56 protein-coding genes and 4 tRNA genes (2 of these 60 running past the window's edge) are annotated in these 56,160 nt (G+C 74.2%); 45 read left to right on the top strand and 15 right to left on the bottom strand.

The window, feature by feature from the left end; genetic code table 11:
• The 4 genes from ACI795_RS07895 to ACI795_RS07880 form a co-directional block, all read right to left on the bottom strand.
• A protein-coding gene (locus ACI795_RS07895) for an ABC transporter ATP-binding protein (RefSeq protein WP_457074920.1) crosses the window boundary here: on the bottom strand, positions 1 to 999 show its 5' portion. 27 nt of this gene lie to the left of the window's left edge; the window shows 999 of its 1,026 coding nt (coding positions 1–999); it begins with the start codon at positions 997 to 999; its stop codon lies off the left edge, out of view.
• Positions 989 to 1,987, bottom strand: coding sequence for a branched-chain amino acid ABC transporter permease (locus tag ACI795_RS07890; protein ID WP_457074919.1), 999 nt, complete (start codon positions 1,985 to 1,987; stop codon positions 989 to 991). Before ACI795_RS07890 ends, ACI795_RS07895 begins: the two co-directional genes overlap by 11 nt.
• 4 nt (positions 1,988 to 1,991) lie before the next feature.
• The gene (locus tag ACI795_RS07885) at positions 1,992 to 3,227 is read right to left on the bottom strand and encodes an ABC transporter permease subunit (protein ID WP_457074918.1); all 1,236 of its coding nucleotides are present in this window, start codon (positions 3,225 to 3,227) and stop codon (positions 1,992 to 1,994) included.
• A gap of 273 nt (positions 3,228 to 3,500) precedes the next feature.
• Positions 3,501 to 3,923 carry a PaaI family thioesterase gene (locus tag ACI795_RS07880; RefSeq protein ID WP_457074917.1) on the bottom strand — a complete coding sequence of 141 codons (423 nt, stop codon included), beginning with the start codon at positions 3,921 to 3,923 and terminating at the stop codon, positions 3,501 to 3,503.
• Positions 3,924 to 4,013: 90 nt separating this feature from the next.
• Between ACI795_RS07880 and polA the strand changes: the two genes are divergently transcribed.
• Positions 4,014 to 6,755 (top strand): DNA polymerase I, encoded by a 2,742-nt coding sequence (gene polA / locus ACI795_RS07875; RefSeq protein ID WP_457074916.1) that lies wholly within the window; start codon positions 4,014 to 4,016, stop codon positions 6,753 to 6,755.
• A gap of 4 nt (positions 6,756 to 6,759) precedes the next feature.
• Here the strand turns inward: polA and ACI795_RS07870 are convergent, their stop codons facing one another.
• A complete protein-coding gene (locus ACI795_RS07870) occupies positions 6,760 to 7,383 on the bottom strand; it encodes a 2'-5' RNA ligase family protein (protein ID WP_457074915.1) in 624 nt (207 codons plus the stop codon).
• Positions 7,371 to 8,255, bottom strand: coding sequence for a class I SAM-dependent methyltransferase (locus tag ACI795_RS07865; protein ID WP_457074913.1), 885 nt, complete (start codon positions 8,253 to 8,255; stop codon positions 7,371 to 7,373). Before ACI795_RS07865 ends, ACI795_RS07870 begins: the two co-directional genes overlap by 13 nt.
• A gap of 223 nt (positions 8,256 to 8,478) precedes the next feature.
• Between ACI795_RS07865 and rpsA the strand changes: the two genes are divergently transcribed.
• Positions 8,479 to 9,963 (top strand): 30S ribosomal protein S1, encoded by a 1,485-nt coding sequence (gene rpsA, locus ACI795_RS07860; RefSeq protein WP_457074911.1) that lies wholly within the window; start codon positions 8,479 to 8,481, stop codon positions 9,961 to 9,963.
• A 356-nt stretch (positions 9,964 to 10,319) separates the two neighbouring features.
• On the opposite strand, the gene ACI795_RS07855 is transcribed toward rpsA, so the two are convergent.
• The gene (locus tag ACI795_RS07855) at positions 10,320 to 10,574 is read right to left on the bottom strand and encodes a hypothetical protein (RefSeq protein WP_457074909.1); all 255 of its coding nucleotides are present in this window, start codon (positions 10,572 to 10,574) and stop codon (positions 10,320 to 10,322) included.
• 146 nt (positions 10,575 to 10,720) lie between these two features.
• Between ACI795_RS07855 and coaE the strand changes: the two genes are divergently transcribed.
• Together coaE and ACI795_RS07845 are read left to right on the top strand one after the other, a co-directional pair.
• A complete protein-coding gene (gene coaE / locus ACI795_RS07850; protein WP_457074908.1) occupies positions 10,721 to 11,317 on the top strand; it encodes a dephospho-CoA kinase in 597 nt (198 codons plus the stop codon).
• A 90-nt stretch (positions 11,318 to 11,407) separates the two neighbouring features.
• On the top strand, positions 11,408 to 11,896 hold the full coding sequence (locus tag ACI795_RS07845; protein ID WP_457074907.1) for a VOC family protein: 489 nt from the start codon (positions 11,408 to 11,410) through the stop codon (positions 11,894 to 11,896).
• Positions 11,897 to 11,970: 74 nt separating this feature from the next.
• On the opposite strand, the gene ACI795_RS07840 is transcribed toward ACI795_RS07845, so the two are convergent.
• The 4 genes from ACI795_RS07840 to ACI795_RS07825 form a co-directional block, all read right to left on the bottom strand.
• A tRNA-Val gene (locus tag ACI795_RS07840) sits at positions 11,971 to 12,045 on the bottom strand.
• Positions 12,046 to 12,103: 58 nt separating this feature from the next.
• Positions 12,104 to 12,174: transfer RNA gene (locus ACI795_RS07835), tRNA-Cys, on the bottom strand.
• A gap of 42 nt (positions 12,175 to 12,216) precedes the next feature.
• A tRNA-Gly gene (locus tag ACI795_RS07830) sits at positions 12,217 to 12,288 on the bottom strand.
• Between the two features lie 135 nt (positions 12,289 to 12,423).
• A complete protein-coding gene (locus tag ACI795_RS07825; protein WP_457074906.1) occupies positions 12,424 to 12,954 on the bottom strand; it encodes an SsgA family sporulation/cell division regulator in 531 nt (176 codons plus the stop codon).
• 163 nt (positions 12,955 to 13,117) lie between these two features.
• Between ACI795_RS07825 and ACI795_RS07820 the strand changes: the two genes are divergently transcribed.
• From ACI795_RS07820 to ACI795_RS07690, 27 genes are all read left to right on the top strand, one after another.
• A complete protein-coding gene (locus tag ACI795_RS07820; protein WP_457074905.1) occupies positions 13,118 to 13,744 on the top strand; it encodes a sigma-70 family RNA polymerase sigma factor in 627 nt (208 codons plus the stop codon).
• Complete coding sequence (locus ACI795_RS07815; RefSeq protein WP_457074903.1) at positions 13,741 to 14,640, top strand: anti-sigma factor domain-containing protein; 900 nt, start codon at positions 13,741 to 13,743, stop codon at positions 14,638 to 14,640. Before ACI795_RS07820 ends, ACI795_RS07815 begins: the two co-directional genes overlap by 4 nt.
• 14 nt (positions 14,641 to 14,654) lie before the next feature.
• Complete coding sequence (locus tag ACI795_RS07810) at positions 14,655 to 15,131, top strand: TIGR02611 family protein (protein ID WP_457074901.1); 477 nt, start codon at positions 14,655 to 14,657, stop codon at positions 15,129 to 15,131.
• 25 nt (positions 15,132 to 15,156) lie between these two features.
• A tRNA-Val gene (locus ACI795_RS07805) sits at positions 15,157 to 15,228 on the top strand.
• A gap of 80 nt (positions 15,229 to 15,308) precedes the next feature.
• Entirely contained in the window at positions 15,309 to 15,728 is a 420-nt protein-coding gene (locus tag ACI795_RS07800) for a hypothetical protein (protein ID WP_457074900.1), read from the top strand.
• A gap of 27 nt (positions 15,729 to 15,755) precedes the next feature.
• Entirely contained in the window at positions 15,756 to 16,142 is a 387-nt protein-coding gene (locus ACI795_RS07795; RefSeq protein ID WP_457074899.1) for an HNH endonuclease, read from the top strand.
• Between the two features lie 10 nt (positions 16,143 to 16,152).
• Positions 16,153 to 16,722 (top strand): MOSC N-terminal beta barrel domain-containing protein, encoded by a 570-nt coding sequence (locus ACI795_RS07790; protein ID WP_457074898.1) that lies wholly within the window; start codon positions 16,153 to 16,155, stop codon positions 16,720 to 16,722.
• Between the two features lie 50 nt (positions 16,723 to 16,772).
• On the top strand, positions 16,773 to 17,918 hold the full coding sequence (locus tag ACI795_RS07785) for a CapA family protein (protein ID WP_457074897.1): 1,146 nt from the start codon (positions 16,773 to 16,775) through the stop codon (positions 17,916 to 17,918).
• Positions 17,919 to 17,995: 77 nt separating this feature from the next.
• Positions 17,996 to 20,041 carry a threonine--tRNA ligase gene (gene thrS / locus ACI795_RS07780; RefSeq protein ID WP_457074896.1) on the top strand — a complete coding sequence of 682 codons (2,046 nt, stop codon included), beginning with the start codon at positions 17,996 to 17,998 and terminating at the stop codon, positions 20,039 to 20,041.
• Positions 20,038 to 20,622, top strand: coding sequence for an HIT family protein (locus tag ACI795_RS07775; RefSeq protein WP_457074895.1), 585 nt, complete (start codon positions 20,038 to 20,040; stop codon positions 20,620 to 20,622). The genes thrS and ACI795_RS07775 overlap by 4 nt, the downstream gene beginning before the upstream one ends.
• On the top strand, positions 20,623 to 21,288 hold the full coding sequence (gene pgsA, locus ACI795_RS07770; protein ID WP_457074894.1) for a phosphatidylinositol phosphate synthase: 666 nt from the start codon (positions 20,623 to 20,625) through the stop codon (positions 21,286 to 21,288). It begins immediately after the preceding gene.
• Positions 21,285 to 22,217: a phosphatidylinositol mannoside acyltransferase gene (locus tag ACI795_RS07765; protein ID WP_457074893.1), complete on the top strand. Its 933-nt coding sequence runs from the start codon at positions 21,285 to 21,287 to the stop codon at positions 22,215 to 22,217. The genes pgsA and ACI795_RS07765 overlap by 4 nt, the downstream gene beginning before the upstream one ends.
• Positions 22,217 to 23,446: a glycosyltransferase family 4 protein gene (locus tag ACI795_RS07760; RefSeq protein ID WP_457074891.1), complete on the top strand. Its 1,230-nt coding sequence runs from the start codon at positions 22,217 to 22,219 to the stop codon at positions 23,444 to 23,446. The genes ACI795_RS07765 and ACI795_RS07760 overlap by 1 nt, the downstream gene beginning before the upstream one ends.
• Positions 23,447 to 23,457: 11 nt before the next feature.
• Positions 23,458 to 24,003 (top strand): hypothetical protein, encoded by a 546-nt coding sequence (locus ACI795_RS07755; protein ID WP_457074890.1) that lies wholly within the window; start codon positions 23,458 to 23,460, stop codon positions 24,001 to 24,003.
• A 50-nt stretch (positions 24,004 to 24,053) separates the two neighbouring features.
• On the top strand, positions 24,054 to 24,962 hold the full coding sequence (gene pdxS, locus ACI795_RS07750) for a pyridoxal 5'-phosphate synthase lyase subunit PdxS (RefSeq protein ID WP_457074889.1): 909 nt from the start codon (positions 24,054 to 24,056) through the stop codon (positions 24,960 to 24,962).
• Positions 24,959 to 25,639: a pyridoxal 5'-phosphate synthase glutaminase subunit PdxT gene (gene pdxT / locus ACI795_RS07745; protein ID WP_457074888.1), complete on the top strand. Its 681-nt coding sequence runs from the start codon at positions 24,959 to 24,961 to the stop codon at positions 25,637 to 25,639. Before pdxS ends, pdxT begins: the two co-directional genes overlap by 4 nt.
• Entirely contained in the window at positions 25,636 to 26,394 is a 759-nt protein-coding gene (locus tag ACI795_RS07740) for a YebC/PmpR family DNA-binding transcriptional regulator (protein WP_457074887.1), read from the top strand. Before pdxT ends, ACI795_RS07740 begins: the two co-directional genes overlap by 4 nt.
• Positions 26,395 to 26,543: 149 nt before the next feature.
• Positions 26,544 to 27,116 (top strand): crossover junction endodeoxyribonuclease RuvC, encoded by a 573-nt coding sequence (ruvC, locus tag ACI795_RS07735; protein WP_457074886.1) that lies wholly within the window; start codon positions 26,544 to 26,546, stop codon positions 27,114 to 27,116.
• Positions 27,113 to 27,751, top strand: coding sequence for a Holliday junction branch migration protein RuvA (gene ruvA, locus ACI795_RS07730; RefSeq protein WP_457074885.1), 639 nt, complete (start codon positions 27,113 to 27,115; stop codon positions 27,749 to 27,751). Before ruvC ends, ruvA begins: the two co-directional genes overlap by 4 nt.
• A gap of 1 nt (position 27,752) precedes the next feature.
• The gene (gene ruvB, locus ACI795_RS07725; protein WP_457074884.1) at positions 27,753 to 28,904 is read left to right on the top strand and encodes a Holliday junction branch migration DNA helicase RuvB; all 1,152 of its coding nucleotides are present in this window, start codon (positions 27,753 to 27,755) and stop codon (positions 28,902 to 28,904) included.
• 160 nt (positions 28,905 to 29,064) lie between these two features.
• Positions 29,065 to 29,403 carry a preprotein translocase subunit YajC gene (yajC, locus tag ACI795_RS07720; RefSeq protein WP_457074883.1) on the top strand — a complete coding sequence of 113 codons (339 nt, stop codon included), beginning with the start codon at positions 29,065 to 29,067 and terminating at the stop codon, positions 29,401 to 29,403.
• 12 nt (positions 29,404 to 29,415) lie between these two features.
• Entirely contained in the window at positions 29,416 to 30,951 is a 1,536-nt protein-coding gene (gene secD / locus ACI795_RS07715) for a protein translocase subunit SecD (RefSeq protein ID WP_457074882.1), read from the top strand.
• Positions 30,948 to 32,366 (top strand): protein translocase subunit SecF, encoded by a 1,419-nt coding sequence (gene secF, locus ACI795_RS07710; RefSeq protein ID WP_457074880.1) that lies wholly within the window; start codon positions 30,948 to 30,950, stop codon positions 32,364 to 32,366. Before secD ends, secF begins: the two co-directional genes overlap by 4 nt.
• On the top strand, positions 32,363 to 32,989 hold the full coding sequence (locus ACI795_RS07705; RefSeq protein ID WP_457074879.1) for an adenine phosphoribosyltransferase: 627 nt from the start codon (positions 32,363 to 32,365) through the stop codon (positions 32,987 to 32,989). The genes secF and ACI795_RS07705 overlap by 4 nt, the downstream gene beginning before the upstream one ends.
• 30 nt (positions 32,990 to 33,019) lie before the next feature.
• Entirely contained in the window at positions 33,020 to 35,089 is a 2,070-nt protein-coding gene (locus tag ACI795_RS07700; RefSeq protein WP_457074877.1) for an NAD(+) synthase, read from the top strand.
• A 137-nt stretch (positions 35,090 to 35,226) separates the two neighbouring features.
• Positions 35,227 to 37,626: a RelA/SpoT family protein gene (locus ACI795_RS07695; protein ID WP_457074875.1), complete on the top strand. Its 2,400-nt coding sequence runs from the start codon at positions 35,227 to 35,229 to the stop codon at positions 37,624 to 37,626.
• Positions 37,627 to 37,768: 142 nt separating this feature from the next.
• Complete coding sequence (locus tag ACI795_RS07690) at positions 37,769 to 38,038, top strand: hypothetical protein (RefSeq protein ID WP_457074873.1); 270 nt, start codon at positions 37,769 to 37,771, stop codon at positions 38,036 to 38,038.
• Positions 38,039 to 38,057: 19 nt separating this feature from the next.
• Here ACI795_RS07690 and ACI795_RS07685 read toward each other — a convergent pair whose 3' ends face one another.
• Both ACI795_RS07685 and ACI795_RS07680 read right to left on the bottom strand, forming a co-directional pair.
• Complete coding sequence (locus ACI795_RS07685; RefSeq protein WP_457074871.1) at positions 38,058 to 38,228, bottom strand: hypothetical protein; 171 nt, start codon at positions 38,226 to 38,228, stop codon at positions 38,058 to 38,060.
• A gap of 90 nt (positions 38,229 to 38,318) precedes the next feature.
• Entirely contained in the window at positions 38,319 to 39,125 is an 807-nt protein-coding gene (locus tag ACI795_RS07680) for a peptidylprolyl isomerase (RefSeq protein ID WP_457074869.1), read from the bottom strand.
• Between the two features lie 146 nt (positions 39,126 to 39,271).
• Between ACI795_RS07680 and ACI795_RS07675 the strand changes: the two genes are divergently transcribed.
• From ACI795_RS07675 to aspS, 4 genes are read left to right on the top strand one after another with little or no spacing between them, the layout of a single operon-like run.
• Entirely contained in the window at positions 39,272 to 39,955 is a 684-nt protein-coding gene (locus tag ACI795_RS07675) for an MBL fold metallo-hydrolase (RefSeq protein ID WP_457074868.1), read from the top strand.
• Positions 39,955 to 41,220 carry a histidine--tRNA ligase gene (gene hisS / locus ACI795_RS07670; protein ID WP_457074866.1) on the top strand — a complete coding sequence of 422 codons (1,266 nt, stop codon included), beginning with the start codon at positions 39,955 to 39,957 and terminating at the stop codon, positions 41,218 to 41,220. Before ACI795_RS07675 ends, hisS begins: the two co-directional genes overlap by 1 nt.
• The gene (locus tag ACI795_RS07665) at positions 41,217 to 42,224 is read left to right on the top strand and encodes an aldo/keto reductase (protein WP_457074864.1); all 1,008 of its coding nucleotides are present in this window, start codon (positions 41,217 to 41,219) and stop codon (positions 42,222 to 42,224) included. Before hisS ends, ACI795_RS07665 begins: the two co-directional genes overlap by 4 nt.
• A 39-nt stretch (positions 42,225 to 42,263) precedes the next feature.
• The gene (gene aspS / locus ACI795_RS07660) at positions 42,264 to 44,045 is read left to right on the top strand and encodes an aspartate--tRNA ligase (RefSeq protein WP_457074862.1); all 1,782 of its coding nucleotides are present in this window, start codon (positions 42,264 to 42,266) and stop codon (positions 44,043 to 44,045) included.
• Between the two features lie 99 nt (positions 44,046 to 44,144).
• Here the strand turns inward: aspS and ACI795_RS07655 are convergent, their stop codons facing one another.
• Complete coding sequence (locus ACI795_RS07655; protein ID WP_457074860.1) at positions 44,145 to 45,014, bottom strand: hypothetical protein; 870 nt, start codon at positions 45,012 to 45,014, stop codon at positions 44,145 to 44,147.
• 232 nt (positions 45,015 to 45,246) lie between these two features.
• Entirely contained in the window at positions 45,247 to 46,110 is an 864-nt protein-coding gene (locus ACI795_RS07650; RefSeq protein WP_457074857.1) for an aldo/keto reductase, read from the bottom strand.
• A gap of 34 nt (positions 46,111 to 46,144) precedes the next feature.
• Here ACI795_RS07650 and ACI795_RS07645 point away from each other — a divergent pair, with 34 nt between their 5' ends.
• From ACI795_RS07645 to aroC, 10 genes are all read left to right on the top strand, one after another.
• Positions 46,145 to 47,482: a replication-associated recombination protein A gene (locus tag ACI795_RS07645; RefSeq protein ID WP_457074855.1), complete on the top strand. Its 1,338-nt coding sequence runs from the start codon at positions 46,145 to 46,147 to the stop codon at positions 47,480 to 47,482.
• Positions 47,483 to 47,563: 81 nt separating this feature from the next.
• On the top strand, positions 47,564 to 47,989 hold the full coding sequence (locus ACI795_RS07640) for a DUF948 domain-containing protein (protein ID WP_457074854.1): 426 nt from the start codon (positions 47,564 to 47,566) through the stop codon (positions 47,987 to 47,989).
• Positions 47,989 to 48,276: a hypothetical protein gene (locus ACI795_RS07635; RefSeq protein WP_457074852.1), complete on the top strand. Its 288-nt coding sequence runs from the start codon at positions 47,989 to 47,991 to the stop codon at positions 48,274 to 48,276. Before ACI795_RS07640 ends, ACI795_RS07635 begins: the two co-directional genes overlap by 1 nt.
• A 63-nt stretch (positions 48,277 to 48,339) precedes the next feature.
• The gene (gene alaS, locus ACI795_RS07630; protein WP_457074850.1) at positions 48,340 to 51,027 is read left to right on the top strand and encodes an alanine--tRNA ligase; all 2,688 of its coding nucleotides are present in this window, start codon (positions 48,340 to 48,342) and stop codon (positions 51,025 to 51,027) included.
• Positions 51,024 to 51,434: a hypothetical protein gene (locus ACI795_RS07625; RefSeq protein ID WP_457074849.1), complete on the top strand. Its 411-nt coding sequence runs from the start codon at positions 51,024 to 51,026 to the stop codon at positions 51,432 to 51,434. The genes alaS and ACI795_RS07625 overlap by 4 nt, the downstream gene beginning before the upstream one ends.
• Positions 51,431 to 51,916, top strand: coding sequence for a Holliday junction resolvase RuvX (gene ruvX / locus ACI795_RS07620; RefSeq protein ID WP_457074848.1), 486 nt, complete (start codon positions 51,431 to 51,433; stop codon positions 51,914 to 51,916). Before ACI795_RS07625 ends, ruvX begins: the two co-directional genes overlap by 4 nt.
• Entirely contained in the window at positions 51,913 to 53,961 is a 2,049-nt protein-coding gene (gene mltG, locus ACI795_RS07615) for an endolytic transglycosylase MltG (RefSeq protein ID WP_457074847.1), read from the top strand. Before ruvX ends, mltG begins: the two co-directional genes overlap by 4 nt.
• Positions 53,934 to 54,773 (top strand): shikimate dehydrogenase, encoded by an 840-nt coding sequence (locus tag ACI795_RS07610; protein WP_457074846.1) that lies wholly within the window; start codon positions 53,934 to 53,936, stop codon positions 54,771 to 54,773. Before mltG ends, ACI795_RS07610 begins: the two co-directional genes overlap by 28 nt.
• A 10-nt stretch (positions 54,774 to 54,783) precedes the next feature.
• On the top strand, positions 54,784 to 55,440 hold the full coding sequence (locus ACI795_RS07605; RefSeq protein WP_457074845.1) for a prepilin peptidase: 657 nt from the start codon (positions 54,784 to 54,786) through the stop codon (positions 55,438 to 55,440).
• Positions 55,441 to 55,476: 36 nt separating this feature from the next.
• A protein-coding gene (gene aroC, locus ACI795_RS07600) for a chorismate synthase (RefSeq protein ID WP_457074844.1) crosses the window boundary here: on the top strand, positions 55,477 to 56,160 show its 5' portion. Its footprint extends 495 nt past the window's final position; the window shows 684 of its 1,179 coding nt (coding positions 1–684); the start codon lies at positions 55,477 to 55,479; its stop codon lies beyond the right edge, outside the window.

Genomic DNA, 56,160 nt, shown 5'->3' with positions numbered 1-56,160 from the left:
CCGGCCCTCTTCGCGGGCGATGATCTCCTCGTCCTCGGCGAGGATCCGGTCCTCCTCCTCGATCGTCAGCGGGGCGTCGTGGTGGGCGCCGAGGTAGGCGTCGACCACGGCCCGGTTCTGCGAGATCGACTCCGGGGGCCCCTCGGCGATCACCTTGCCCGCGGCCATCACCACGACCCAGTCGCTGATGTCCCGGACGACGTCCATGTCGTGCTCGACGAAGATCACCGTCATGCCCTCCTCGCGGAGGTCCTTGACGTGGCCGAGCAGGCTCTGGGTGAGCGCGGGGTTCACCCCGGCCATCGGCTCGTCGAGCATGACGACCTTCGGGTCGCTCATCAGCGCCCGCGCCATCTCCAGCAGCTTCCGCTGGCCGCCGGAGAGGCTGCCGGCGAAGTCGTCCTTCTTGGCGTCGAGCTTGAACCGCCGCAGCAGCTCCATGGCCCGCTCGGTGTTCGCCGTCTCCTGCTTGCGCCAGGTGACCGGGAGCAGCGCCTTGAGGAAGCTCTCGCCGCTCTGCCCCTGGGCGCCGAGCAGCATGTTCTGCAGCACGGTCAGCCGGGACAGCGCCTTGGTGAGCTGGAAGGTGCGCACCACGCCCAGCCGGGCGACCTGGTGCGGCGACAGCTTGCCCAGGTCGCGCCCGTCGAAGGACCAGCTGCCGGTGTTCGGCTGGTCGAACCCGGTGAGCAGGTTGAACAGCGTCGTCTTGCCGGCACCGTTGGGTCCGATCAGGCCGGTGATGCCGCCCCGCTGGACCTCCAGGTGGTCCACCGAGACCGCGGTCAGGCCACCGAACGTGCGGGTGACCCCGTCGACGACGATCGCCGGGTCGGGCTTGGCGACGCCGACCTCCCAGGGGAGGTCCCGCAGCGCGGCCTGGGCCAGTCGCTGGGGTGCTGCCCGGTGCTGGCCGCTGCCGGCCCGGGCGAGCTCCTCGGGCTGGGCAGCGTGGGCGCCGTGCGGCTGCGCCCCGGGGGACAGGGGGTCAGCGGGCATCGAGCATCACCTCTCGTCGGTCACCGAAGATGCCCTGCGGCCGGAACACCAGCAACAGCATCAGGCCGAGCCCGACCAGCACGAACCGGATCTGGGCGACGTCGGTGGACGTCAGCAGCTCGTCGGGGATCAGGCCGTTGGAGATCAGCGAGCGGAGGCCGGTGTCGGCGAACTGCAGGATGAACAGCAGCAGCATCGACCCGATGACCGGGCCCAGCACGCGCGCCGCGCCGCCGAGGATGAGGGCGGCGTAGGCGAGGAAGGTGTTGGCGTTCTGGTACTGGTCGGGGATCGCCGAGCCGGTGCCGACGGCGTAGACCATGCCGCCGAACGACCCGATCACCCCGCCGAGCACCAGGGCCTGCATCTTGTAGGCGTAGACGTTCTTGCCCAGCGACCGGACGGCGTCCTCGTCCTCGCGGATCGCCTTGAGCACCCGGCCCCAGGGGCTGCGCACCAGCTGCCAGACCAGCAGGGTGCACAGCGCCACGACGATCCAGCCGACCAGGGCGATCCAGAGCTCACCGCCGCTCCAGCGGGTGCCGAGGATCGAGTACCGGGCGGAGGTGTCCCACGGGGCCAGGTCGTAGAAGGACCCGTTGAACGCCGAGAGCCCGCGGGTGCCGCCGGTCACCTCGGTCGCCGACACCGAGCGGAACAGCAGCCGGAGCCCCTCGGCGGTGGCGATGGTGACGATCGCCAGGTAGTCGGCGCGCAGCCGCAGCGTGGGCAGGCCCAGCAGCAGGGCCAGGACGACGGCGGCGACGACGCCGACCAGCACGCCGACCCAGAAGGGCAGCCCCCACTGGCTGACCGAGATGGCGATGCCGAAGCCACCGAGCATGGCGAAGGCGATCTGCCCGAAGTTGAGCAGGCCGGTGTAGCCGAAGTGGACGTTGATGCCGATGGCGAGCAGGGCGAAGAAGATCGCCTGGAACCCGACGGCGGACTTGAGCGCGACCGCCAGGGCGTCGATGAGGTCGGCCATGCGCTCAGCCGATCCGGGCGCGGCTGCCCAGGATGCCCTGGGGCCGGATCACGAGGATGACGATCAAGAGCAGCAGGCCTCCGACGTACTTGACGTCACTCGGGATGACGAGGGTGGACATCTGCACGAACACGCCGACCACGACGCTGCCGACCAGGGCGCCGTAGGCGGTCCCCAGGCCACCGAGGGTGACGCCGGCGAACATCAGCAGCAGCAGCCGGAAGCCCATGTCCCACTGCACCTGGTCGGACAGGCCGAGGAGGACGCCGCCGAGGGCGGCCAGCGCGCCACCGAGCATCCACACGAAGAGGATCACCCGGTTGACGTCGATCCCCGACGAGGCGGCGAGGTCGCGGTTGTCCGAGACGGCGCGCATCGCCTTGCCGATCTTGGTGCGCTGGAGCATCACGGCCACCAGCAGGAGCACGACCAGGGAGATGATGATCGAGGCCAGTGCCCGGTTGGTCATCGTGAACAGGCCGTAGTCCTCGGCGCGCTGGCTCTGGTACTGGGCGAAGGAGTTGCTCCGGCCGCCGTAGATGACCTGGTACAGGTAGCGCAGCAGCAGCGACAGCCCGATCGACACGACCAGCGCCGCCACCAGGCCGGTGCCGCGGCGGCGCAGCGGACGCCAGACCACGAACTCGTTGAGCGCGCCGACGATCGCGCCGCCGACCATCGCCAGCAGCGCCGCCGGGATCAGCGGGACCCCGCCCTGGACGTTGATGAACCAGGCGATGATCGCGCCGGCGGTCACCAGCTCGCCGTGTGCGAAGTTGGTCAGCCCGGTGGTGCCGAAGATCAGCGACAGCCCGACGGCCGAGATGGCGATGACCAGGCCGAACCGGAGCCCGTCGACGAACAGCTGCACCGCCTGGACGTTGCCGCCCCCGGCGCCGCGGCTGCCGTCGACCAGGCCGAAGTTGACCGGCTGGGAGCGGCCGGTGTCGACCGTGATGTCCCGGCTGGCGCCCTGCTCGCTGAGGGTGACGCCGTCGGGGAGGGCGTCCTCGTCGAGGCTGATCGTGTACGCCCCGGCACCGGGCAGGTCGATGGCGAACCGGCCGTCCTCGTCGGTCTCGACGGCATCGACCTCCTCGCCGTCGGCGGTCTCGACCGTGACCTCGACGCCCTCGATCGGGCCGCTGCGGCTGGTCTGCAGGGTGCCGACCAGCCGCTCGCCCTCGGCGGAGGCGATCCCGGGGACGAGGGTCGCCAGGGCCATGGCGACGGCGGCCACCAGCAGGGCGAGGGCCAGAGGTCGTCGGCCGGTGCGCCACCGCCGGGACCTGGGTCCCCGTGCCGGTGGTGCACCTGATCCGTACCGGGCGCTGCTGCGTTCCCCGTGCCCTTCAGCACGGTGGGGCGCGTGCGTCACTCGACCTCCCAGCCGTTGGTTGAGCGCGGACAGTAGCCCACCCCTGTTACGGGGATCGACCTGCTGGGACGCTTCGTGACCCATCTGCGACACGCCGGTGTGCTAACGATCGGTCGCGCGCCACCGGCCGGGGACTCAGCGCGGCGGGGCCGTGCGCGCCGCCCGGATCATGCAGGTCAGCCGGGCGCTGGCCGTCGGCCGGCCGGCGTCGTCGGAGACCGAGATGAGGAAGGTGGCCAGGGTTCGCCCGCGCCGCACCGGCGTGCACACCGCGGTGACGAGGCCGGAACGCGCGCCGCTGAGGTAGCTGGCGTTGAGCTCGATGCCGACCACGGACCCGCCGGGGCCGGCGTGCAGCACCGCCGCCCAGGACCCGATGCTCTCGGCCAGCGCGCAGGTCGCCCCGCCGTGCAGCAGGCCGAAGGGCTGCTCGTTGCCGGCCACCGGCATGGTCGCGACCAGGCGGTCGGGGTCCCACTCGGTGATCCGGATGCCCAGCTTGTCGTCGAGGGGCCCCTGCGTGTCGGCCGGCAGCCAGTCAGGTCGTGGGGTGGTCATCTGCGGACGGTAACCGGCGGCCCCGGTGCAGGGGCCCGCCGCGAGCTCGCGAGCGGTGGGGTGCACCGGGGTCCTTCTAGGATCGCGGCGATGTCCGCTCCGGTCTCCGCCCCCGCGTCCGCCACCCCCTCGACCACCGAGGGCACTCGCCCGCGGCTGCTCCTCCTCGACGGCCACTCGCTGGCCTACCGGGCCTTCTTCGCCCTCCCGGTGGAGAACTTCTCCACCACCACCGGGCAGCCGACCAACGCGGTCTACGGCTTCACGTCGATGCTGATCAACGTGCTGCGCGACGAGCAGCCCTCGCACCTGGCGGTCGCCTTCGACGTCAGCCGGAAGACCTTCCGCAGCGAGATCTACGCCGACTACAAGGCCAACCGGGCCGAGAGCCCCACCGACTTCCGCGGCCAGGTCAGCCTGGTGCAGGAGGTCCTGGGGGCGCTGCACGTCCCGGTGATCACCGCCGAGGGGTACGAGGCAGACGACGTCATCGCCACGCTCGCAGTCCAGGCGGTCGAGCAGGGCATGGACGTGCTGATCTGCACCGGTGACCGCGACGCGCTGCAGCTGGTCAACGAGCACGTGACGGTGCTCTACCCCCGCAAGGGCGTCTCCGACCTGACCCGGTTCACCCCGGAGGAGGTCGAGGCCAAGTACGGCCTGAGCCCGGTCCAGTACCCGGACTTCGCCGCGCTGCGCGGCGACCCGAGCGACAACCTGCCCAGCATCCCGAGCGTGGGGGAGAAGACCGCGGCCAAGTGGGTGCGCGAGTACGGGTCGCTGGACGCCCTGGTCGACCAGGTCGACACCGTCAAGGGCAAGGTGGGGGAGAAGCTGCGCGACCACCTCTCCCAGGTGCTGCAGAACCGGCGGCTCACCGAGCTCGACCGGCAGGTGCCGCTGGAGGTGGGCCCGGCCGACCTCGCCGTCCAGCCCTGGGACCGCAACGAGGTGCACACCCTCTTCGACAACCTGCAGTTCCGGGTGCTGCGCGACCGGCTGTTCGCCACCCTCTCCAGCGCCGAGCCGGAGGTGGACGGCGGCTTCGAGGTCACCGCCGACGAGGTGCCGGCCGGCGGGCTCGGCGACTGGCTGGCCGCGCACGCCCGCACCGGGCACACCGGCATCGTCTTCCGGGGCACGTGGGGCCGGGGCACCGGGGAGCTCGCCGGCCTGGCACTGGCCGCGGCCGACGACCACGCCACCTTCGTCGACGTCGGCCCGGACCTGGACGCCGCCGACGAGCAGGCGCTGGCCGACTGGCTCGCCGACCCGGCCGCGCCCAAGGTCGTGCACGAGGTCAAGGGGCCGCTGCTGGCCGTCTGGGCGCGCGGGTGGGAGCTGCGCGGCCTGGTCAGCGACACCGCGCTCGCCGCCTACCTGGCCAACCCCGGTCAGCGCTCGTTCGACCTCGGTGACCTGGCGGTCCGCTACCTGCGCCGCGAGCTCAAGGACGCCGCCGCCCCCGAGGGCCAGCTGACCCTCGACGGGCTCGGCCCCACCGAGGCCGACGTCGCCGCGGAGGCGGCGCACGCCGACGTGCTCAAGGCGGTCGCGGTCAACGACCTCTCCGACGCGCTGGAGCAGGTCCTCGGCCAGCGCGGTGGGGACCAGCTGCTCGGTGACATCGAGCTGCCGCTGACCCGGGTGCTGGCCGCCATGGAGCGCCGCGGCATCGCCGCGGACCTGGACTTCCTGCACGAGCTGCAGAAGGAGTTCGCCGCCGAGGTCACCGAGGCCGCCCAGGAGGCGTACGCGGTCATCGGCAAGGAGATCAACCTCGGCTCGCCCAAGCAGCTGCAGGCGGTGCTGTTCGACGAGCTGGGCCTGCCGAAGACCAAGAAGAACAAGACCGGGTACACCACCGACGCCGAGGCGCTCACCTCGCTGCTGGCCTCCACCGGTCACCCGTTCCTCGAGCACCTGCTCCGGCACCGGGACGTCACCCGGCTGCGCACCGTCATCGACGGGCTGATCCCGATGGTCGACGACGCCGGGCGGATCCACACCACCTACCAGCAGACGATCGCGGCCACCGGCCGGCTCAGCTCCACCGACCCCAACCTGCAGAACATCCCGATCCGCAGCGCCGAGGGTCGGCGGATCCGGCAGGCGTTCGTGGTCGGCCCGGGCTACGAGTCGCTGATGACCGCCGACTACAGCCAGATCGAGATGCGGATCATGGCCCACCTCTCCGAGGACGCGGGCCTGATCGAGGCGTTCACCTCGGGGGAGGACCTGCACTCCTTCGTCGCCTCCCGGGCGTTCGGCATCCCGATCGAGCAGGTCGACCCGGAGATGCGCCGCCGGATCAAGGCGATGAGCTACGGCCTGGCCTACGGCCTGTCCGCCTACGGGCTGGCCCAGCAGCTGCGGATCACCCCGGAGGAGGCGCGCGCGCAGATGCACGCCTACTTCGAGCGGTTCGGCGGCATCCGCGACTACCTGGACGGCGTGGTGGACGACGCCCGGCAGACCGGCTACACCGAGACCACGCTGGGCCGGCGCCGGTACCTGCCCGACCTGACCAGCGACAACCGGCAGCGCCGGGAGATGGCCGAGCGGATGGCGCTCAACGCCCCGATCCAGGGCTCGGCCGCCGACGTCATCAAGGTCGCCATGCTCGGCGTGGAGCGGGCGATCGAGGCCGAGGGGCTGAGTTCGCGGATGCTGCTGCAGGTCCACGACGAGCTCGTGCTCGAGGTGGCCCCAGGGGAGCGGGAGCAGCTGGAGGCCCTGGTGCGCCGGGAGATGGCCGGCGCGGCGCAGCTCTCGGTGGCGCTGGAGGTCTCGGTGGGGGTCGGCGCCAGCTGGGACGCCGCCGCCCACTGACGCATCAGGCCGGGGCGGCGGCCAGCGGGAACTCGGCGACGGGGTGCCAGGAGCCGGGTTCCCGCGAGCCGGCAAACAGGCTCACCGTGGCGACCCGCGACCGGATCGGCAGGTGCTCCCGGACCGCCTCCTCGACGGTGCGCAGACCGGCCTCGTCACCCAGACGCCGTTCGGCGACCGACAGGTGCGGGCTGGGGTCGGTGCCGTGCGCCCCGAGGTAGGGCGGGTGGTCGGGGAAGGCGTCGACGACGGCGGCGGTGAGCCGGCGGAACGGCTCCTCGTCGGCCGGGGCCAGCCACAGCACCTCCTCGCCGAACCAGGCGGTGCGGTCGAGTTCGCAGTCGAAGGCCGGCTGCCCGGCGACCGCGCGGGCCAGTCCGGCGAGCACGCCGTCGTCCACCTGGTTGGGCGGCACGAACGGGTAGACGACGGTGACGTGCGCCGGCACCCCCCAGGACGCCGACACGTCGAACTGGCGCCGGTGGTCACCGACCACCGGCTCGGCCTCGGGCAGCAGCACCAGGACGGCGGTCTCCGTGGCGCCCTCCAGTGCCCGGCAGGCGGCGTCGTCCACGGTCGGGTGGGGGGTGTCGTCCAGGGTGGGCGCCTGGTCGGTCAGCTCGTCCATGCGGTCTCCTCCGGTCGATCGGGCAGCTCGCAGACCAGCACGAGCGTGCCCGGGACGAGCGCTCCCCGCTCGGGGGACCACTGCCCCCAGGTCTGACTGCGCCCCGGGGTCCACTCTGGCTCCACCAGGTCACGCAGCACCAGGCCCGCGCCGACGACCGCGCGCACCCAGTCGCCGACCGTGCGGTGGTGCTCGACGTAGACCGTCCGCCCGGCGCCGTCGGTCTCCACGTAGGGAGTGCGGTCGAAGTAGGAGGAGACGACCCGCAGGTCCTCCGGGTCGGGGGAGTCCGGCATCGGCCAGCGCATCGGGTGGTTCACCGAGGCGACGAAGCGCCCGCCCGGCCGGAGCACCCGGGCGACCTCGGTGAGCACCGCCTGCGCGTCGGCGACGAACGGCAGTCCGCCGAAGGCCGAGCACGCCAGGTCGACGCTGTCGGTGGCCAGCGGCAGGGCACCGGCGTCGGCCTGCAGCAGCGGCACCGCCAGGCCGGTGGCCCGGTTCAGCTCCGCGGCCCGGGCGAGCATCCCGCCGGAGACGTCCAGTGCGACCGGGTCGGCGCCGGCCCCGCGCAGCCACCGGGAGCAGGGCGCCGAACCGCACCCGATCTCCAGCACCCGCCGGCCGGTGACGTCACCGAGCAGGTGCGCGTCGGCCTCGCGGAGCCCCTCGGGGCACCACAGGAAGTCGGCGTCGCCCAGGTCGGTGCCGTGCTCGGCGAGGTAGGCCGGCGCGGCCGCGTCCCACCAGCCCCGGTTGGCCCGGGCGGACTCGGCCTGGCCGACCGGGCGGCGGGTGACGTCGCCGGCCGCCGGGTAGCCGTCGGCGGCCAGGGGGAGGGGAGCGGAGCGGGGCTCCGGGGCGGGGTCCATGGCGCGCCGATCGTGACACGCCGGAGCGCGGCACACCGCCCGGACCCGTGGTGGACCTGCCCAGTCGCCGTCCGTACCATGGGGAATTGCGCCAGAGGTCTGTGGTGTTGTCCTCCTCACCAGGAGGGCGCGCACACCGTCGCCCCCTGTTCGTACCGCCCGCGGCCGCCTGGTCACGGGTTCCCCTGTCCCTTCGCACCCCCCGTCCGGAGCACTCGACCACATGACCTCCACCCAGGTCCGTCCCGACAGCACCCCGCAGATCGCGGTCAACGACATCGGCACCGCCGAGGACTTCCTCGCCGCGATCGACCAGACCATCAAGTACTTCAACGACGGCGACATCGTCGAAGGCGTGATCGTCAAGGTCGACCGGGACGAGGTGCTGCTGGACATCGGCTACAAGACCGAGGGCGTCATCCCCTCGCGCGAGCTGTCCATCAAGCACGACGTCGACCCGACCGAGGTCGTCAACGTCGGCGACGAGGTGGAAGCCCTCGTCCTCCAGAAGGAGGACAAGGAAGGCCGTCTCATCCTGTCCAAGAAGCGCGCGCAGTACGAGCGCGCCTGGGGCACGATCGAGGCGAAGAAGGAAGCCGACGAGGTCGTCACCGGCACCGTCATCGAGGTCGTCAAGGGCGGCCTGATCCTCGACATCGGCCTGCGCGGGTTCCTCCCCGCCTCGCTGGTCGAGATGCGTCGCGTCCGCGACCTGCAGCCCTACGTGGGCCGCGAGCTCGAGGCGAAGATCATCGAGCTGGACAAGAACCGCAACAACGTGGTCCTGTCCCGCCGTCAGTGGCTGGAGCAGACCCAGTCCGAGGTGCGCAGCGAGTTCCTCAACAAGCTCGCCAAGGGCCAGGTCCGCACCGGCGTCGTCTCCTCGATCGTCAACTTCGGCGCGTTCGTCGACCTGGGTGGCGTGGACGGCCTGGTGCACGTCTCCGAGCTGTCCTGGAAGCACATCGACCACCCGTCCGAGGTCGTCGAGGTCGGCCAGGAGGTCACCGTCGAGGTCCTCGACGTCGACCTGGACCGTGAGCGGGTCTCGCTGTCGCTGAAGGCGACGCAGGAGGACCCGTGGCGTCAGTTCGCCCGGACCCACCAGATCGGCCAGGTCGTGCCCGGCAAGGTCACCAAGCTGGTGCCCTTCGGTGCGTTCGTCCGGGTCGACGAGGGCATCGAGGGCCTGGTCCACATCTCCGAGCTGGCCGAGCGCCACGTGGAGATCCCGGAGCAGGTCGTGCAGGTCGGCGACGAGATCCTGGTCAAGGTCATCGACATCGACCTGGACCGCCGCCGGATCTCGCTGTCCCTCAAGCAGGCCAACGAGGGCGTCGTCGGCGACGACGACCAGTTCGACCCGGCCGCCTACGGCATGGCCGCGTCCTACGATGAGCAGGGCAACTACATCTACCCCGAGGGCTTCGACGCCGAGACCGGCGAGTGGCTCGAGGGCTACGACGAGGCCCGCGAGACGTGGGAGAAGCAGTACGCCGAGGCCCAGGCCCGCTTCGAGGCGCACCGCAAGCAGATCGCCGCGGCGAAGGAGGCCGACGCCGAGGCCGCTGCCGGCGGCAGCTACTCCAGCGCCGCCGAGCCGGAGGGCGACACCGCCTCCACCGTCGGTGGCGGCGGTGGCGGGGGCACCCTCGCCTCCGACGAGGCGCTGGCCGCGCTGCGGGCGAAGCTCGCCGGCGGGGAGTGACCTCCCGGTTCTGCTGAGCAGCACCTGAACAGTGCGCCGTCCACCCTCCGGGGTGGGCGGCGCACTGTCGTTCCCGGCCCCGATCCCCGCCCCGCCCGCCTTGGATCAGCTCAGCTGATCGTGCGTGCTCCTGGCTCGGGGGAGGGGCCGCAGTACGGGACGGCGGGCGCGGCTCGGTCCGGACATGACGACGGCCCCGCCGACCGGATGATGGTCGACGGGGCCGTCGTCGGTGAGCGTGCGGGCCGGTGTCCGGTCGTCCCTGACCGGATCAGCGCGAGGTCTGCCGTGACCTGGCTGCCGTGGGTCGCACGCCGAGCGGGCGGGGCGCCGCTCCGAGGTGCAGAGGCTGGGGCTCAGAGGCTGAGGATGATCGCGAACGCGGTGCGGGGGCGGCCGCCGGCGTTGGCCAGGAAGTCCCAGGTGTGACGGCCGGAGGCGACGGTGGGCAGCAGGGCCCGGAGGAAGGACGAGGTCCGACGCTGCGGCAGCCGCTCGCGGACGCCCGGCAGCTCGGAGCAACGGACACCGCCGGGGACGTCGATGCGGTGACGGCCACGGCGGGAGGTGCCGTGGGCCGACTGCTGGCCGTCGAGCGTGCTGCGGGACATGGTCACTGCCTCTCTCCTGTGGCGGGGGAAGTCCACCGGGACGAAAGGTAGGTCCTGTGACTGCTGTGACTGGTGAGGCACGCCGGGCGGCGCTCCGCGTTACCTCTCTGTGACCAACGGGCGCCCGGGTCACTAGGGTCGCCGGTGTGCTGAGGATCGGGCTGACCGGTGGCATCGGATCGGGCAAGAGCACGGTGGCCTCGCTGCTGGCCGAGCGCGGTGCGCTCGTGATCGACGCCGACCGGCTGGCCCGGGAGGTGGTCGCGCCGGGCACGCCGGGACTGGCCGAGGTCGTTGCTGCCTTCGGTGAGGGCGTGCTGGCCGCCGACGGCTCGCTCGACCGGCCGGCGCTGGCGTCGATCGTGTTCAGCGACCCCGCGGCGCGGGCCCGGCTGGACGGGATCGTCCACCCCCGGGTGCGTGCCCGCGCCGCTGAGCTGGTCGCTGCGGCGCCGGAGGACGCCGTCGTGGTCCAGGACGTCCCCCTGCTGGTCGAGACCGGTCAGGCCGGCTCCCACGACCTCGTCCTGGTCGTCGAGGCGCCGGTGGACACCCGGGTGTCCCGGCTGGTCGAGCGCGGGCTCACCGAGGACGACGCCCGGGCGCGGATCGCCAGCCAGGCCACCGACGAGCAGCGGCGCGCGGTCGCCGACGTCGTGCTGTCCAACGACGGCGACCCGGCGGCGCTGGCCGGCCAGGTGGAGCGCTTCTGGGCCGAGCGCGTGGCGTCGCCGGCGGGCTGAGCCCGGGACCGATGAGTCCGCGCGACCGGGAGGGTCTGTGCTGCGTTCCCCCGTGCGGGCAGCCGGCCCGCCGATCCGAGAGGACGCGCCATGACCCAGAAGATCGTCCCCAGCCTCTGGTTCGACACCCAGGCAGAGGAGGCGGCGAACTACTACATCGACGTGTTCGGGGACGGGCGCATCGTGTCCACCGCCCGGTACCCCGAGGGCGCGCCCGGCCCGGCCGGCGCGGTGATGAGCGTGGAGTTCGAGGTGGCCGGCATCCGGCTGGACGGGATCAACGGCGGGCCGCAGTTCCCGTTCACCGAGGCGGTGTCCCTGCAGGTGAACTGCGCCGACCAGGCCGAGGTCGACCGGCTGTGGGACCGGTTCGTCGGCGACGGGGGCACGGAGAGCCAGTGCGGCTGGCTGAAGGACCGCTACGGGCTCAGCTGGCAGATCATCCCGGCGGGCACGGCCGAGGTGTTCGCCGACCCCGATCCGGCGCGGGCCCAGCGGGCCGTGCAGGCGATGCTGGGCATGACCAAGCTGGACGTCGCGGCGCTGCGCGCCGCGGCTGACGGGGTGCCGGTCGGCTGATCGGGCCGCGATGCGGATCCCGCGGCTGAACGCGGAGAGGCCCCCAGGTCAGCTGACCTGGGGGCCTCTCCGGCTGGTGGGCGATACTGGGATCGAACCAGTGACCTCTTCCGTGTCAGGGAAGCGCTCTACCGCTGAGCCAATCGCCCGTTCCGGCCCGCTGGCCGGATCCGCCTCCCCCGTCGACTCACCGCAGGGGTGGCGCCGAGGTGGAGACGGGATTTGAACCCGTGTAGACGGCTTTGCAGGCCGTTGCCTCGCCTCTCGGCCACTCCACCGCACGCCGGGCGCCGGTCTACGACCAGCGCCCGGGAGTTCCGAGCGGACGACGGGATTCGAACCCGCGACCCTCACCTTGGCAAGGTGATGCTCTACCACTGAGCCACGTCCGCGTGCTGTTGCGTACTGCGCTGTGCAACGGGAAGAACTCTAACCGATGCCCTCAGGGGGTCCAAACCCGGGGGGTACCCGGGGTGTCGCGCAGGGGTGTCCGCCCAGGTCAGCGGCCTGCGGGACGACCTCGCGGGTCACAGTGCGGTGGGGTTGTCGGTGCCGCCGCGGAGCAGCTCGGACAGCTCCTCGTCGACCGAGGAGGCGTCGCTCTCCGTGCCCGTGGGCACCAGCAGCTCGCTCTCGCGCAGGAAGTCGCCCACGGCGGCGGCCGACAGCTCGAACAGCGCCTCGCCGGAGGGCGCCCGCAGCTGCAGGAAGAGCACGTCGAGCCCGCCGCGGGCCGGCCAGAGCCGGACGTCGCCGTCGCCGACGGGCGCCGTGAGCCCGGCGCGCAGCAACTCCCGGCTGAGCAGCCACTCGACGCCGTCGTCCTCCGCGTCGTCGAGGACCTCGTCGTCGATCAGGTCACCGGCGGGCAGCTCGTCCGCGAGGGCCTCGGCGAGGGCGTCGGCCGGGTCGTCGCCGGCGTCGCCGAACCGGATCCGCACGGCGAAGGGGTCGGCGGAGTCGTAGACCAGCGCCGCCGGAACCGCCGTCCAGGACTGCGGGCCGACCAGGTGGAGGGTCGTTCGAGCCGTGCAGCCGGACCTCGGGAAGCGCGCCATGTCCTTCACAACGACCAACCGTGGGGGAGGTGACGCCCCCCTGCGGCGTGTCGCACCCCATCCGTCCCGCCAGTCACACCCGCCCCATGCGACCACCCGAACGGGTGTCCGGCGCGGACCGGTGAACCGGTGGCGGGGGAGCGGGCGAACCCTCCATGTGACCATGGGCCTCGTGAGCCGACCGCTGCGCCGCCCGGACGACGGTGCGGCCGACCGGCAGCTGCTCCAGCGGATGGTCGCGGGTGACCGGACGGCGGTCGAGGACCTGTTCGAGCGGTTCCGCCGGCCGGCGTTCGCGCTGGCCCGCCGGGTGATCGCCGACGACGTCCTGGCCGAGGACGTGCTGCAGGACGTGTTCCTCACCGTCTGGCGGGACCCGGGCGCCTTCGACGGCAGCCGGGGAACGGTCGCCTCCTGGCTGCTGGCCATGGTCCACCACAAGGCGGTCGACGCCGTGCGCCGCGAGGAGTCGCACCGCCGTCGGCAGGCCCGGGCGGAGGACGAGCTGGCCCTGGCGGCGCCGGTCGCGGTCTCCGACGTCGCCGACGAGGCGGCGGACCGGGTCGCCGCGGCGCGCGTGCGCACCGCGCTGCAGTCGCTGCCGGACTCCCAGCGGGAGGCGCTGACGCTGGCCTACTACGGCGGGTACACCCAGCGGGAGGTCGCTGCGCTCACCGGCGCCCCCCTGGGCACGGTGAAGACGCGCATGCTCGCCGGCATGCGCCGGCTCAAGGACGCGCTGGGCACCGGTGTGCCCGGCGGCACGACCGCAGACGGGACCTCGCGATGACCGACCCCGCAGCCCCGGGCACCGCTCCCGGCGACGACCACCGGGCGTGGGACGAACTCGCCGTCGGCTGGGCCCTGCACGCCCTGGAGCCCGAGGACGAGGACCGGTTCGCCGCCCACCTGCCCAGCTGCGCCCGGTGCGCACGGACCGTCGCCGACACCCAGCAGGTGATGGGGGCGCTGGCCGCCGACCTGCCCGCAGCCGAGCCCTCCGACGGCCTCCGGGACCGGCTCCGGGTCGCGGTCGAGGAGACCGAGCAGGTCCGCCGTCCCGAGCCGCCCCCCGCGCAGCAGCCGGCGGCTCCTGCCGACCGGGCGCTCCCGGCGGCCGCGCGGACCGGCGACCGCCCGGCCGGCGGCGGCCTGGACCTGGTGGCGCCGCGGCGTCGGGGCGAGCCCGACCTCCGGCCGGCCTGGCGCCGGGTGCTCCCCACCGCCCTCGTGGCCGCGGGCGTGGCGGCGGTGCTGGCGCTGGGTGCCTGGAACGTCGTCCTGGCCGGTGACCGGGACGACGCCCGGGCGCTGGCCGCCCAGCGGTCGGAGGTGCTCGAGGAGCTGCTGGTCCCGGGGCGGGCGACCATCGCGCCGCTGACCGAGGAGGACGGCCGGCAGGTCGCCACCGTGGTCGCCCGGGACGGGCAGGTGCAGGTGCTCTCCACCGGCCTGGCACCGAACGACACCGCGGACAGCACCTACGTCGTCTGGGGGGTGTCCGACGGCTCTCCGGTGGCCATCGGGGAGTTCGACGTCGTTTCCCCACGGATGGAGCTGCTTTCCGTAGGCTCTGCGGCGGCCGGGCTGGACGAGTACGGCGCCTACGCCGTCAGCATCGAACCCGGCCGGCAGGCTCCGGCGGAACCCACGGAGATCGTCGCGAAGGGGCAGGTGACGAGCTGAGCGGTCAGGACGCGATGACGGCACCCGGCGAGCACGACGACCGCCACCAGGAGCGCGTCGCCGAGCGGCGGGAGCGGTTCGCCGACGACGGCGTGCACAGCCTGCGCGAGCGGGTCGCGGAGAGCGCCTGGCGGCGGCGCATCGCGGCCCGGCGCACCCTGGACGCCCCCTACCGGGTGGGGGTGGGGATCGTCGGCGGGCTGGTCGTCGCGGTGGGGGTCGTCACCATCCCGCTCCCCGGGCCCGGCTGGCTGACCGTCATCGCCGGGCTGTTCGTGCTCGCCTCGGAGTTCACCTGGGCAGAGCGGCTGCTGCAGTTCACCCGCCATCACGTGGGTCGCTGGACCACCTGGCTGACCCGGCAGCCGATCTGGGTGCGGCTGTCGTTCGCCCTGCTCACCGCCGCGTTCGTCTACGCGGTGCTGTGCGTGACCCTGCACGTGATGGGCGTTCCGGGGTGGGTCCCGGGGTGGGTGCCACTCTGGCGCTGAGCGTCTGGCAGAATCATCGGCGTCCGGGCGATTGGCTCAGTGGTAGAGCGCTTCGTTCACACCGAAGAGGTCACTGGTTCGAACCCAGTATCGCCCACCGGATGCGGCCCCCGACCTGATCAGGTCGGGGGCCGTCGTCGTCCCGGGGCCCGGGACGCTTGGTGGCACGATGCCGACGTGACCCTCCCCGGTGGCCCCGACCTGTTCACCCTGCGCGCGTGGCTGAGCGTGGAGCGGGCGCTGGAGGAGGGGCAGCCGGTCGACGACGCGGTGGCCTTCCTGCAGGACACCGCCGGCGCCGTCTTCGGGCCGGCCGTCGCCGGCCGGGTCTCGGCGTTCCTGGCGGCGCAGCCCGACGGCGGCGACCTGGGCGCGCTCCTGGCCGACGACGACCGCCTCGCCGAGCTGCTGGCGCTGCTGCAGGCGGAGGACGCGGCGGGGGAGGGGCCCCCGCGGGCCGAGGTGGTGTGGTCGGCGAGCTCGCCGCGGCGCACCCGGGAGCAGTTCCGCCGGGCGGGGCAGGTGCAGCGGCGGGCGGTCGGGATGCTGCAGGTGCGGCGGCCGGACGTCGCCGGTGAGCGCAGCCGCCGGCGCTGACGGCGCGGCCCGCCGATCGCGGGGACCATGGGCCGGGTGCAACCCGATCGCGCGGCGCGGCGCGCCGCGGCGCTGGTGCGGGACGGCGCTACCTGCGTCTGGTGCGGGCGGTCCTTCTCCGCCCTGGTGCGCCCCACCACCGAGCACCTGGTGCCCCGGGTCAAGGGCGGCCCGTCGTGGGCGGAGAACGAGGTCGCTGCCTGCGGCCGGTGCAACGGTGCCCGCGGCCACGTCGGGCCGGTCGACTGGCTGGCGGAGTGCCGCCGGCGGGGCTGGGAGCCGGACGAGGAGCGGCTGGTCCGGGTCCTCGGTTCGCTCGCCGAGGCGATCGCCCGGCGGGGCGGGCAGCGCCGGGCGCGGCCCTACCTGGACGCCCAGCTGCGCCGGCTGCGCCGCCAGGGGAGCGCCGCGTAGCGTCCCGGGCATGGGTGACGGGAGCTCGGCGAACGTGGTGGGCAGCGTGGGTCAGGTGTCGGTGTACCCGGTGAAGTCGCTGGCCGGCCGGACGGTCGCCGAGGCGGAGGTCGACGCGGCCGGGCTGCGCGGTGACCGCGCCTGGTCGGTGGTCGACGCGGACACCGGGGAGCGCGTCACGGTGAAGACCACGCCGCAGCTGCGCGAGGTCGTCGCCACCGGGGACGCCGAGGCCGACACGATCACGCTGACCGAGGTGCTGGGCCGGCCGGTGCGGCTGGCGGCCTCGGGGGCCGGCCCGCAGGTCGACGCCGCCGCCGTGCACCTGGTGTCCCGCGAGGCGATCGACCGCGCCGAGGCCGGGGAGGTCCCCGAGGGCTGCTCGGCCGACGACCCGCGGGCCAACCTCCTGCTGCACCTGCCCGCTGCCGACGAGCGGAGCTGGGTCGGCCGGCGGGTGCGGGTCGGCGAGGCCGTGCTGGACGTGGTCCGCACCCCGAAGCACTGCCTGGGCGTGTACGCGGAGGTGGTCACCCCCGGCCGGGTCGCCGCGGGCGACCCGGTCGAGCTGCTGGACTGAGCCCGCGCGCCGGGCCCGGGGACGGGCGCCCGGTCGCTAGGGTGCGCCGCGTGCGCGGTGGACGGGGACTGGTGCTGGCCACGGGCTCGGCCCTGACGCTGCTGGCGCTGACGGCCGGGTGCGGCGCCGGCGAGCCCGGGACGGCGGACGCCACCAACGCCGCGCCGTCGTCGGCGCCGTCCACGGCACCCACCCCGGCGGCCCCCGAGCCGCCGGACTCCTTCACCCTGGTCGCCACCGGGGACGTGCTGGTGCACCAGGGCCGCGCCCTCACCCGCGGCGCCCAGCAGCCGGACGGCTCCTGGGACTTCTCCGCCGTGTTCGCACCGGTCGCCCCGGTGCTGCAGGCCGCGGACCTGGCCATCTGCCACCTGGAGACGCCGGTCGCGCCGGCCGGGGGGCCGTACTCGGGCTACCCGGCCTTCGCCGTGCAGCCCGAGATCGTCGACGCGCTGGCGGGGGCCGGGTACGACCTGTGCTCCACCGCCTCGAACCACTCGCTGGACGCCGGGTTCGCCGGGCTGGTCCGCACCCTGGACACCCTGGACGCCGCGGGGATCGCGCACACCGGCACCCACCGCACGGCGGGGGAGGCCCCGACCGTCGTGGACGTGGGGGGCGTGCGGGTCGGGCACGTGGCGACGACGTTCTCGCTCAACGGGGTGCCGCTGCCGGCCGACGCGCCCTTCGCCGTCGACACCTTCGACGTGCCCGACGTCAGCGGGGTGCTCGCCGACGCCGCCGCCGCCCGGGCGGCGGGCGCGGAGGTGGTGGTGGCCAGCGTGCACTGCTGCGCCGAGTACGACTCCGCGCCGCTCCCGGCCCAGGAGGAGGCGGTGCGCACCCTGCTGGCCTCGCCCGACGTCGACCTGGTGCTCGGCCACCACGCACACGTCGTCCAGCCCTTCGAGCAGATCGACGGTGAATGGGCGGCGTACGGCCTGGGCAACCACCTCGCCGAGCACGCCACCCGCGGCCACGACACCGAGGACTCGGTCATCGCCCGGTTCACCTTCACCCGCGGCGCGGACGGCCGGTTCACCGTGGTCCGGGCCGAGGCGGTGCCGGTGCGGATCCAGCTGGGCGCCGACGCCGTCACCCTGGTGCCGGCCGACCCGGTCAGCACCGCCCGGATCAGCGCGGTGCTCGACGCCCGCGGCGCCGTCGCCGACGGCCTCCGGATCGTCACCGGGTGAACCGGACAGGGCCGGTGGCGCACTAGGCTCAAGGTCCCGGCCGACCGGCCGGACCGCGCCGACCCCCAGGAGCTCGAGTGTCCGCCCCGCCCTCCCCGACCGCCGTCACCCCGATCCGGGTCCCGGCCGGGACGACGGCGCTGCAGGCGCTCAAGGACGCCGGGGTGGCGCTGAAGGGCGCCGACGCCGCCGTCGTCGTCCGGGACGTGGCCACCGGTGACCTCAAGGACCTGGCCTGGACCCCGGAGGTCGACGCCGAGGTCGAGCCGGTGCCGGCCTCCAGCGACGACGGGCGCGCGGTGATCCGGCACTCCACCGCGCACGTGCTCGCCCAGGCGGTGCAGGACCTGTTCCCGGGCACCCGGCTGGGCATCGGCCCGCCGGTGGAGAACGGCTTCTACTACGACTTCGACCCCGAGCGGCCGTTCACCCCGGAGGACCTGCAGGCGCTGGAGAAGCGCATGCAGGCGATCGTCAAGCAGGGCCAGCACTTCCGCCGCCGGGAGATCGGCGACGACGCCGCGCACGCCGAGCTCGCGCACGAGCCGTTCAAGCTGGAGCTGATCGGGCTCAAGGGCGGCGCCGGGGACGACGGCGCGGACGACGGCGCCTCGGTGGAGGTGGGCGGCGCGCAGCTGACCATGTACGACAACCTCGACCCGCGCACCGGCGAGCGGGTGTGGACCGATCTGTGCCGTGGGCCGCACGTGCCGCGCACCAGCAGCATCCCGGCGTTCTCCCTCACCCGCAGCGCCGCCGCCTACTGGCGGGGCAGCGAGAAGAACCCCCAGCTGCAGCGGGTGTACGGCACCGCCTGGGAGAGCAAGGACGCGCACAAGGCGTACCTGGAGCAGCTCGCCGAGGCCGAGCGCCGTGACCACCGCCGGCTCGGCGTCGAGCTGGACCTGTTCAGCTTCCCCGACGAGATCGGCTCCGGCCTGGTGGTCTTCCACCCCAAGGGCGGGGTGGTGAAGCGGGAGATGGAGGACTACGTCCGCCGCCGGCACATCGAGGAGGGGTTCGACTACGTCGGCACCCCGCACATCAGCAAGGGCGGGCTGTTCGAGACCTCGGGTCACCTGCCGTACTACGAGGACACCATGTTCCCGGCCATGGACCTGGAGAACTCGAAGTACTACCTCAAGGCCATGAACTGCCCGATGCACAACCTGATCTTCCGGTCGCGCGGGCGGTCCTACCGGGAGCTCCCGCTGCGGTTCTTCGAGTTCGGCTCGGTGTACCGCTACGAGAAGTCCGGCGTCGTGCACGGCCTGACCCGGGTCCGCGGGCTGACCCAGGACGACTCGCACAGCTACGTCACCCCCGAGCAGGCGCCGGGGGAGATCCGGCACCTGCTGGCGTTCGTGCTGGGGCTGCTGCGCGACTTCGGCCTGGACGACTACTACCTGGAGCTGTCCACCCGCGGGGAGTCGGAGAAGTTCATCGGCTCCGACGAGGAGTGGGCCGTCGCCACCGCGGTGCTGGAGGAGGCGGCGCGGGAGACCGGTCTGGAGCTGGTGCCCGACCCGGGCGGCGCCGCGTTCTACGGCCCGAAGATCTCCGTCCAGGCCCGCGACGCGATCGGCCGCACCTGGCAGATGTCGACCATCCAGTACGACTTCAACCAGCCGGCCCGGTTCGGTCTGGAGTTCAGCGCCGCCGACGGCACCCGGCAGCAGCCGGTGATGATCCACTCGGCGAAGTTCGGCTCGATCGAGCGGTTCTTCGGCGTCCTCACCGAGCACTACGCCGGCGCGTTCCCCGCCTGGCTGGCGCCGGTCCAGGTGGTCGGCATCCCGATCACCGACGAGCAGGTGCCCTACCTGACCGACGTGGCCCGGCAGCTGCGGGACCGGGGCATCCGGGTGGAGATCGACGACTCCGACGACCGGATGCAGAAGAAGATCCGCACCGCCAGCAAGCAGAAGATCCCGTTCGTGCTCCTCGCCGGGGCCACCGATGCCGAGGCGGGAGCGGTCTCGTTCCGCTACCGCGACGGCTCGCAGCGCAACGGGGTCCCGGTCGCCGAGGCCGTGGAGCAGGTCGTGGCCTGGGTCGCCGCCCGCACCAACACCGACCCGACGGCGGCCGAGACTGCCGGCGAGCCCGTGGCTGCCGGATGACCGACGCCCAGGAGGAGCTGCGGATCCCCGTCGTCAACGACGACGGGGGGCCCTCGGCCGGGTTCGAGCACCTGTGGACCCCGTACCGGATGGCCTACATCCGCGGGGAGAACAAGCCGGTCACCAGCACCGCCGAGGACTGCCCGTTCGACCGGATCCCCGGCCTGGGCGACGAGGAGGGCCTCGTCGTCGCCCGCGGGGAGACCGTCTACGCGGTGCTCAACCTCTACCCGTACAACGCCGGGCACCTGATGGTCGTGCCGTACCGGCACGTGCCCGACTACACCGACCTCACCGCCGCGGAGGTCGCCGAGCTGGGCGCGTTCACCCAGACGGCGATGCGGGTGGTGCGGTCGGTGAGCGGCGCCCACGGGTTCAACGTCGGGATGAACCAGGGCGCGATCGCCGGGGCCGGCATCGCCGACCACCTGCACCAGCACGTCGTGCCCCGGTGGGGCGGGGACACCAACTTCATGCCGGTGGTCGGGCTCACCCGGGTGCTGCCGCAGGTGCTCACCGAGACCCGCCGGCTGCTCGCCGACGCCTGGCCGGCGGGCACGCCGGCCGGTACGGGGGCCTGAGTGCTCGGGGTCAACCTGCGCCCGGCCGTCGCCCGCTTCTGGGCGCCGGTGGTGCGCGGTCTCGTACGGGCCGGGGTGACCGCCGACGCGGTCACCGCCACCGGCACGCTCGGCGCCGTCGCCGCGGCGGTCTTCATGATCGGCAACGGGTGGCTGTTCTGGGGTGCGGCCACCGTCACCGTCTTCGTCCTGCTCGACATGCTCGACGGGGCGCTGGCCCGCGCCCGCGGCGGCGGGTCGGTGTTCGGCGCGGTGCTGGACTCCACCGGCGACCGTGCTGCTGACGCGGCGATCTTCGCCGGCCTGGCGTGGTGGTACTCGGGCGCCGGTGACAACCGGCTGCTGGTGCTGCTCGCGCTGATCTGCCTGGTGCTCGGCATCCTCACCTCCTACGTCAAGGCCCGGGCCGAGGGCGTGGGCCTGACCTGTGACGTCGGGATCGTGGAGCGCACCGAGCGGCTGATCCTGGTCCTGGTCGGCACCGGCTTCACCGGCCTGGGCATCCCCTACGCGGTGCACGTCGCGCTCTGGCTGCTGCTGGTCGGCAGCGCGATCACCGTGGCCCAGCGGTTCGCCGAGGTGCACCGCCAGTCCCGCGGCCGGACGCTGCCGGCGGCTCCCCGGCCGGCGCCGGACCCGACCTCGGCCGCCGACCCGGCGCCGTGAGCCCCGGCCGGGTCGACGCACTGCGCGACCGGCTGACCGACAGCGGGTACGCGGCGGGCTGGCGCGCCGTCCGACTGCTGCCCGGGCCGGTGGCCGCCGCGGCGTTCCGGGCCGGTGGGTCCTGGGCCGCGTCCCGCAACGGGCGGGGTGTGCGCCAGCTGCGCGCCAACCTGCGGGTCGTCACCGGCCTCGACGGCCGGGACCTGGACGAGCTCACCCGCCGGGCGATGCGCTCCTACGCGCGCTACTGGCAGGAGGCGTTCCGGCTGCCGGCGATGGGCACCGAGCAGGTGCTCGCCGGGGCCACGATGGACGGGCGAGAGCACCTGGAGCGGGTGGGCGCCGAGGGGCGGGGTGCGGTCATCGCCCTGCCGCACAGCGGCAACTGGGACGTGGCCGGGGTGTGGCTGATCGACTGGCTGGGCGGCCCGTTCGCCACGGTCGCCGAGCGGCTGCGGCCGGAGTCGCTGTACCGGCGCTTCGTCGACTACCGGGAGGGGCTGGGCATGCGGATCCTGCCGCTGACCGGCGGGGAGCGGCCGGCGTCGGCGGTGCTGCGCGAGTGGCTCGCCGGCGGCGGCACCGCCTGCCTGCTGGTCGACCGCGACCTCTCCGGCGACGGCGTGCCGGTCGAGTTCTTCGGCCGGTCCACCACCATGCCCGGCGGCCCCGCGCTGCTCGCGGCGCAGACCGGGGCGGCCCTGCTGCCGGCGGTCTGCCAGTTCGACGGTGCCGGCTGGCGCTTCGTCGTCCACCCCGAGGTCCCGGTCGACGGCCCCGGCCGGCTGCGGAACCGGGTGGGTGCCGCCATGCAGCAGGTGGCCACCGCGTTCGCCGGCACCATCGCGGAGCGGCCCGAGGACTGGCACGTGCTGGGCCGGATCTGGCCCGACGTCGGCCCCGACCCGGTGGACCCGGGGAGCCGCTGATGCGCATCGGCCTGGTGTGCCCCTACTCGTGGGACGTGCCCGGCGGGGTCCAGTACCACGTGCGCGACCTCGCCGAGACGCTGCGCGGGCTGGGGCACCACGTCGAGGTGCTCACCCCCGCCGAGCACGAGGAGAACCTGCCGGCCGAGCACGTGACCTGGGCCGGCCGTGCGGTGCCGGTGCCCTACAACGGCTCGATGGCCAGCGTGTCCTTCGGGCTGGTATCCGCAGCCCGGGCCCGCCGCTGGCTGCGCGAGGGGCGGTTCGACGTCGTGCACGTCCACGAGCCGGCCTCGGTCTCGCTGTCGCTGCTCGTGTGCATCATCGCGCAGGGGCCGATCGTCGCGACGTTCCACGCGGCGACCACGCGCTCCAAGGTGCTCGCGGCGCTCGGGCCCTGGGCCCGGCCCTGGCTGGAGAAGGTGGACGGCCGGATCGCGGTCTCCGACTTCGCCCGCCGCGTCCAGGTCGAGCACCTCGGTGGCGACGCCGTGGTCATCCCCAACGGGGTGCACGTGCCGGCCTTCGCCGAGGGGCCCTCGCTGCCCGGTCACCGGCGCGGTGCGGGCGGCCCCACGATCGGTTTCCTGGGTCGCTACGACGAGCCCCGCAAGGGGCTGCCGGTGCTGCTGGAGGCGATGCGGACCGTGGTGGCCACCCACCCCGGTGCCCAGCTGCTGATCGCCGGCCGCGGCGACCCCGCGGAGCTCACCGAGCTCGTGGGGGAGGAGCTCCGCCCGCACGTCACGCTGCTCGGGGAGGTCGACGAGCCGGGCAAGGCGGCGTTCCTGCGGTCCATCGACGTCTACTGCGCGCCGAACCTGATGGGGGAGTCCTTCGGGGTGATCCTGCTCGAGGCGATGGCCGCCGGCGCGCCGGTCGTCGCCAGCGACCTCGACGCCTTCGCCCGGGTGCTCGGCGACGGCGCCGCCGGGGTGCTGGTCCGCCGCGGCGACGCCGCCGCGCTCGCCGCGGCGCTCACCGGGCTGCTGGCCGACCCGGACCGCCGCAGCGCGCTGCAGGACGCCGGACGCCGGGTCGTCGCCGGCTACGACTGGTCGGTCGTCGCGCGCCGCATCCTCGCGGTCTACGAGACGGTCGCGCCCCCCGGCGGGGCCGGGGTGACCGCCTCCACCGAGGACGACGCCGCCCTGCTCGGGCACGTCGCCGGACCACTCGGTGAACGCGCCACGGCGCCATGGGCCTTCCGCCGCCGGGTCCGCCGCTAGCCTGAGGTCCCATGACCACCGCCTGGCTGCTCCCCACCGCCGCTGTGCTGGCGGTGCTCGCGCTGGGCTGGGCGGCCTGGACGCTGACCCGGTTGCGGCGGCTGGCCGGGCGGGTCCGGCGGGCCCGCGAGGTGCTCGACGCCGCGCTGGTGCGGCGGGCGGAGCTGGCCGCGGCGCTGGCCCGCGAGCGGGCCGACGAGCTCGGACACGACCTGGCCACCGCGCTGGCCGAGGCGGCAGCGGGGGCCCGCGTGCCCACGGCCGGTGACCGCGAGGCGGCGGAGAACCGGCTGGGCGCCCTGCTCCGCCGGGTCCCGCCCGACGTGCGCCCGCCGGAGCTGCAGGACACCGGCGTGCGGGTGGGGCTGGCCCGTCGGTTCTACAACGACGCGGTGCGCGACACGCTCGTCCTGCGCCGCGGCCGGCCGGCCCGGGTGCTGCGGCTGCACCGCGGCCGCCCGTTGCCGCGGTACTTCGACATCGACGACGGCCTCGACGCGGTGCTCACCGGCCCGGGTGCCGGGGCCGCCTCCGGGGTGGGGCGGGCCCGCGGCTGAGCCGCCGTACATTGGGCCGTCCGCGTTCCACGACCTGCGAGGCCGCCCCCGTGTCCCAGCTCGATCCCCACCACCAGCCCAGCACCGGCACCGACCGGGTCAAGCGCGGCATGGCCGAGCAGCTCAAGGGCGGCGTCATCATGGACGTCGTCACCCCCGAGCAGGCCAGGATCGCCGAGGACGCCGGCGCCGTCGCCGTCATGGCGCTCGAGCGGGTCCCCGCCGACATCCGCGCCCAGGGCGGCATCGCGCGGATGAGCGACCCCGACATGGTGCAGGGGATCATCGACGCGGTCTCCATCCCGGTGATGGCCAAGGCGCGCATCGGGCACTTCGTCGAGGCGCAGGTGCTGCAGAGCCTCGGCGTCGACTACGTCGACGAGTCCGAGGTGCTCACCCCCGCCGACGAGGCCCACCACATCGACAAGCACGCGTTCACCGTGCCGTTCGTCTGCGGCGCCACCGACCTGGGCGAGGCGCTGCGGCGCATCGCCGAGGGTGCGGCGATGATCCGCTCCAAGGGCGAGGCCGGCACCGGCAACGTCGTGGAGGCCACCCGGCACATGCGCGCGCTGCGTGCGGGGATCAAGCGGCTGGGCACGCTGGACGAGACCGAGCTCTTCGTCGCGGCCAAGGAGCTGCGCGCCCCGCACGACCTGGTCGTCGAGGTGGCCCGTACCGGCAAGCTCCCGGTCGTGCTGTTCACCGCCGGCGGCATCGCCACCCCGGCCGACGCGGCGATGATGATGCAGCTGGGCGCCGAAGGGGTCTTCGTCGGCTCGGGCATCTTCAAGTCCGGTGACCCGGCGCTGCGCGCGGCCGCCATCGTGCAGGCCACCACGTTCGCCGACGACCCCGAGGTGATCGCCAAGGTCTCCCGCGGGCTGGGCGAGCCGATGGTCGGCATCAACGTGAGCACGCTGCCGGAGTCCGAGCGCTACGCCACCCGCGGCTGGTGACCGGCACCCTCCTCGGCCCCCCGGTGGTCGGCGTGCTGGCCCTGCAGGGCGACGTCCGGGAGCACCTGGCGGCGCTGACCGCCGCCGGCGCCCGGGCGGTGAGCGTCCGGCGGCCCGCGGAGCTGGCCGCCGTCGACGGGCTGGTCCTCCCGGGCGGGGAGTCCACCACCATGGCGAACCTGGCCCAGCGGTCCGGGCTGCTCGAGCCGCTGCGGGACGCCGTCCGGGCCGGGCTGCCCACCTACGGCTCCTGCGCCGGGATGATCCTGCTCGCCGACCGGGTGCTGGACGCGCCCGCGGGCCAGCAGACCATCGGCGGGCTGGACGTGACGGTGCGCCGCAACGCCTTCGGCCGCCAGGTCGACTCGTTCGAGGACGAGGTCGAGGTCGACGGCGTCGCCGGGGGTCCCGTGCACGCCGTCTTCATCCGCGCTCCGTGGGTCGAGGAGGCGGGTGCAGGCGTCGAGGTCCTCGGCCGGGTCGTGGGCGGGCCGGCCGACGGTAAGATCGTCGCCGTCCGCCAGGGATCCCTGGTGGCCACCAGCTTCCACCCCGAGCTCACCGGTGACACCCGGGTGCACGCGTCCTTCGTGGAACTGGTGCGGGCAGCCCGTGCCCGGGACCAGCGTTCCGACGGCGCCATCGCAGGCGCCGGCAGTGGAGGAGGTAAGTCGTGAGCGGCCATTCCAAGTGGGCGACGACCAAGCACAAGAAGGCCGGGATCGACGCCAAGCGCGGCAAGCTCTTCGCCAAGCTGATCAAGAACATCGAGGTGGCGGCCCGCACCGGTGGCGGCGACCCGGCGGGCAACCCGACGCTGTTCGACGCCATCCAGAAGGCGAAGAAGACCTCGGTCCCCAACGACAACATCGACCGGGCGGTCAAGCGCGGCGCGGGCCTGGAGGCCGGTGGCGTCGACTACCAGGGCATCACCTACGAGGGCTACGCCGCCGGCGGGGTCGCGGTGCTCATCGAGTGCCTCACCGACAACAAGAACCGGTCGGCGATGGAGGTGCGCACCGCGATGACCCGCAACGGCGGCACCATGGCCGACCCGGGCTCGGTGTCCTACCTCTTCTCCCGCAAGGGCGTCGTCGTCGTGCCGGCCGCCGGCCACACCGAGGACGACGTGCTGCTGGCCGTGCTGGACGCCGGGGCCGAGGAGGTCCGCGACCTCGGCGACACGTTCGAGGTGGTCAGCGAGCCCGGCGACATGGTCGCCGTCCGCACCGCGCTGCAGGAGGCCGGGATCGAGTACGACTCCGCCGACATGGGCTTCGTCCCCAGCGTGCAGGTGGAGCTCGACGTCGACGGCGCGGCCAAGGTCTTCAAGCTGATCGACGCCCTCGAGGACCTCGACGACGTGCAGAACGTCTACGCGAACTACGACGTCTCCGACGAGGTCATGGAGCAGGTCACCGCCGACGCATGAAGGACCCCGCTGCCCCCCGCCGCTCGCAGGCTCGCGGCGGGGCCCTGCAGCGGGGCCGACGGCTGGTGGCGTGTCCTGTCCATGTCCGGTCCCGATCCCGGCTAGCGTTCCCATCGAACAGGTGTTCGTGCGAAGGTGGGAGTGTGGGCATGCGCGTGCTCGGCATCGACCCGGGCCTCACCCGGTGTGGCTGGGGTGTGGTCGAGGGGCGCCCCGGTGCCCGGCCGACCGCTCTGGGGGTCGGCGTGGTGCGCACGTCCCCCGACCTGGACCTGGAACTGCGGCTGCTGGAGGTGCACACCGCCGTGACCGCCCTCCTGCGCGAGCACCGGCCCACCGCCGTGGCCATCGAGCGCGTCTTCACCCAGAACAACAAGGGGACGGCGACCGGCACCGCCCAGGCCGCCGGCGTCGCCGCCCTGGCCGCCGCCCAGGCGGACCTGCCCGTCGCCTGGCACACGCCCAGCGAGGTCAAGGCCGCGATCTCCGGCAACGGGCGCGCTGACAAGGAGCAGGTCACCCTGATGGTCACCCGCGTCCTCGGCCTGACCACAGCGCCGAAGCCGGCCGACGCCGCGGACGCGCTGGCGCTGGCGATCTGCCACACCTGGCGGGCCCCGGCCCAGCAGCGGCTGCGCACCGCCGCGCTGGCCGGTGGGATCGGTGCGCCGCTCCCGGGTGCCCGCACCCTGCCGCGCTGGACGGGGGTGTCGGCCCGATGATCGCCTCGGTCAACGGCCGGGTGGCCGCGGTCTCCCCGGACGGCGCCGTCGTCGAGGTGGGCGGGGTCGGGCTCTCGGTGCAGTGCACCCCGGGCACCATCGCCCGGCTGCAGGTGGGCGAGCAGGCGCGGTTGTCCACCAGCCTCGTCGTCCGCGAGGACTCGCTCACCCTCTACGGCTTCGCCGACGACGACGAGCGCCAGCTGTTCGAGCTGCTGCAGACCGCCAACGGAGTCGGGCCGCGGCTGGCCCAGGCCGTGCTGGCGATCCACCCGCCGCGCGAGGTGCGCCGCGCGGTCTCGACGGGCGACCTCAAGGCGCTGATGCAGGTGCCGGGGATCGGGAAGAAGGGCGCGGAGCGGCTGGTGCTGGAGCTGCGCGACCGGCTCGGCACGACCGCCGTCGACACCCCGCTCGACGGCGGCCCGCTGCCCGCCGGGCTGGCGCCGGTCACCCCGGTCGCCCCGTGGCGGGACCAGCTCACCGCCGCGCTCGTCGGGCTGGGCTGGTCCGGCCGCGAGGCGGAGACGGCGCTGGCCGCGCTGGAGCCGGTCGCCGACGAGCAGCAGGCCGCCGGCGGCGTGCAGGTCGCGGTGCTGCTGCGGCAGGCGCTGCAGATCCTGGGCCGGGCCTGAGATGGGCTCCCCGTTCGACCGGTCGCTGACCGGCGAGGCCGCCGAGGGGTACGGCCGGGACTTCTCCGTGGAGTCCGCATCGGTGTCAGGGCCGCTGTCGGGTGGCGCCGGTGACGAGGAGCGGGTCGTCGAGACGGCGCTGCGCCCGCATTCGCTGGCCGACTTCATCGGCCAGCCGAAGGTGGCCCGCCAGCTCGACCTGGTCCTCGAGGGCGCCAGGCGCCGGGGCCGGCCGCCGGACCACGTGCTGCTCTCCGGCCCGCCCGGACTGGGCAAGACCAGCCTCGCGCTGATCATCGGCTCCGAGCTGGGCACGGCGGTGAAGATCACCAGCGGTCCGGCGATCGAGCGCTCGGGCGACCTGGCCGCGATGCTGTCCAACCTCGGCGCCGGCGACGTGCTGTTCATCGACGAGATCCACCGCATCGCGCGCCCGGCGGAGGAACTGCTGTACATGGCGATGGAGGACTTCCGGGTCGACGTCGTCGTCGGCAAGGGACCGGGGGCGACCGCCATCCCGCTGGAGATCAACCCGTTCACGCTGGTCGGCGCCACCACCCGGGCCGGCCTGCTCACCGGCCCGCTGCGTGACCGGTTCGGCTTCGTCGGGCAGATGGAGTTCTACGAGCCCACCGAGCTGCAGCGGGTGCTGGCCCGCAGCGCCGACCTGCTCGGGGTCGAGCTCACCGACGACGGGTCGGCGGAGATCGCCGGCCGGTCACGGGGCACCCCGCGGATCGCCAACCGGCTGCTGCGCCGGGTCCGGGACTTCGCCGAGGTGCGCGCCGACGGCCGGATCACCCGGGACGTCGCCCGTGCCGCGCTGGCCCTCTACGACGTCGACGAGCTGGGCCTGGACCGGCTGGACCGGGCGGTGCTCGACGCGCTGGTGACCAAGTTCGGCGGCGGACCGGTCGGGGTGGCCACGCTCGCCGTCGCCGTGGGGGAGGAGCCGCACACCGTCGAGGAGGTCTGCGAGCCGTTCCTGGTGCGCGCCGGGCTGCTCGCCCGCACGCCACGCGGCCGGGTCGCCACCGAGGCGGCCTTCTCCCACCTGGGGCACCCGCTGCCTCGTGGGGGACTTGCGCTCACTGGGGGCAGCGGTGAACCGCTGTCGGACGGGGCGTCGTCACAGACCCTCTTCGACGCCTAGACTCCACGGCGCTGGCGCGCAACCCGGCCCTGCCGGGCCGACGTTCCTCGCCCCGGGACCACTCCCTGCGGATGAGGGTGCCCCGGCGCCGATGTACCCGAGCGGCCCACCCGGGCCGCACCGACCGCGCGACCTGCCGCGGTAGAGAGGCTCACCAGTCGTGGAACAGCTCTTCCCGTTCGTCCTGCTCGCCCTGGCGTTCGTCCTGCTCATCGTGCTGCCGGCCCGGCAGCGCAAGAAGATGCAGGCCAACGCCCAGGCCCTGCAGGAGTCGCTGACGGTCGGCACGCCGGTCATGCTGACCAGCGGCATCCACGGCACGGTGGCCGGCCTCGGGGAGGGCACCGTCGACCTCGAGATCGCCCCCGGTGTCGTCGTGACCGTGGCCCGCCCGGCGGTGATGGAGGTCCGCACGCCGGCCGCCCCGGCCGACGGCGCCCCGAACAGCTCCGGCGGGACGGTCGACGGCGACGGCGACCCCACCGACCGCACCCGCTGACCCGGGCCTCCCATGGCTGCCCGCCAGCTCTCTGCGCGCCGCTACTTCGCGGCCTTCCTGCTGATCGTCGCGGGGTTGTACGCACTCGTCTTCCTCACCGGTGACCAGCGCACCCCCCAGCTCGGCCTGGACCTCCAGGGCGGGACCACCGTCACCCTCACCGCGCGCACGCCGGGCGGTGAGGCCCCGGCCCGCGAGGACCTCGAGCTCGCCCGGCGGATCATCGAACAGCGCGTCAACGGCCTGGGCGTGGCCGAGGCCGAGGTGGTCACCGAGGGCGACAGCAACATCGTCATCTCGGTGCCCGGTGAGGACGGCGAGCGCGCCCGCGAGCTGGGCACCACCGCGCAGCTGCGCTTCCGCCCGGTCCTGCAGGGCGAGCCGGTGACCCCGCCCGCCGAGGACGCCGCGCCGACCGAGGAGCCGGCCGAGGACCCGGCTGCCGAGGAGAGCGGGTCCCCGGTCACCCAGGAGCAGGCGGCCGCCGAGTTCGCCACCCTGACCTGCGAGGACCAGACCGCCGACGTCGACCAGCCCGGGGACTTCATCGCGGCCTGCAGCGACGACGGCACGGTCAAGTACCTGCTGGGCCCGTCGGTGCTCGAGGGCACCGACGTCACCGACGCCTCCACCGGCACCCGCGCCGGTACCGGCGAGTGGATCGTCGACCTGTCGCTGAACAACTCCGGCGCCGACGCGTGGGCCACCTTCACCACCGCCAACGTCGGCAACAGCGTCGCGATCACCCTGGACGGCCGGGTGGTCTCCGCCCCGACGATCAACAGCGCCATCGTCGGTGGCCGCACCGAGATCACCGGCAACTTCACCCAGGCCGAGGCGACCGAGCTCGCCAACCAGCTGAAGTACGGGGCCCTGCCGCTGACCTTCGAGCAGGCGACCGCGCAGACGATCACGACGGAGCTGGGGGAGGAGCAGCTGCGCGCCGGGCTCATCGCCGGCGCCATCGGCGTCGCGCTGGTGTTCGTGTACGCGCTGGTCTACTACCGCCTGCTCGGGCTGGTGATGATCGCCAGCCTGGTGCTCTCGGCGGTCGTGGTCTACGGCAGCCTGGTGCTGCTCAGCCGCGAGTTGGGGCTGGCGCTCAGCCTGGCCGGCATCGCCGGGTTCATCGTCTCGATCGGCATCACCGCCGACTCGTTCGTCGTCTACTTCGAACGGCTCAAGGACGAGATCCGCGAGGGGCGCTCGCTGCGCAGCGCCGTCCCCCGGGCCTGGGTGCGTGCCCGGCGGACGATCCTCTCCGCCGACGCGGTGAGCTTCCTGGCCGCGGCGATCCTCTACTGGCTGGCCATCGGTGACGTGAAGGGCTTCGCCTTCACCCTCGGGCTGTCGACCGTGCTCGACCTCATCGTGGTCTTCCTCTTCACCCACCCGCTGATGGCGGTGCTGAGCCGGGTCAGGTCCTTCGGGTCCAACCGCTTCTCCGGCCTCGGCCGGGTCGACCGCGGACACCGGACCGCACCACCGGCGGCGCGCGCGCCCGAGCTGGTCGGCGCCGGCAGCAGCACGAACGGGAGCGCGCGATGACCACCCCACGGGACGACGCCGACCAGACGCCGGACACGGCCCCGGTGCCGGCCGGATCCGCCGCCGACGAGTCCGTCGACGAGGCCGCCGTGCCCGCCCAGGCCGCCGAGGACAGCGTCGGTGACCAGGCGCTCGCCGACGCCGGCCTGCCCGCGGAGGGTGGCGCCGCGGCGCGCCCGCAGCGGGCGTCGCTGGCGCACCGGCTCTACAACGGCGAGGTCGGCCTGGCCGTCGTCGCCAAGCGCCGGTTCTGGTTCCGGGTCACCGCCGTCGTCGTGCTGCTGTGCGCGCTGGCGATGGTCGTCCGCGGCTTCAACTTCAGCATCGAGTTCGCCGGCGGCAACAGCCTGCGGGTGCCGGCCACCAGCGAGCAGCTCGCCGACGTCCGCGAGGCCGCCGAGGGAGCCGGGGCCGAGGTGGCCAGCGCCCAGGTGGTCGGCGGCGACTCCGTGCTGCTGCGCACCAGCGAGCTGGACAACGACACCGAGAGCGCCGTCGTCGACGCCGTGGCCGAGGCCGCCGGTGTCGACCGGTCCGAGGTCAGCCCGCAGTCGGTGAGCGCGGACTGGGGCGGCGACGTCACCAACCAGGCGCTGATCGCCCTGGCGGTCTTCCTGGTCGCCGTCGTCGCGTTCCTCGCGATCCGGTTCCAGCCGAAGATGGCCGTCGCGGCGATCGTCGCGCTGCTGCACGACATCATCGTCACCGCGGGCGTCTACGCGCTGGTCGGCTTCGAGGTCTCGCCGTCGACGGTGATCGGGCTGCTCACCATCCTCGGCTTCTCCCTCTACGACACCGTCGTCGTCTTCGACAAGGTCGACGAGAACGTCAAGGACCTGACCAAGAGCAGCCGGTCGACCTTCACCGAGGCGTCGGACCTGGCGGTCAACCAGACCCTGATGCGCTCGATCAACACCTCGGTCATCGCGCTGCTGCCGGTGGCCGGGCTGCTGTTCGTCGGCGCCGGGCTGCTGGGCGCGGGCACCCTCAAGGACCTCGCGCTGGTGCTGTTCGTCGGCCTGGCGGCCGGGACGTACAGCTCCATCTTCCTGGCCACCCCGGTGCTCGCCGAGCTCAAGGAACGGGAGCCCGAGCAGCAGGCACTGCGCAAGCGCGTGCTCGCCCGCCGGGCCGCCGAGGCCCGCAGCGGCGGGCACCAGGCCGCCGGGCCGGTGGCCAGCGCCCGCCGTGGCGGGTCGACCCGGCGGTCGGCGGTGGCCACCGCCGAGCGGCCAGGGTCCGACCGCGCGGGGACGCTGCCGGAGCGGCCGGCGGCCGACGTGCAGGTCGAGTCGCCGTCGTCGGTGCAGGCTGCCTCGCCGCAGCCGGGGGCCGGCCGGGGCGGCACGAGCACCCCGCGTCCGGGGCAGCGACCGGCCCGTGGGCAGCGGCCGGCGGGCAAGAAGCGCCGGTGAGCGCCGAACCCGCCGCGGCGGCCCCCGCAGCCGGCACGCCGCTGCCGATCGACGAGCTGGTCGCGTCGATCGCGGTCACCATCCCGGACTTCCCCGAGCCCGGGGTGCTGTTCCGGGACCTGACCCCGGTGTTCGCCGACGCCGGCGCCTTCCGCCGCGTCGTCGACGCGCTGGCCGAGCCGGCCGGTGTCGACCCGCGGGTGGCGGCGCTGGGCCGGGGTGACGGGCGCCCGGACGGCGCCCCGGACCCGGGCTTCGACGTGGTCGCCGGGGTCGAGGCGCGCGGCTTCCTGCTCGCCGCGGCGGTGGCCGTGCGCACCGGCACCGGGGTCGTGCCGATCCGCAAGGCGGGCAAGCTGCCCCGCGAGCGGGTGTCGGCCGACTACGCGCTGGAGTACGGCACCGCGACCTTGGAGCTGCACACCGATTCGATCCGCCCGGGCCAGCGGGTGCTGCTGGTGGACGACGTCCTCGCCACCGGCGGCACGCTGGGGGCGGCGGTCGCCCTGCTCGAGCAGCTCGGCGGCGTGGTCACCGCGGTCTCGGTGGTGATCGAGCTGGGTGCCCTCGGCGGGCGGCAGCGCGTCGCGCCGCACCCGGTGCACTCCCTCTGGACGACCTGAGCCACCGGCGCCGGATGACATGATCGGCGCGTGAGCCCAGCAGCTGAGGAGACCGCGACCCGGTTCCGCTCCGTCTACCGGCACGGCTTCGCGCGGGTGGCGGCGGTCACCCTGCCGGTGACGATCGCCGACCCGGCGGCCAACGCCGCCGCCGTGCTGGCGCAGGCCCGGGAGTGCTCGGCCGAGGGCGTCGCCGTCGCGGTGTTCCCGGAGCTGTTCCTGTCCGGCTACTCGATCGAGGACCTGCTGCTGCAGGACCCGCTGCTGGACGCGGTGGAGGCGGCCGTCGCCGACGTCGTCGCCGGATCGGCCGAGCTGACCCCGGTGCTGGTGGTCGGGGCTCCGCTGCGTCACCGCAACCGGGTCTACAACACCGCCGTCGTCGTCCACCGTGGCCGGGTGCTGGGCGTGGTGCCGAAGTCCTACCTCCCCACCTACCGGGAGTTCTACGAGGGCCGCCAGCTCGCCTCCGGGGTCGACGCCGCCGGTGAGGTGCACACGGTCGCCGGGCAGCCGGTGCCCTTCGGCCCGGACCTGCTGTTCGACGCCGTCGACGTGCCGGGCCTGGTGCTCGCGGTGGAGATCTGCGAGGACATGTGGGTCCCGGTCCAGCCCAGCGCCGAGGCGGCCCTGGCCGGGGCCACCGTGCTGGCCAACCTCTCCGGCAGCCCGATCACCGTCGGGCGGGCCGACCAGCGGGCCACCCTCGCGCAGGCGACGTCCATCCGCTGCCTGGCCGCCTACGTGTACGCGGCCGCCGGGCAGGGCGAGTCGACCACCGACCTGTCCTGGGACGGGCAGACCATGGTCTGGGAGAACGGCGTCCTGCTCGCCGAGTCCGACCGCTTCCCCGACGGGCCGCGCCGGTCGGTCGCCGACGTCGACCTGGACGTGCTGCGCGCCGAGCGGGCCCGGATGGGCACCTTCGACGACAACCGGCGGGCGCTGGCCGGACGGCTGCACCACCGGCGGGTGGAGTTCCGGCTCCAGCCCCCGACGGGCGACCTGGGCCTGCGCCGCCGGCTGGACCGCTTCCCGTTCGTGCCGGCCGACCCCGAGCGGCTGGCCCAGGACTGCTACGAGGCCTACAACATCCAGGTCGTCGGCCTGGAGCGGCGGCTGGCGTCGATCGGCTGGCCGAAGGTGGTCATCGGCGTCTCCGGCGGGCTCGACTCGACCCACGCGCTGATCGTCGCCGCCCAGGCGATGGACCGGGCCGGCCGCCCGCGCAGCGACGTCCTGGCGTTCACCATGCCCGGCTTCGCGACCGGGGAGGAGAGCAAGGCCAACGCCGTCGCCCTCGCCCGGGCGCTGGGGGTGACGTTCGAGGAGATCGACATCCGCCCGGCGGCCACCCGGCTGCTGACCGACATGGGCCACCCCGCCGGCCGCGGCGAGCCGGTCTACGACGTGACCTTCGAGAACGTCCAGGCCGGCCTGCGCACCGACTACCTGTTCCGGCTGGCCAACCAGCGCGGCGGGATCGTGCTGGGCACCGGCGACCTCTCGGAGATCGCGCTGGGCTGGTCGACCTACGGCGTCGGTGACCAGATGTCGCACTACAACGTCAACGGCGGGGTGCCCAAGACGCTCATCCAGCACCTGATCCGCTGGGTGGTCTCCTCCCGCCAGTTCGACGAGCCGGTGCTGCGCACGCTGGAGCGGATCCTCGCCGCGGAGATCAGCCCGGAGCTGGTCCCGGCCGGCGCGGGCGAGCCGGTGCAGAGCACCGAGGCGAAGGTGGGGCCCTACGCCCTGCAGGACTTCACCCTCTTCCACGTGCTGCGCTACGGCATGCGGCCCTCGAAGATCGCCTTCCTCGCGCTGCACGCCTGGGCCGACGCCGAGGTGGGGGAGTGGCCGGCCGGGTTCCCGGACGACCGGCGGGTGTCCTACCAGCTGGGTGAGATCCGGCACTGGCTGGAGGTGTTCTGCCAGCGGTTCTTCGCCTTCAGCCAGTTCAAGCGCTCGGCGATGCCGAACGGCCCCAAGGTCTCGGCCGGGGGCTCGCTCTCACCGCGGGGTGACTGGCGCGCGCCGTCGGACGCGACGGCCCGGGTGTGGCTGGCCGAGCTGCAGCGCGACGTCCCGGAGGGCTGACCGACCTGGTCCCGGAGGGCTGACCGACCTGGTCCCGGCGGGCTGACCCACCCGCCCGGGGGGCACGACCGGCCGACCCGCCCGGGGCGCGGCTAGCATGGGATGGGTCCCATCCTCCTCGACAGGCAGGAGCTCTCGTGGCCGGTGACGTCGCCGCACCGCGGACGTCCGACGCGCCCGCCGTCGAGGTCGAGCCGCCCCGCGCGGCCCTGCCCGAGCGGCCGGCCGTCCGCCGCCCCGACGACGTCACGCCCGAGCCCGGCGGCGACGCCGAGGCGGTGCCCCGCCGGCGGGTCCGCGACCGGCTGGCCCGCCGCATCGTCGCCGGCCAGCGCTCCACCGGGATCCGCCCGGTGCTCGAGCCGCTGGCCGTGCTGCACCGGCAGAGCCACCCGAAGGCCGACCTGCTGCTGCTGCAGCGGGCCTACGACGTCGCCGAGGAGGCGCACGCTCCGCAGAAGCGCAAGAGCGGCGATCCCTACATCACCCATCCGCTGGCGGTCGCCACCGTGCTGGCCGGGCTGGGGATGGACACCACCACGCTGGTGGCCGCACTGCTGCACGACACCGTGGAGGACACCGGCGTCACGCTGGAGACCATCCGCGCCGACTTCGGCCCCGAGGTCGCCCACCTGGTCGACGGCGTCACCAAGATCGACCGGGTCAAGCTGGGCGACGCGGCGCAGGCCGAGACGATCCGCAAGATGATCGTGGCGATGTCCCGCGACCCGCGGGTGCTGGTCATCAAGCTCGCCGACCGGCTGCACAACATGCGCACGCTGCGCTTCCTCCCGCCGGAGAAGCAGGAGAAGAAGGCGCGCGAGACGCTGGAGATCCTCGCCCCGCTGGCCCACCGGCTGGGCATGAACACCATCAAGTGGGAGCTCGAGGACCTCGCGTTCGCCACGCTCTACCCCAAGCGGTACGACGAGATCGTCCGGCTGGTCGCCGAACGGGCGCCGTCCCGGGACACCTTCATCGCGGAGGTGACCAGCCAGGTCACCGAGCAGCTCAAGGCCTCGAAGATCGAGGCCACCGTCACCGGTCGGCCCAAGCACTACTACTCGATCTACCAGAAGATGATCGTCCGCGGGCGGGACTTCACCGACATCTGGGACCTGGTCGGGATCCGCATCCTGGTCGAGTCGGTGCGCGACGTCTACGCGGCCCTGGGCATCATGCACGCGCACTGGCAGCCGGTGCCCGGCCGGTTCAAGGACTTCGTGGCGATGCCGAAGTTCAACATGTACCAGTCGCTGCACACCACGGTGATCGGCCCGCAGGGCAAACCGGTCGAGCTGCAGATCCGCACCCACGAGATGCACCGCACCGCGGAGTACGGCATCGCGGCGCACTGGAAGTACAAGGACAAGCTGCGCAGCGGCGGCATCCAGGCCGGCCCCGCACCGGGTACCGCCGGCGACGACATGCTGTGGCTGCGCCAGCTGCTGGACTGGCAGCGGGAGGCGCAGGAGCCCGGCGAGTTCCTGGAGACCCTGCGGTACGACCTGGGCCCGCAGGAGGTCTTCGTCTTCACGCCCAAGGGCGACGTCATCAGCCTGCCCGGCGAGGCCACCCCGGTCGACTTCGCCTACGCGGTGCACACCGAGGTCGGGCACCGCTGCATCGGTGCGCGGGTCAACGGCAACCTGGTCTCCCTGGACAGCAAGCTGTCCAACGGCGACGTCGTCGAGGTGTTCACCTCGCGCTCGCCGACCGCCGGCCCCTCCAAGGACTGGCTGGCGTTCGTCGGCTCGTCCCGGGCGCGCACGAAGATCCGGCAGTGGTTCACCAAGGAGCGCCGCGAGGACGCCGTCGAGGCAGGCAAGGACGCGCTGACCAAGGCGATGCGCAAGGCAGGCCTGCCGCTGCAGCGGCTGCTGGGCGGGGAGGCGCTGGCCACCCTCGCCGCGGACCTGCACTTCAGCGACGTCAGCGCGCTGTACGCGGCGGTGGGGGAGAACCAGGTCTCCGCGGCGTCGATCGTGGAGAAGCTGCTCACCGCGCTGGGCGGCTCCGAGGGCGCCACCGAGGACATCGCCGAGACCGCGATCCCCACCAAGCGCACCGTGGCGCGCACGGCCAGCGGCGACCCGGGCATCGTCGTGCACGGCATGACCGACGTGTGGGCCAAGCTCGCCAAGTGCTGCACCCCGGTACCGGGCGACGACATACTCGGCTTCGTCACCCGCGGCGGCGGCGTGAGCGTGCACCGCACCGACTGCACCAACGCCGGGGACCTGCGGAGCAAGCCCGAGCGGCTGGTGGAGGTCGACTGGGCCTCCCAGCCCGGCGCGGTCTTCCTGGTGGCCATCCAGGTCGAGGCGCTGGACCGGCACCGGCTGCTCTCCGACGTCACCCGGGCGCTGGCCGACGAGCGGGTCAACATCCTCTCCGCGTCGGTGCAGACCAGCCGCGACCGGGTGGCGATCAGCCGGTTCACCTTCGAGCTGGCCGACCCCGCGCACCTCGGCGCGGTGCTGCAGACGGTGCGCAACGTCGACGGCGTCTTCGACGTCGAGCGCGTCACCGCGTGATGAAGGACCCCCTCTCCCCCCGCCGCTCGCACGCTCGCGGCGGGCCCCTGAGAGGGGGCCCGACGGCGGGAGCAGCGCAGGGAGCGCCGGCGACCGAGGAGCGGACCGCGGCGCGGAGTCGCGCCATCGGCGAGGCGTAGGGGTGGACGTCCGCGGCGTCGACCCACGGGACGTGCGCTGGGAGATCGACCAGCCGCGGTACCGCGTGTACTTCTGGTGGGGCACTCCCGGCGACGAGGGGCGGCCACCGGGGTCGGCGGCCGACGAGTACGAGATCTCCGGGGCGGACGTCCCTGCGGTGTTGGACTGGGCGGCGAACCGCCGCGGTGAGCTGGCGGCCGACCGGTTCGAGGTCTTCGCGGTGGTCGACCACGTGGGCGACCGTGGCCTGGTCCGGCTGACCACCGGCTGACCACCGGCTGAGCGGTCGGTCAGGGGTGGCGGTCCGGCCGCCCGGGTCCGCGGTCGGGGAGCAGCAGCACGACGGCGGCGGCGGTGCTCAGCAGCAGAGGCAGCCCCGGGCGCTCCCACGACGCCAGCTGGACCACCGCGGCCCACACCAGGCAGACCACCGCCACGTCCCGGGCCACGTGCTGCCTCACGCCCGGACGGTATCGGCGCGGCCGGCCCCGGACGCAGCACGGCCCGGTCCCTCGCGGAGGGACCGGGCCGTGGTGCGTCGTACCGGACGGCTACTGCTGGACGGTCATCGCCTCGATGGTGACCGGCTGGGCCGGGGCGCCGTCCTGCGCGCCGTCGACGATGCCGGCGGCCGCGATGGTGTCCAGCACCTGCAGCCCGGCCTCGTCGATCGTGCCGAAGACGGTGTAGTTCGGCGGCAGGGTGCTGTCGGCGTAGACCAGGAAGAACTGGCTGCCGTCGAAGCCGGAGCCGTTGTTGGCCATGGCCAGCGTCCCCCGGGGGTAGGTCTCGTCACCGGTGACCTGGGTCGGGAACTCGTAGCTCGGCCCGCCGGTGCCGGTGGCGCTGGGGTCGCCGCACTGCAGCACGCTCAGCGTCTCCGAGGCGGTCTCCCGGTGGCAGGTGGTGCCGTCGTAGAAGCCCTGCTGGGCCAGGTACACCATGCTGGCCGCGGCACAGGGGGCGCTCTCCTGGTCCAGGGCGAGCGGGATCGCCCCGACGTTCGTCGTCATCGTCACCGCGACCGTGCCGGTGGTCGGCACCTCGGCCGGCGGGGTGCCGACGTCGGTGGTCGTCTCGCCGCGGGTGGCCTCGGTGAAGTCGCAGGTGCCGTCGCTGCCGTCGACGACGGCGGCACCGGTGCTGTTGTCGCTCGCCCCGCCCGCGGTGTTCGCCGTGTCGTCCTCGCCGGTGATCCCGGTGATGATGAAGACGGCGGCCACCACGGCCAGCACGGCGATGACCGTGACCCCGATGAGCACGTTGCGGCGGCGCTTGCGGGCCAGCTGCTCACGGCGCTCCAGCTGACGCTGCAGGTGTCGCTGGGCGGCCTGACGGCGCTGCTTGTTGGTCGGCACTCTTCTCGGGCTCCTCGGCGTGCGGCGTGCTCGGGGACGGCGGTGGTCACGTGCCCCGGCGGTGTCGGATGCGCAGTGTAGGTGGCCTGGCTGCCCGTTCCCTGGCAGCGCGGCTGGAGGTGATCACAGCCGCGTAACCTGCACGGGTGCTCATCCGCTCGTTCCCCGCCGGTGCGTTCGGCACGAACTGCTACGCCGTCGCCCCCGGGGCCGGGCAGGAGTGCGTCGTCGTCGACCCGGGGATGGACGCCGTCGAACCGCTGGCGCGGATGCTGGCCGACGACGGCCTCAAGCCGGTGGCCGTCGTGCTCACCCACGGCCATCTCGACCACACGTTCTCGGTGCTGCCGGTCTGCGAGGGCTACGACATCCCCGCCTACCTGCACCCCGAGGACACCGGCATGTTGTCGGACCCGGCCCGCTGGCACGGCCCCCAGCTCGCCCCGCTGATCACCGGCGTGCGCCTCCCGGACCCCGCCGACGTCCTGCCGCTGGCCGACGGGGCGACGATCTCGCTGGCCGGCGTCGACCTCACGGTGCGGCACGCGCCGGGCCACACCCGGGGCTCGGTGGTCTTCTCCCTCGACCTCGGTGACGCTCCCGGCCTGCTCGCCGGTGACGTCCTCTTCGCCGGCTCGGTCGGCCGGGTCGACCTGCCCGGCGGGTCGTGGGAGGACATGCTCGGCTCGCTGCGCGACGTCGTCCTGCCGCTGGACGACGAGACGGTCGTGCTGCCCGGGCACGGACCGGCGACGACGATCGGGCGCGAGCGCGCCACCAACCCGTATCTCGCCGAGGCCGCCTCGGCACCGAAGGGACGAGGACTCTGATGACCGAGCCCATGCGGGCTCCCAAGGGGACGTTCGACACGCTGCCGCCGGCCTCGGCGCAGTTCCTCGCGGTGCGCGACACGCTGACCGCGCCGCTGCGCCGGGCCGGCTACGGCTACATCGAGACGCCGACGTTCGAGGACACCGCGGTCTTCTCCCGCGGGGTGGGGGAGTCCACCGACGTCGTCTCCAAGGAGATGTACACCTTCACCGACCGCGGCGGCCGGTCGCTGACGCTGCGCCCGGAGCTCACCGCCGGGCTGATGCGCTCGTTCATCGAGCACCGGCTGTACTCCGGCGCCCTGCCGGTGAAGCTGTGGGCCGTCGGCTCGGCGTTCCGCTACGAGCGGCCGCAGGCCGGCCGGTACCGGCACTTCACCCAGGTCGACTGCGAGGCCCTCGGGGTCGACGACCCGGCGCTGGACGCCGAGGTGGTCGCCCTGGCGGTGCAGGGCTTCCGCGACCTGGGCCTGCGCGACTTCGAGCTGCTGCTGACCTCGCTCGGTGATGCGACCTGCCGGCCGCAGTACCGCGAGCTGCTGGTGGCGTTCCTGGCGAAGCTGGACCTGGACGAGGAGACCCGGCGCCGCGCGGAGATCAACCCGCTGCGGGTGCTGGACGACAAGCGGCCCGAGGTGCAGGCCCAGCTGGCCGACGCCCCGCTGATGGTCGACCACCTCTCGGACACCACCAAGGCGCACTACGACGCCGTCCGGCAGCACCTGACCGACCTGGGCGTGACCTGGACCGAGGCGCCGCGGCTGGTCCGCGGGCTGGACTACTACACGAAGACCACCTTCGAGTTCGTGCACTCGGGTCTGGGCGCGCAGTCCGCGATCGGCGGCGGCGGGCGCTACGACGGGCTGTCCGCGGCGCTCGGCGGCCCGGACCTGTCGGGCATCGGCTACGCCGTCGGCGTCGACCGCACCCTGCTCGCGGTGCAGGCCGAGGGGCTGGACCTGGGCGCGAGCGCCGGGGTGCAGGCCTTCGTCGTCCCGCTGGGGGCGGAGGCCAAGCGCCTGGCCGTCCGGCTGGTCGGGCAGCTGCGCGAGGCCGGCGTCCCCGCCGACACCGTGTACGGCGACCGCGGGCTCAAGGGCGCGATGAAGGCCGCCGACCGCTCCGGCGCCACGCACGCCGTGGTGCTGGGGGAGCGGGACCTCGCCGACGGGGTGGCGCAGCTGAAGGACCTGCGCACCCAGGAGCAGGTCGCCGTCCCCCTGGGCGAGCTGTTCGAGCGCGTGCGTGCGACGGTTGGTGCGTGACTGTGACTTCCTCGACCCCGCTGGAGACCCGCCCGCTCGGCCGCACCGGTGCCGACGTGTCCGTCGTCGGGCTGGGCACCTGGCAGCTGGGCGGTGACTGGGGCGAGGTCACCGAGGCCGACGCCGCCGCCGTCCTGGACGCCGCGCTCGACGCCGGGGTGACCCTGCTGGACACCGCCGACGTCTACGGCGACGGCCGCTCCGAGCAGCGCATCCGCCAGGCGCTGGCCGCCCGTGGCGAGCGCCCGTTCGTCGCCACCAAGGCCGGCCGGCGCGCCGACCCGTTCACCGCCGAGGAGTACACCCCGGCGAACCTGCGCGCCTGGATCGACCGCTCGCGCACGAACCTCGGCGTCGACACCCTCGACCTGGTCCAGCTGCACTGCCCGCCGCCGACCGTCTACTCCGACGAGCGGGTCTACGACACCCTCGACGCGCTGGTCGAGGAGCAGGCGATCGCCGCCTACGGCGTCTCGGTGGAGACGGTGACGGAGGGCCTCACCGCGCTGCAGCACCCCGGCGTGCAGACGATCCAGGTCATCCTCAACATCTTCCGGCGCAAGCCGCTGGAGCAGCTGCTGCCCGCCGCGCAGCGCGCCCAGGTCGGCGTCCTCGCCCGGGTGCCGCTGGCCAGCGGCCTGCTCACCGGCAAGTACGACGAGTCGACCACGTTCGCCGCCGACGACCACCGCAACTACAACCGCAACGGCGAGGCCTTCGACGTCGGCGAGACCTTCGCCGGCGTGCCGTTCGACGTGGGCCTGGCCGCCGCGCGCGAGGTCGCCGAGATCGCCGGCCCGGACGTCTCCACCGCCGGCTTCGCGTTGCGCTGGGTGATCGACCAGCCCGGCGTCACGACCGTCATCCCCGGCGCCCGCAACGTCCAGCAGGCGCTGGACAACGTGGCCGCCGCCTCGCTCCCGTCGCTCACCGAGGGCCAGCTGGCCGACCTCGAGCGGGTGTACGACGAGCGGATCCGCGCCCACGTGCACGACCGCTGGTGAACACCTCCTCGCTCCGCACTCCCTGAGAAAGGCACTCCCTTGCTCCGCACCCACGACGCCGGGGCGCTGCGCGCCTCCGACGCCGGCTCCACGGTCACCCTCGCCGGCTGGGTCGCCCGCCGCCGCGACCACGGCGGGGTCGTCTTCCTCGACCTGCGGGACTCCTCGGGCTACGCCCAGGTCGTCGTCCGCGAGGAGGAGGCGCACGCCCTGCGCAACGAGTACTGCGTGCTCGTGACCGGGCAGGTGCAGCGCCGTCCCGCCGGGAACGAGAACGCCGAGCTCTCCACCGGGGAGATCGAGGTCGTCGCGTCGGAGCTGACCGTGCTCTCGGCCGCCGCGCCGCTGCCCTTCCCGATCGAGACCGCCCAGGCGGCCGGGGACGACGTCCGCTACAAGTACCGCTACCTCGACCTCCGTCGGCAGGGTCCGGCCTCCGCGCTGCGGCTGCGCAGCGAGGTGAACCGGATCGCCCGCGGGGTGATGGCCCAGCACGGGTTCACCGAGGTCGAGACCCCGTCGCTGACCCGCTCCACCCCCGAGGGCGCCCGCGACTTCGTCGTCCCGGTGCGGCTGCAGCCGGGCCACTGGTACGCGCTGCCGCAGTCGCCGCAGCTGTTCAAGCAGTTGCTGATGGTCGGCGGCCTGGAGCGCTACTACCAGATCGCCCGCTGCTTCCGGGACGAGGACTTCCGCGCCGACCGGCAGCCGGAGTTCACCCAGCTGGACTTCGAGATGAGCTTCGTCGACCGGGACGACGTCCTGGCCGTCGCCGAGCACGTCATCCGGGCGCTGTGGCGCGAGCTGGCCGCGTACGAGATCCCGGAGATCCCGCGGATGACCTACCGCGAGGCGATGGACCGGTTCGGCTCCGACAAGCCCGACCTGCGCTTCGGCGTCGAGCTCACCGAGCTGACCTCCTACTTCGCCGAGACGCCCTTCCGGGTCTTCCAAGCGCCCTACGTCGGCGCGATCGTGATGCCCGGCGGCGGGTCGCAGCCGCGGCGGGCCTTCGACGCCTGGCAGGACTGGGCGCGGTCGCGCGGCTACAAGGGCCTGGCCTACGTCACCGTGGCCGACGACGGCACGCTCGGCGGGCCGGTGGCCAAGAACATCTCCGAGGCCGAGCGGGCCGGGCTGGTCGAGGCCGTCGGCGCGGCGCCGGGCGACTGCGTCTTCTTCGCCGCCGGCCCCCGCCGGCAGGCCCAGGAGCTGCTCGGTGCGGCGCGCAACGAGGTCGCCAAGCGGCTGGAGCTGATCGAGCCCGGCTCGTGGTCGTTCCTGTTCGTCGTCGACTTCCCGATGTTCGAGCAGACCGAGGACGGCGACTGGACCTTCATGCACCACCCGTTCACCTCGCCCACCCCGGAGTGGCGGGAGCGCTTCGCCGAGGACAAGGGCGCGGCGCTGTCGGACGCCTACGACCTGGTCTGCAACGGCAACGAGCTGATGAGCGGGTCGGTCCGCATCCACGACGCCGAGCTGCAGGAGCGGGTGTTCCAGACCCTCGGCATGACGCTGGAGGAGGCCCGGGCCCAGTTCGGCTGGTTCCTGGAGGCCTTCGACTACGGCCCGCCGCCGCACGCGGGTGCCGCGATCGGCTGGGACCGGCTGACCGCGCTGCTGGCCGGGGTCGACTCCATCCGTGAGGTCATCGCCTTCCCGAAGACCGGCGCCGGCTACGACCCGCTGACCGGCGCGCCGACGCCGATCACCGCGGCGCAGCGGAAGGAGGCCGGCATCGACGTCGACCCCGACGCCGAGCCGGCCCCCGGCGAGCCTGGCGCCCCCGGCCCGACCGACCCGTCGAAGAAGGCCTGACCCCTCCTCGCTCGACGTGCCCCTGCCCGAGTGGGCAGTTGTGGTCGCCGACACGTGCGGACACGCCGCGTCGGACGACCACGACTGCTCACTCGGGGTTCACCACCTGGCGCCACGGCTGCGCAGCGCGCGGGCCACGCGGTCGACGACCGTCCACGGGCGTGCGAGGTGGACGTCGCCGAACCGCAACAGCAGCCAGCCGTCCGCGGCCATCAGCGTGTAGCGGTCGATGTCCGCGCGGAACTGGCGGAGTTCGGCGTGCTGGCGGCCTTCGTACTCGACGGCGACGCGCCAACGCCGGTAGCCGAGGTCCGCGTGCACCACCTCCCGCCCGCGTCGGTCCCACAGGGGGAGCTGCGGTTCCGGGTCGGGGACGTCGCCCTCGATCAGGTGCACGCGGAGGAGGCTCTCCGGTCGTGAGGCCGACTTCGGCGTGAGCCGCGGTGCCCAGGTCCTCGCGCGGGTCACGCCGCGCACCCCGTCCGCCCGCGCCAGCCGTTCCCGCAGCCTCGCGGCGTCGAGGTGTCCGGCTCGCCACAGGGCGTCACCGACGGCCACGAGCTCCGCAGTGGGCAGGTGCGCGGCCAGGTCCAGCCACGTCTGGGCCGCCGACGTCACCGGCAGGCCACCGATCAGCGCGCGGTCGGCTGGCAGCAGGTCACGGACGCGTGCGACGACGCGCGCCCGGCGGGGCCGGCGGGCACCCGGTGGGACCACGACGTGGAGCGGCCAGGTGTGCGGCACGGGTGCGCCGAGCAGCGCCGCTGCGGTGAGGTCGCCGAAGGCGGCAGGTGCGGGCAGCGCCGCCGACAGGGCCTCGCACGCCGAACGCACGGTCAGCGCTCGCGCCGCGGACACGTAGACGCCACGGCTGATGCGCCGCCCGTCGTCGCGGAGCTGGGCGCGGGTCAGGCCCGCGCGATCGGCGTCCGAGCGGGTGTACGTCGTCCTGAGCTCTCGGTCCGGCACTCCGGCACGTTCACCCGGGAACCCGGACTCCGACCGGCCGTGCCGGCATCTGTGGAGAGCGCCTGAGCCTGTGCACACAGCTGCCGGCCCGCCGCGTGAACACTCACGGCCGTTCAGCTCGACGTGTCCGACCGTGTCGGCGACCGCAACTGCTCACTCGGCAGGTCTGAACCTGAGCCTCGACCACTCCTTGAACGTTGCTGCCGCTGTAACGAACTGGCCCCCCCGGGGGTCAACCGGCGGAGTCGAGGCGGGCGAGCTGGTCGGGGGTCAGTCGCAGGTCGGCGGCCGCCGCGGAGTCGACGATCGACTCCGGCCGGGACGCGCCCGGGATGGGGACGACGACGTCGGCCTGGGCCAGGTGCCAGGCCAGGGTCACCTGGTACACGGAGACGCCGACCTCGTCGGCCACCGCGGCGAACGCGTCGGCGGTCGACCCCAGCGACTTCGCCGAGGACACCCCGCCGAACGGGCTCCACGGGATGAACGCCAGCCCGAGCTCGGCGCAGTGGGCGAGCTCGCCGGCCGAGGAGCGCCAGCCGGGGGAGAACTGGTTCTGCACGCTGACCAGCGCCGGGCCGACGACCTCCCGGGCGGTGTCGATCTGCGCGACGTCGGCGTTGGAGATCCCGGCCAGCCGCACCAGCCCGTCGTCCACCAGCGACCGCAGCGCGCCCATCGACTCCTCCCACGGCGTCGCGGGGTCGGGCCGGTGGAACTGGTAGAGCCCGATCGCGTCCACGCCCAGGCGGCGCAGCGAGGCCTCGCACGCCCGCCGCAGGTACTCGGGCCGGCCGTCCAGTTCCCAGTCGCTGCCGCGCCGGGTGTGCCCGCCCTTGGTCGCCACCAGGACGTCGCCGGTGCCCCCGCCGTAGGAGCGCAGGGCCCGGGCGACCAGCTCCTCGTTGTGCCCGAACTCGGCCTCGTCCCGGGCATAGGCGTCGGCGGTGTCGATGAGCGTCACGCCGGCGTCCAGCGCCGCGTGCACCACCGCCTCGGCGTCGGCGGACGAGGGCCGCTCGTCCTTGGTCGACAGGGGCATCGCCCCCAGGCCGATGGCGCTGACGGTGCGGTCGCCGATGCGTCGCTGCTCCATGGGACCGTCGTGCCCCGCGGGTAGCGTCGCAACCGTGAGTTCGCTGTTCGACCCCGCTCCGGACGAGGACGGCGGCGCGCCGGTCGACCCGGGTGCGCCGCTGGCGGTCCGCATGCGGCCCCGCTCGCTGGACGAGGTGGTCGGGCAGACCCACCTGCTCGGTGCCCGCGCGCCGCTGCGCCGCCTGGTGGAGGCCGACGAGCCGATGTCGCTGGTCCTGTACGGGCCGCCCGGCACCGGCAAGACCACGCTGGCGCACGTGATCAGCCTGGCCACCAAGCGCCAGTTCGTGCAGCTGTCCGCGCTGGACTCCGGGGTCAAGGAGGTCCGCGCGGTCATCAGCTCCGCCAAGCGCGAGCTCACGATGGCCGGCCGGCGCACGGTGCTGTTCATCGACGAGGTGCACCGGTTCTCCAAGACGCAGCAGGACTCCCTGCTCTCGGCGGTGGAGGACCGGATCGTGAGCCTGATCGCGGCCACCACGGAGAACCCGTTCTTCTCCGTGGTCAGCCCGCTGCTCTCGCGCAGCCTGGTGCTCGCGCTGCAGCCGCTGGGCGACGACGACGTCCGGACGCTGCTGCGCCGGGCGCTGACCAGCGAGCGCGGTCTGGACGGCGCGGTGACGCTGAGCGCAGAGGCCGAGGAGCACCTGGTCCGGATCGCCGGCGGCGACGGCCGCAAGGCGCTGACCGCGTTGGAGTCCGGGGCGGGTGCGGCGCTGGCTGCCGGCACCACCGAGATCGACCTGCCCACCCTGGAGACCGCGGTGGCGCAGGCCGCGGTCCGCTACGACCGCGCCGGCGACATGCACTACGACGTCGCCAGCGCACTGATCAAGTCGATCCGCGGGTCCGACGTCGACGCGGCGATGCACTACCTGGCCCGGATGGTGGAGGCGGGGGAGGACCCGCGCTTCATCGCCCGCCGGCTGGTGATCTCGGCGAGTGAGGACATCGGGATGGCCGACCCCACGGCGCTGCAGACCGCGGTCGCCGCGGCCGACGCCGTCGCCTTCATCGGGATGCCCGAGGGGCACTTCCCGCTCGCCCAGGCGGTCGCCCACCTGGCCACCGCGCCGAAGTCGAACGCGCTCACCGTGGCGATCGGGGAGTCCGTCGCCGACGTCCGGGCCGGGCTGGCCGGCCCGGTGCCGCCCGGGCTTCGCGACGCGCACTACGCCGGGGCGAAGAAGCTCGGCCACGGGAAGACCTACACCTACCCGCACGACCACCCCGACGGGGTCGTGCCGCAGCAGTACCCGCCCGACGCGCTGGTGGGCCGGGACTACTACCGGCCGACCGCCCGCGGGGTGGAGGCGCAGATCGGCGCCCGGCTGGCCAAGCTGCGGGCGATCGTCCGTCGGCGGGGCTGACCGTCGTCGGGCCCAGCTAGGGTTGCTCGACCGGTGGCCCGACCACCGCGCACGCCGAACACGACGAAGGGGACCCACCACGTGTCCGCAGGAGAGATCGCCGGGCTGATCGCAGCCATCGCGGTGGCGTTGCTGGTGCTCATCGTGGCCGTGCCGCTGATGAAGCTGGGGCGCACGCTCGACGAGACCACGCTGACCATCCGGCAGGTCCGGGAGCAGAGCCAGCCGATCCTCAGCCAGGCGTCGACGACGGTCACCCACGTCAACGCCAACCTCGAGCGGGTCGACGACATCACCGGCAACGCCGCCAACGTCTCGAGCAACGTCGCTGCGCTGACCAGCGTCTTCGCCGCCACCCTGGGCAGCCCGCTGATCAAGGTCGCCGCGTTCAGCTACGGCGTCCGCAGCGCCGCGCGCAAGAAGCGTGAGGGCCAGGCGCTCGCCGACGCCCAGCGCAGCGCCAAGGACGAGCGCCGGGCCCGCCGCGCCGCCCGGAAGGCCGCCTGATGCGCCGGCTGTTCTGGCTCACCATGGGCGTGACCATCGGCGTGCTCGTCGTCCGCAAGCTGTCCCAGACCGCGGAGAAGCTGACGCCGCAGTCGATGGCCGGCAACCTCGCCGACGGGCTGCGCGAGCTGGCCGACGCGATCGGTGACTTCGGCGCCGACGTCCGGGCCGCGATGACCGAGCGCGAGGAGGAGCTGCGCGCCGGCACCGGCCTGGACGCCCCGCTGCCCGACAGCTCCCAGGTCGAGCTGCCCACCCGCCGCGGCGCGCACGCCGCGGACAGCTGAGCCCCACCCTCCCCGCTGCCCGACCGGGCAGCACCCGCTGGCTGGAGAACCGAGACCCACCGCATGCAGACCGCCGAGATCCGCCGCCGCTTCCTGGAGCACTTCGAGCAGCGCGGGCACACCGTCGTCCCGAGCGCCTCGCTGGTGTCGCCCGACCCCTCGCTGCTGTTCACCGTGGCCGGGATGGTGCCGTTCATCCCGTACCTGACCGGCCGTGAGCCCGCGCCGTACCCGCGGGCCACCAGCGTGCAGAAGTGCGTCCGCACCCTCGACATCGAGGAGGTGGGCAAGACCACCCGGCACGGCACGTTCTTCCAGATGAACGGCAACTTCTCCTTCGGTGACTACTTCAAGGAGGGGGCGATCCAGTACGCCTGGGAGCTGATCACCGGGGCGGTCGCTGACGGCGGGCTGGGCTTGGACCCGGAGAAGATCTGGGTGACGGTCTACCTGGACGACGACGAGGCCGCCGACGCCTGGCACCGCATCGCCGGGGTGCCGAAGGAGCGGATCCAGCGGCTGGGCATGGACGACAACTACTGGTCCACCGGGGCGCCCGGGCCGGCCGGTCCCTGCTCGGAGATCTACGTCGACCGCGGGGCGGAGTACGGCCCGGACGGCGGACCGGCCGTCGACCGCGCCGGCGACCGGTTCCTGGAGATCTGGAACCTGGTCTTCATGCAGTACGAGCGGGGCCCGGGGGAGGGCAAGGACTTCCCGATCCTGGGCGACCTGCCCAAGCAGAACATCGACACCGGCATGGGCCTGGAGCGGGTCGCCTACCTGCTGCAGGGCGTCGACAACATGTACGAGATCGACGAGGTCGCCCCGGTGCTGCGCCGGGCCGCGGACCTCGCCGGCGTGCGCTACGGCGCCGACCACGAGGCCGACGTCCGGCTGCGGGTGGTCGCCGACCACGTGCGCAGTGGGCTGATGCTCATCGGTGACGGGGTCACCCCCGGCAACGAGGGCCGCGGGTACATCCTCCGCCGGCTGCTGCGCCGCGCGGTCCGGTCGATGAAGCTGCTCGGCGTCGACGAGGCCACCCTGCCGGAGCTGCTGCCGGTGTCGCGTGACGCGATGAGCGCGAGTTACCCCGAGCTCGCCGGCGACTTCGCCCGGATCTCCGGCGTCGCCTACGCGGAGGAGGAGGCGTTCCGGCGCACCCTCACCGCCGGGACGGCGCTGTTCGACACCGCGGTCACCCAGGCCAAGCAGGCCGGCACCCCCGCGCTGTCCGGTGCGCAGGCGTTCTCGCTGCACGACACCTACGGCTTCCCGATCGACGTCACGCTGGAGATGGCCGCCGAGCAGGGCGTCACCGTCGACGAGGCCGGGTTCCGCGCCCTGATGAAGGAGCAGCGCGACCGCGCCCGGGCCGATGCCCGCGCCAAGCGCACCGGCTCGGTCGACGTGCTGGCCTACCGCCGGCTGCTCAGCGAGTTCGGCCCCACCGACTGGCGGGCCTACGACACCCTGCGCACCGACTCCCGGGTGCTCGGCGTGGTCGACGAGTCCGGCGACGCGACCAGCGACGACGCCGAGCCGGTGGTCGGCGTCGGCGGCATCACCCGGGTGGTGCTCGACCGCACGCCGTTCTACGCCGAGTCCGGCGGTCAGGTGGCCGACGCCGGCGAGCTGACCTGGGACGGCGGGCGCGCCGAGGTCATCGACGTGCAGCGGCCGGTGAAGGGCCTGGTCGCCCACCAGGTGCGGGTGCTGGAGGGGGAGCTGCGCGCCGGCACCGAGCTCACCGCCCAGGTCGACCGCGAGTGGCGGCTGTCGGCGTGCCAGGCGCACTCCGGCACCCACGTGCTGCACGCGGCCCTGCGGCAGGTGCTCGGCCCGCAGGCGCTGCAGTCCGGGTCCTACAACCGGCCCGGCTACCTGCGGCTGGACTTCGCCTGGCAGGGCGCGCTCACCCCGCGGCAGCGGCTGGACATCGAGGACGTCGCCAACGCCGCCGTGCGCGCCGACCACGGGGTGCGCGCGCTGTACATGACGCTGCCCGAGGCCCGTGAGTTCGGCGCCCTGGCGCTGTTCGGCGAGACCTACGGCGAGCAGGTGCGCGTGGTCGAGATCGGCGGTGAGTGGTCCCGGGAGCTCTGCGGTGGCACCCACGTGCGCGGCAGCGCGCAGATCGGCACGCTGGCGCTGACCGGCGAGAGCTCGGTCGGGTCCGGTGCCCGCCGGGTCGAGGCCGCCGTCGGGCTGGAGGGCTTCCGCTACCTGGCCCGCGAGCGCGACCTGGTGCGCCAGCTCGCCGACCTGCTCAAGACCCCGCAGGACGGGATCGTCGACCGGGTCAGCGGGATGCTGTCCCGGCTCCGTGACGCCGACAAGGAGCTCGCCGACCTGCGCGCCCAGCAGACGCTGGCGGCCGCCGGCGACCTGGCCGGGTCCGCGACCGACGTCGGCGGCGTCGCGGTGGTCACCGGGGCGCCGGCCGGCCTGTCCGGTGGCGACCTGCGCAGCCTCGCCCTCGACGTCCGGGGGCGGCTCGGCGAGAAGCCCGCCGCGGTCGTGCTCGCCTCCGCGGCCGACGGCAAGGTCGCCCTCATCGCCACGGTCAACCCCGCCGCGCAGCAGCGGGGTCTGTCCGCCAACGACCTGCTCAAGGCCGCGGCCGGGCCGGTCGGCGGGCGGGGTGGCGGCAAGCCGGACGTCGCCCAGGGCGGCGGCACCGACCCGGCGGGCATCCCGGCGGCGCTGGCCGCGGTCGGGCAGGCGATCGGGGCGGCCACCTCGTGAGCGCGGCGTCCGACGGGCCCGGCACCGGGCCGGTGGAGGAGCCGGTCGCCCAGACCGGTCGCCCGCCGGTGCCCGGCCGGGCACCGGCGGACGGCGACCAGGACGGCCGGCAACAGGACGGCCGGCAACAGGACGGCGCACCGGCCGGGGACGGGGTGCACCGCACCGAGCGGGTGCCCTTCCCGCTACCGGGACTGCACCAGCCGATGCCAGCCCAGGCCCCGCAGACCCAGACCCAGGCCCCGGACACCCAGGCCCCGGACACCCAGGCCCCGGAGACCGGCCGGCTGCAGCTGGGCGGTTACCCGCCCCGGGTGCCGGGCGCGGCCCGCCGGCCCGACCCGGCGGCGGGTGCGGGTGGCACGGATGTGCCGGCCGAGGGCGACGACCCGCGGCGTCCACGGTGACCGGGCCGGACCGGCCCGGGCCGGCCTGGGTCTCCGGCCGGCGGATGGGCGTCGACGTCGGCACCGTCCGCGTCGGCGTCGCCCTCTCCGACGTCACCGGCACCATCGCCAGTCCGCTGGAGACGGTGCGTCGTTCCAAGGACCAGCGGGACCTGGACCACCTGGCCGGGCTAGTTGTGACACACGAGGTGGTCGAGGTGGTTGTGGGATTGCCCAAGCATCTGTCCGGTGCGTCGGGTTCCTCGGCAAGAGATGCCAGCACTTACGCTCGGGATCTGGCCAGCCGCATCGGGGACGTCCCGGTGCACCTCGTCGACGAAAGGCTCTCCACCGTGACCGCCGCCACTCACCTGCGCGCCGGGGGCATCGACAGCCGCCGGCAGCGGTCGGTGATCGACCAGGCTGCGGCGGTCGTGATCCTGCAGAGCCACCTCGACGGGAGACCACGTACTGGCCCCGACTCCGGGAGGCCCATCTCGTGACCGACCCGACCCCGCCGCGTCCGCGCGGCCGACACTCCCAGCTCGACGCCGAGGGCGCCGGCCGTCCGGCCGCCGAGCTGCTGGCCGCCTGGAGCGGTGCCACGACGCAGCTGACCGAGGACCAGGGCGAGCTGCCCGGTGCCGGCCGGGCCGGCCGTCGCCGCCACGTGGCCGAGTCCGACACCGGCGCCCTGCCCGGCTCGCAGGTGCTGCGCGGCGGTGCCGCTGCGACCGCGACGCCGGTCGGCTGGGCCCGGGGGAGCAGTGCGGTCCCCGGCGCGCGCCCCGCCGCGGACGCCGCGCCGCGCACCACCGAGCTCACCGTCGCCCCCCTGGTCCCCGGGCCGGGCGCCGTCGGCCGGGCGGTCCCCACCGGGCGGACGCCCGCGGACGACCTCCGGCAGCCGCCGCTGCGTGACCTGCTGCCGCACGGCGCCCCCACCGCGCCGGCCGTCGACGACGAGGACGACCGGTTCACCGTCGGCGACACCGACCCGAGCTGGCGCGCCGGGCGGCGGCAGGTGCCGGACGTGCCGCCGCCGGCGGGCGGCCTCGGCCTGCTCGTGACCAGCCCGGCGGCCGCGTCCCCGGCCCCCGGCACTGGCGAGATCGCCACCGCGGTGCACCCCGTGGTCTGGGCCGACGAGGACGGCGCGGACGAGTTCGGTCCCGACGACGACACGGCCTGGACCCGGGACGACGCGGTCTGGGCCCAGCGCGCCTGGGCCGAGGACCGGCACGCCACGGACGAGCCGGACGGCGAGGACGACCCCGCCGGCGGCGGGGTCCAGGAGCCCGGCCACGGCGAGGCCGACCGCCACGACCTGGACCAGCACGACCTCGACCGCCACGACCTCGACCAGCACGACGACTTCCCGCACGACCGGACCGGTGGTCTGGACGTCGTGGTCGCCGACGACGGCCACGGCGGGGGATCGGGCGGGGGATCCGGCGGCGGACGCGGCCGGCGCGGCGGGTCCGGTGACGGCAACGGCGGCTCCCCGGGCCGCCGTCGCCGGCCGGTCACGATCGTGCTGTCGCTGCTGGTGCTCGGCGGACTGGTCGCGGGCATCGTCTTCGGCGGGCAGGCGCTGTGGCGCACGCTCAACCCGGCGTCGGAGGACTACACCGGCCAGGGCACCGGCGCGGTCGAGGTCCGCGTGAACGAGGGCGACTCGTTGCGGGCCATCGCCCGTAGCCTGGTGTCCGCCGACGTCATCGCCTCCACCGGGCCGTTCCTGGAGGCGGCCGAGGCGAACGACTCGGCCACCGGCATCCAGCCCGGCGTCTACGCGATGCGCCAGCAGATGTCCGGCGCCTCCGCGCTCGACCTGATGCTGCACCCCGAGACCCGGATGGTCACCAAGGTGACCCTGCGGGAGGGCCTGACCGTTGCGCAGACGCTCAACCGCCTGGCCGAGGCCACCGGGATCCCGCTGGCGGAGTGGGAGGCGGCGGCGGCCGACCCGGCCGCGCTGGGGCTGCCCGCCTACGCGGGCGGCATGCTCGAGGGCTTCCTCTTCCCGGCCACCTACGACGTCACGCCCGACGACACCCCGGCCGCGGTGCTGTCGTCGATGATCGCCCGCGCCGACCAGGTGCTCAACCAGCTGGGCGTCCCGGTGGAGCGACGGCTGGAGGTCGTCACCAAGGCCAGCATCGTGCAGGCCGAGGCCGGCAACGTCACGGACATGGGCATGGTGGCGCGGGTGCTGGAGAACCGGCTCGGCGACGGCATGCCGCTGCAGCTGGACACCACGGTCAACTACGCCAACGGCAAGAGCGGCATCACCACCACGCCGCAGGACCGGGCCAACCCCTCGCCCTACAACACCTACGTGCACACCGGACTGCCGCCGGGCGCGATCAGCAACCCGGGGCAGGACGCCATCGAAGCCGTGCTCAACCCGACGCCGGGGGACTGGCGGTACTTCGTGGTGGTCAACCCCGACACCGGCGAGACCCGGTTCGCGGTGACCGGCCAGGAGCACCAGCAGAACGTCGTCCTCTTCCAGCAGTGGCTGCAGGACAACCCGGGCAACTGAGCGGCGGGCCGGGGGCGGGTGGCCGGGCCGCCGTCCTCGGCCGGCCAGTCAGCCACTCGCTCTCCCCGCTGCTGCACCGGGCGGCCTACGCCGCGCTGGGGCTGGACGGGTGGACCTACGACGCGCTGGACGTGGGTGCGGAGGACCTGCCGGTGCTGCTGGCCGGTCTCGGGCCCGAGTGGCGCGGCTTCTCGGTGACCATGCCCTGCAAGCAGGCCGCGGTCGAGGTCGCCGACGAGGTCGACCAGCTGCCCCGGCTCCTCAACGCCGCCAACACGCTGGTGCGCACCGACCGCGGGTGGCGGGCGGAGAACACCGACGTCCAGGGCGTCGGCATGGCGCTGCAGCTGGGCGGGGTGGAGCGGGTCGACCACGCCGCGGTCCTCGGCGCCGGTGGCACGGCGGCGGCCGCGGTCACCGCGCTGGCGTCACTGGGCGCCCGCCAGATCGACGTCGTCGTCCGCGAGCCCGCCCGCGCCGGCGACCTGCTGCGGGTGATCGCCGAGCTCGGGGTCTCCGCGGACGTGCAGCGGCTGGACCGCACCGGCACCCTCGCCGCGCCCGTCGTGGTGAGCACCGTCCCCGCCGGTGGGCAGCCCGCGGTGGCCGACCTGGCCTGGTGGCGCGGGCAGACGGTGCTCGACGTGCTGTACGCGGGCTGGCCCACCCCGCTGGCCCAGCGGGTGCAGGAGGCCGGCGGCACGACCATCAGCGGCCTCGAGGTGCTGTTCTGGCAGGCCACCGCCCAGGTCGAGCTGATGACCGGGCTGCCGGCGCCGATCGCGGCGATGCGCGCCGCGCTCGACGCCTGACCCGGCGCCGGTGACCGCCGCGCTGACCGGCGCCGCGGCGGTGCTCGGGCTGCTGCTCGGGCCCTGGCTGGCGGCGGTGACGGTCCGGCTGGCCGGCCGCGACCCCACCGCCCGGCCGGCTCCCCGTCGCGTGCTCCTCACCTGCCTGCTCGCCGGGGCCGCGCTCGCCGCGGCGCCCGCCCTCGCCGGGGCCCGGCCGGCCACCGTCGCCCTGCTCTGGTTCGGCGCGGCCGCCGTCGTCCTGGCCGGGGTCGACCTGGCCAGCCACCGGCTGCCCGACCGGGTCACCGGGCCCGCGGCGCTGGTCGCCGCCGTCGCGCTCGCCGTGGACGGTGCGGTCACCGGCACCTGGCCGGCCGTGGGCCGAGCGCTGCTCGCCGCGGCCGTGGCGTGGGCGGTGCTCACCGCTGTCCGGCTGGTCGACCCGCGCTCGTTCGGTGGCGGGGACGTCAAGCTGCTCGGGCTGCTCGGCCTGCTGCTGGGCTGGGCAGGGTGGGGCGTGCTCCTGGCCGGGGTCTTCGCCGGGCTGCTGATCGGGGCGCTGGGCGCACTGCTGCTGATGGCCGCGGGCCGCGCGCACTGGCGCACCGCGATCGCCTTCGGCCCGCCGCTGCTGCTCGGCGGGTACGTCGCGCTGGTCCTCGCCGGGCCGCTGCCCGGTGCATGAGCGGTCCCGTCGGGGCGTGCTGGCACAATCCCGGGCATGTTGCGCTGGCTGACCGCCGGTGAGTCGCACGGCCAGCAGCTCACCGCCATCCTCGAAGGCCTCCCCGCCGGCGTGCGGGTGCAGACCGCCGACCTCGACGACCAGCTCGCCCGCCGCCGCCTGGGCCACGGCCGCAGTGCGCGGATGAGCTTCGAGGAGGACGTGGTCACCCTCACCGGCGGCGTGCGGCACGGCGTCACCCAGGGCGGGCCGATCGCCGTCCAGATCGGCAACACCGAGTGGCCCAAGTGGTCCACGGTCATGTCCGCCGACCCGGTCGACCCCGCGGTGCTGGAGGGGCAGGCGCGCAACGCCCCGCTCACCCGGCCCCGCCCCGGCCACGCCGACCTCGCCGGCCTGCAGAAGTACGGCTTCGACGACGTCCGACCCGTGCTGGAGCGCGCCAGCGCCCGGGAGACCGCGGCCCGCGTGGCGCTGGGCACCGTGGCCCGGCAGTTCCTCGACCAGGTGCTCGGCGTGCAGGTGGTCAGCCACGTCGTCGGCATCGGCCCGGTCACCGTGCCCGAGGGGGTCCTGCCCGGGCCCGGGGACAACCCGCGGATCGACGAGGACCCGGTGCGCTGCGCCGACCCGGACACCAGCGTCCGCATGGTCGCCGAGGTCGACGACGCCCGGAGGTCCGGCGACACCCTGGGCGGCGTCATCGAGGTGGTCGTGCAC

The sequence above is a fragment of the Modestobacter sp. SYSU DS0290 genome (genome assembly GCF_054050955.1).
Note: the sequence above shows the minus strand (reverse complement) of the source record. Positions and strands in the feature narration are given on the sequence as shown.

Excerpts from the sequence above, each read along its gene's own strand:
- ACI795_RS07880 (WP_457074917.1), bottom strand. The coding sequence starts at position 3,923 with ATGACCACCCCACGACCTGACTGGCTGCCGGCCGACACGCAGGGGCCC.
- ACI795_RS07825 (WP_457074906.1), bottom strand. The coding sequence starts at position 12,954 with ATGGCGCGCTTCCCGAGGTCCGGCTGCACGGCTCGAACGACCCTCCAC.
- ACI795_RS07865 (WP_457074913.1), bottom strand. The coding sequence starts at position 8,255 with ATGGACCCCGCCCCGGAGCCCCGCTCCGCTCCCCTCCCCCTGGCCGCC.
- ACI795_RS07855 (WP_457074909.1), bottom strand. The coding sequence starts at position 10,574 with ATGTCCCGCAGCACGCTCGACGGCCAGCAGTCGGCCCACGGCACCTCC.
- secF (WP_457074880.1), top strand. The coding sequence starts at position 30,948 with ATGACCACCCCACGGGACGACGCCGACCAGACGCCGGACACGGCCCCG.
- ACI795_RS07870 (WP_457074915.1), bottom strand. The coding sequence starts at position 7,383 with ATGGACGAGCTGACCGACCAGGCGCCCACCCTGGACGACACCCCCCAC.
- ACI795_RS07845 (WP_457074907.1), top strand. The coding sequence starts at position 11,408 with ATGACCCAGAAGATCGTCCCCAGCCTCTGGTTCGACACCCAGGCAGAG.
- ACI795_RS07635 (WP_457074852.1), top strand. The coding sequence starts at position 47,989 with ATGCGCCGGCTGTTCTGGCTCACCATGGGCGTGACCATCGGCGTGCTC.
- ACI795_RS07775 (WP_457074895.1), top strand. The coding sequence starts at position 20,038 with ATGACCGACGCCCAGGAGGAGCTGCGGATCCCCGTCGTCAACGACGAC.
- rpsA (WP_457074911.1), top strand. The coding sequence starts at position 8,479 with ATGACCTCCACCCAGGTCCGTCCCGACAGCACCCCGCAGATCGCGGTC.
- ACI795_RS07810 (WP_457074901.1), top strand. The coding sequence starts at position 14,655 with ATGACGGCACCCGGCGAGCACGACGACCGCCACCAGGAGCGCGTCGCC.
- alaS (WP_457074850.1), top strand. The coding sequence starts at position 48,340 with ATGCAGACCGCCGAGATCCGCCGCCGCTTCCTGGAGCACTTCGAGCAG.
- ACI795_RS07795 (WP_457074899.1), top strand. The coding sequence starts at position 15,756 with ATGGGCCGGGTGCAACCCGATCGCGCGGCGCGGCGCGCCGCGGCGCTG.
- ACI795_RS07890 (WP_457074919.1), bottom strand. The coding sequence starts at position 1,987 with ATGGCCGACCTCATCGACGCCCTGGCGGTCGCGCTCAAGTCCGCCGTC.
- ACI795_RS07650 (WP_457074857.1), bottom strand. The coding sequence starts at position 46,110 with ATGGAGCAGCGACGCATCGGCGACCGCACCGTCAGCGCCATCGGCCTG.
- ACI795_RS07760 (WP_457074891.1), top strand. The coding sequence starts at position 22,217 with ATGCGCATCGGCCTGGTGTGCCCCTACTCGTGGGACGTGCCCGGCGGG.
- ACI795_RS07755 (WP_457074890.1), top strand. The coding sequence starts at position 23,458 with ATGACCACCGCCTGGCTGCTCCCCACCGCCGCTGTGCTGGCGGTGCTC.
- ACI795_RS07820 (WP_457074905.1), top strand. The coding sequence starts at position 13,118 with ATGGGCCTCGTGAGCCGACCGCTGCGCCGCCCGGACGACGGTGCGGCC.
- ACI795_RS07815 (WP_457074903.1), top strand. The coding sequence starts at position 13,741 with ATGACCGACCCCGCAGCCCCGGGCACCGCTCCCGGCGACGACCACCGG.
- ACI795_RS07790 (WP_457074898.1), top strand. The coding sequence starts at position 16,153 with ATGGGTGACGGGAGCTCGGCGAACGTGGTGGGCAGCGTGGGTCAGGTG.
- ruvC (WP_457074886.1), top strand. The coding sequence starts at position 26,544 with ATGCGCGTGCTCGGCATCGACCCGGGCCTCACCCGGTGTGGCTGGGGT.
- ruvB (WP_457074884.1), top strand. The coding sequence starts at position 27,753 with ATGGGCTCCCCGTTCGACCGGTCGCTGACCGGCGAGGCCGCCGAGGGG.
- ruvA (WP_457074885.1), top strand. The coding sequence starts at position 27,113 with ATGATCGCCTCGGTCAACGGCCGGGTGGCCGCGGTCTCCCCGGACGGC.
- hisS (WP_457074866.1), top strand. The coding sequence starts at position 39,955 with ATGACCGAGCCCATGCGGGCTCCCAAGGGGACGTTCGACACGCTGCCG.
- secD (WP_457074882.1), top strand. The coding sequence starts at position 29,416 with ATGGCTGCCCGCCAGCTCTCTGCGCGCCGCTACTTCGCGGCCTTCCTG.
- polA (WP_457074916.1), top strand. The coding sequence starts at position 4,014 with ATGTCCGCTCCGGTCTCCGCCCCCGCGTCCGCCACCCCCTCGACCACC.